The organism is Hymenobacter qilianensis (genome assembly GCF_014638675.1).
Classification (GTDB): domain Bacteria; phylum Bacteroidota; class Bacteroidia; order Cytophagales; family Hymenobacteraceae; genus Hymenobacter; species Hymenobacter qilianensis.
In genome coordinates, this window is sequence record NZ_BMFN01000001.1 from 230,686 (window position 1) to 288,356 (window position 57,671).

Annotated in this window: 43 protein-coding genes (1 of these 43 running past the window's edge); 19 read left to right on the plus strand and 24 right to left on the minus strand. The window is 52.8% G+C overall.

Annotated features, from left to right (window positions below; all coding sequences use genetic code 11):
• Positions 1-81 precede the first annotated feature (81 nt).
• From IEW06_RS00925 to IEW06_RS00955, 7 genes are all read left to right on the plus strand, one after another.
• The gene (locus IEW06_RS00925; RefSeq protein ID WP_223284385.1) at positions 82-3,219 is read left to right on the plus strand and encodes a SusC/RagA family TonB-linked outer membrane protein; all 3,138 of its coding nucleotides are present in this window, start codon (positions 82-84) and stop codon (positions 3,217-3,219) included.
• Between the two features lie 13 nt (positions 3,220-3,232).
• The gene (locus tag IEW06_RS00930) at positions 3,233-4,864 is read left to right on the plus strand and encodes a RagB/SusD family nutrient uptake outer membrane protein (protein ID WP_223284384.1); all 1,632 of its coding nucleotides are present in this window, start codon (positions 3,233-3,235) and stop codon (positions 4,862-4,864) included.
• Positions 4,865-5,186: 322 nt separating this feature from the next.
• Positions 5,187-8,267, plus strand: coding sequence for a SusC/RagA family TonB-linked outer membrane protein (locus IEW06_RS00935; RefSeq protein WP_187731178.1), 3,081 nt, complete (start codon positions 5,187-5,189; stop codon positions 8,265-8,267).
• 22 nt (positions 8,268-8,289) lie between these two features.
• Positions 8,290-9,651, plus strand: a complete 1,362-nt coding sequence (locus IEW06_RS00940; RefSeq protein WP_187731177.1) for a RagB/SusD family nutrient uptake outer membrane protein — start codon at positions 8,290-8,292, stop codon at positions 9,649-9,651.
• Positions 9,652-9,960: 309 nt separating this feature from the next.
• Entirely contained in the window at positions 9,961-13,137 is a 3,177-nt protein-coding gene (locus IEW06_RS00945) for a SusC/RagA family TonB-linked outer membrane protein (RefSeq protein WP_188547202.1), read from the plus strand.
• A gap of 9 nt (positions 13,138-13,146) precedes the next feature.
• Positions 13,147-14,661: a SusD/RagB family nutrient-binding outer membrane lipoprotein gene (locus IEW06_RS00950; protein WP_187731176.1), complete on the plus strand. Its 1,515-nt coding sequence runs from the start codon at positions 13,147-13,149 to the stop codon at positions 14,659-14,661.
• A gap of 31 nt (positions 14,662-14,692) precedes the next feature.
• Positions 14,693-15,292 (plus strand): hypothetical protein, encoded by a 600-nt coding sequence (locus tag IEW06_RS00955; protein ID WP_187731175.1) that lies wholly within the window; start codon positions 14,693-14,695, stop codon positions 15,290-15,292.
• A 63-nt stretch (positions 15,293-15,355) separates the two neighbouring features.
• Here IEW06_RS00955 and IEW06_RS00960 read toward each other — a convergent pair whose 3' ends face one another.
• The 4 genes from IEW06_RS00960 to lon all read right to left on the minus strand — a co-directional run bounded on the left by IEW06_RS00960 (position 15,356) and on the right by lon (position 21,524).
• The gene (locus IEW06_RS00960) at positions 15,356-16,042 is read right to left on the minus strand and encodes an SDR family NAD(P)-dependent oxidoreductase (RefSeq protein ID WP_187731174.1); all 687 of its coding nucleotides are present in this window, start codon (positions 16,040-16,042) and stop codon (positions 15,356-15,358) included.
• A 150-nt stretch (positions 16,043-16,192) separates the two neighbouring features.
• Complete coding sequence (gene hslU / locus IEW06_RS00965) at positions 16,193-17,608, minus strand: ATP-dependent protease ATPase subunit HslU (protein WP_187731173.1); 1,416 nt, start codon at positions 17,606-17,608, stop codon at positions 16,193-16,195.
• Positions 17,609-17,834: 226 nt separating this feature from the next.
• Positions 17,835-18,884, minus strand: a complete 1,050-nt coding sequence (gene porQ / locus IEW06_RS00970) for a type IX secretion system protein PorQ (RefSeq protein WP_229743022.1) — start codon at positions 18,882-18,884, stop codon at positions 17,835-17,837.
• 180 nt (positions 18,885-19,064) lie between these two features.
• Positions 19,065-21,524, minus strand: coding sequence for an endopeptidase La (gene lon, locus IEW06_RS00975; RefSeq protein WP_188547204.1), 2,460 nt, complete (start codon positions 21,522-21,524; stop codon positions 19,065-19,067).
• Between the two features lie 319 nt (positions 21,525-21,843).
• On the opposite strand from lon, the gene IEW06_RS00980 reads away from it, so the two are divergent.
• The gene (locus IEW06_RS00980) at positions 21,844-23,838 is read left to right on the plus strand and encodes an OmpA family protein (RefSeq protein ID WP_188547206.1); all 1,995 of its coding nucleotides are present in this window, start codon (positions 21,844-21,846) and stop codon (positions 23,836-23,838) included.
• A gap of 21 nt (positions 23,839-23,859) precedes the next feature.
• Here the strand turns inward: IEW06_RS00980 and IEW06_RS00985 are convergent, their stop codons facing one another.
• From IEW06_RS00985 to IEW06_RS01015, 7 genes are all read right to left on the minus strand, one after another.
• A complete protein-coding gene (locus IEW06_RS00985; RefSeq protein ID WP_188547208.1) occupies positions 23,860-25,290 on the minus strand; it encodes a glycoside hydrolase family 30 protein in 1,431 nt (476 codons plus the stop codon).
• Positions 25,291-25,384: 94 nt separating this feature from the next.
• Complete coding sequence (locus IEW06_RS00990; protein WP_188547210.1) at positions 25,385-25,882, minus strand: DUF6702 family protein; 498 nt, start codon at positions 25,880-25,882, stop codon at positions 25,385-25,387.
• Between the two features lie 75 nt (positions 25,883-25,957).
• Entirely contained in the window at positions 25,958-27,274 is a 1,317-nt protein-coding gene (rseP, locus tag IEW06_RS00995; RefSeq protein WP_188547212.1) for an RIP metalloprotease RseP, read from the minus strand.
• Positions 27,275-27,455: 181 nt separating this feature from the next.
• Positions 27,456-28,619 carry a 1-deoxy-D-xylulose-5-phosphate reductoisomerase gene (locus IEW06_RS01000; protein ID WP_188547214.1) on the minus strand — a complete coding sequence of 388 codons (1,164 nt, stop codon included), beginning with the start codon at positions 28,617-28,619 and terminating at the stop codon, positions 27,456-27,458.
• An 82-nt stretch (positions 28,620-28,701) separates the two neighbouring features.
• Positions 28,702-29,076, minus strand: a complete 375-nt coding sequence (locus IEW06_RS01005) for a 3-oxoacyl-ACP synthase (protein WP_308421972.1) — start codon at positions 29,074-29,076, stop codon at positions 28,702-28,704.
• 68 nt (positions 29,077-29,144) lie between these two features.
• Complete coding sequence (locus tag IEW06_RS01010) at positions 29,145-29,573, minus strand: hypothetical protein (RefSeq protein WP_187731170.1); 429 nt, start codon at positions 29,571-29,573, stop codon at positions 29,145-29,147.
• A 31-nt stretch (positions 29,574-29,604) separates the two neighbouring features.
• A complete protein-coding gene (locus tag IEW06_RS01015) occupies positions 29,605-31,095 on the minus strand; it encodes a GH3 family acyl-acid amido synthetase (RefSeq protein WP_188547216.1) in 1,491 nt (496 codons plus the stop codon).
• 279 nt (positions 31,096-31,374) lie between these two features.
• Between IEW06_RS01015 and IEW06_RS01020 the strand changes: the two genes are divergently transcribed.
• Both IEW06_RS01020 and IEW06_RS01025 read left to right on the plus strand, forming a co-directional pair.
• Positions 31,375-31,800, plus strand: coding sequence for an OsmC family peroxiredoxin (locus tag IEW06_RS01020; RefSeq protein WP_166073114.1), 426 nt, complete (start codon positions 31,375-31,377; stop codon positions 31,798-31,800).
• Positions 31,801-31,931: 131 nt separating this feature from the next.
• A complete protein-coding gene (locus IEW06_RS01025) occupies positions 31,932-32,420 on the plus strand; it encodes a hypothetical protein (RefSeq protein WP_187731169.1) in 489 nt (162 codons plus the stop codon).
• A gap of 77 nt (positions 32,421-32,497) precedes the next feature.
• On the opposite strand, the gene dnaA is transcribed toward IEW06_RS01025, so the two are convergent.
• The 4 genes from dnaA to IEW06_RS01045 all read right to left on the minus strand — a co-directional run bounded on the left by dnaA (position 32,498) and on the right by IEW06_RS01045 (position 37,224).
• On the minus strand, positions 32,498-33,991 hold the full coding sequence (gene dnaA, locus IEW06_RS01030; protein ID WP_187731168.1) for a chromosomal replication initiator protein DnaA: 1,494 nt from the start codon (positions 33,989-33,991) through the stop codon (positions 32,498-32,500).
• Between the two features lie 140 nt (positions 33,992-34,131).
• Positions 34,132-35,052, minus strand: a complete 921-nt coding sequence (locus IEW06_RS01035) for a bifunctional metallophosphatase/5'-nucleotidase (protein WP_187731167.1) — start codon at positions 35,050-35,052, stop codon at positions 34,132-34,134.
• Between the two features lie 66 nt (positions 35,053-35,118).
• Positions 35,119-35,874, minus strand: coding sequence for a 5'-nucleotidase C-terminal domain-containing protein (locus IEW06_RS01040; protein ID WP_187731166.1), 756 nt, complete (start codon positions 35,872-35,874; stop codon positions 35,119-35,121).
• 123 nt (positions 35,875-35,997) lie between these two features.
• Entirely contained in the window at positions 35,998-37,224 is a 1,227-nt protein-coding gene (locus IEW06_RS01045) for an outer membrane beta-barrel protein (protein WP_188547218.1), read from the minus strand.
• Positions 37,225-37,391: 167 nt separating this feature from the next.
• On the opposite strand from IEW06_RS01045, the gene IEW06_RS01050 reads away from it, so the two are divergent.
• The 4 genes from IEW06_RS01050 to IEW06_RS01065 all read left to right on the plus strand — a co-directional run bounded on the left by IEW06_RS01050 (position 37,392) and on the right by IEW06_RS01065 (position 43,795).
• Positions 37,392-39,191, plus strand: a complete 1,800-nt coding sequence (locus tag IEW06_RS01050) for a methylmalonyl-CoA mutase family protein (protein WP_188547220.1) — start codon at positions 37,392-37,394, stop codon at positions 39,189-39,191.
• 92 nt (positions 39,192-39,283) lie between these two features.
• Positions 39,284-41,407, plus strand: a complete 2,124-nt coding sequence (scpA, locus tag IEW06_RS01055) for a methylmalonyl-CoA mutase (RefSeq protein WP_188547222.1) — start codon at positions 39,284-39,286, stop codon at positions 41,405-41,407.
• Positions 41,408-41,767: 360 nt separating this feature from the next.
• Positions 41,768-42,577 carry a class I SAM-dependent methyltransferase gene (locus IEW06_RS01060; protein WP_188547224.1) on the plus strand — a complete coding sequence of 270 codons (810 nt, stop codon included), beginning with the start codon at positions 41,768-41,770 and terminating at the stop codon, positions 42,575-42,577.
• A 408-nt stretch (positions 42,578-42,985) separates the two neighbouring features.
• On the plus strand, positions 42,986-43,795 hold the full coding sequence (locus IEW06_RS01065; RefSeq protein ID WP_188547226.1) for a class I SAM-dependent methyltransferase: 810 nt from the start codon (positions 42,986-42,988) through the stop codon (positions 43,793-43,795).
• 136 nt (positions 43,796-43,931) lie between these two features.
• Here IEW06_RS01065 and IEW06_RS01070 read toward each other — a convergent pair whose 3' ends face one another.
• The gene (locus IEW06_RS01070; protein WP_188547228.1) at positions 43,932-44,339 is read right to left on the minus strand and encodes a DoxX family protein; all 408 of its coding nucleotides are present in this window, start codon (positions 44,337-44,339) and stop codon (positions 43,932-43,934) included.
• 97 nt (positions 44,340-44,436) lie between these two features.
• Positions 44,437-44,919 (minus strand): ankyrin repeat domain-containing protein, encoded by a 483-nt coding sequence (locus IEW06_RS01075; protein ID WP_187731160.1) that lies wholly within the window; start codon positions 44,917-44,919, stop codon positions 44,437-44,439.
• Between the two features lie 168 nt (positions 44,920-45,087).
• Between IEW06_RS01075 and IEW06_RS01080 the strand changes: the two genes are divergently transcribed.
• A complete protein-coding gene (locus IEW06_RS01080; protein WP_187731159.1) occupies positions 45,088-45,879 on the plus strand; it encodes an SDR family NAD(P)-dependent oxidoreductase in 792 nt (263 codons plus the stop codon).
• A gap of 6 nt (positions 45,880-45,885) precedes the next feature.
• On the opposite strand, the gene IEW06_RS01085 is transcribed toward IEW06_RS01080, so the two are convergent.
• On the minus strand, positions 45,886-46,326 hold the full coding sequence (locus IEW06_RS01085; protein ID WP_187731158.1) for a DUF4174 domain-containing protein: 441 nt from the start codon (positions 46,324-46,326) through the stop codon (positions 45,886-45,888).
• Between the two features lie 239 nt (positions 46,327-46,565).
• Here IEW06_RS01085 and IEW06_RS01090 point away from each other — a divergent pair, with 239 nt between their 5' ends.
• Together IEW06_RS01090 and meaB are read left to right on the plus strand one after the other, a co-directional pair.
• Positions 46,566-47,657 (plus strand): WD40 repeat domain-containing protein, encoded by a 1,092-nt coding sequence (locus IEW06_RS01090; protein ID WP_188547230.1) that lies wholly within the window; start codon positions 46,566-46,568, stop codon positions 47,655-47,657.
• 15 nt (positions 47,658-47,672) lie between these two features.
• Positions 47,673-48,671, plus strand: coding sequence for a methylmalonyl Co-A mutase-associated GTPase MeaB (gene meaB, locus IEW06_RS01095; RefSeq protein ID WP_188547232.1), 999 nt, complete (start codon positions 47,673-47,675; stop codon positions 48,669-48,671).
• On the opposite strand, the gene IEW06_RS01100 is transcribed toward meaB, so the two are convergent.
• From IEW06_RS01100 to IEW06_RS01115, 4 genes are all read right to left on the minus strand, one after another.
• Positions 48,668-49,066, minus strand: coding sequence for a VOC family protein (locus tag IEW06_RS01100; protein WP_187731156.1), 399 nt, complete (start codon positions 49,064-49,066; stop codon positions 48,668-48,670). The genes meaB and IEW06_RS01100 overlap by 4 nt on opposite strands.
• A 44-nt stretch (positions 49,067-49,110) precedes the next feature.
• A complete protein-coding gene (locus IEW06_RS01105) occupies positions 49,111-51,603 on the minus strand; it encodes a DUF5916 domain-containing protein (RefSeq protein ID WP_187731155.1) in 2,493 nt (830 codons plus the stop codon).
• 194 nt (positions 51,604-51,797) lie between these two features.
• Positions 51,798-54,344, minus strand: coding sequence for a M56 family metallopeptidase (locus IEW06_RS01110; protein WP_188547234.1), 2,547 nt, complete (start codon positions 54,342-54,344; stop codon positions 51,798-51,800).
• 46 nt (positions 54,345-54,390) lie between these two features.
• Positions 54,391-54,813 carry a BlaI/MecI/CopY family transcriptional regulator gene (locus IEW06_RS01115; RefSeq protein WP_187310073.1) on the minus strand — a complete coding sequence of 141 codons (423 nt, stop codon included), beginning with the start codon at positions 54,811-54,813 and terminating at the stop codon, positions 54,391-54,393.
• 503 nt (positions 54,814-55,316) lie between these two features.
• Here IEW06_RS01115 and IEW06_RS01120 point away from each other — a divergent pair.
• Complete coding sequence (locus IEW06_RS01120) at positions 55,317-55,763, plus strand: YsnF/AvaK domain-containing protein (RefSeq protein WP_187731153.1); 447 nt, start codon at positions 55,317-55,319, stop codon at positions 55,761-55,763.
• A 60-nt stretch (positions 55,764-55,823) separates the two neighbouring features.
• Entirely contained in the window at positions 55,824-56,714 is an 891-nt protein-coding gene (locus IEW06_RS01125) for a YsnF/AvaK domain-containing protein (protein ID WP_187731152.1), read from the plus strand.
• 93 nt (positions 56,715-56,807) lie between these two features.
• On the opposite strand, the gene folB is transcribed toward IEW06_RS01125, so the two are convergent.
• Both folB and IEW06_RS01135 read right to left on the minus strand, forming a co-directional pair.
• A complete protein-coding gene (gene folB, locus IEW06_RS01130) occupies positions 56,808-57,194 on the minus strand; it encodes a dihydroneopterin aldolase (protein ID WP_188547236.1) in 387 nt (128 codons plus the stop codon).
• A 118-nt stretch (positions 57,195-57,312) separates the two neighbouring features.
• On the minus strand, positions 57,313-57,671 hold the end of the coding sequence (locus IEW06_RS01135) for a DivIVA domain-containing protein (RefSeq protein ID WP_188547238.1). 652 nt of this gene lie beyond the right edge of the window; only the last 359 of its 1,011 coding nucleotides appear in the window; the start codon falls outside the window, past its right edge; it ends in the stop codon at positions 57,313-57,315.

Here is a 57,671-nt window from a genome sequence, read left to right on the forward strand (position 1 = left end):
TGTTGTTTTAAACAATTCATCGCTATTTTTAGCGGAGCAAAAGTTAAGTTTCACAATTCTTCTTACCCAAACCTTTTTTGCATGAAAAGAATCTTACTCATGAGCATATTGCTCATGTTCACCTTGCTACAGCAAGTCACGGCTCAAGACCGAAATGTATCGGGACGGGTCACAGACCGTCAATCAGGGGAAGGATTGCCAGGTGTCACAGTATTGTTAAAAGGCACCAACAATGGCATTTCGACAAACTCTGATGGTACCTTCACCTTGACAGTACCTGCTACGGGAGGTATCCTCGTATTTAGTTCTATCGGTTATATTCAGTTAGAGCGTGAAATTGGTACGAATGATCAAATAAACGTGGCTTTGGCCGGCGACACCAAGCAGTTGAGCGAAGTTGTCGTAACTGGTTATGGTACGCAAGAGCGCAGAGACGTAACAGGCTCTATCTCTTCCGTGAAAGGTGAAGAAATTGCTAACCTAGCTACTCCTAGCTTTGACCAACAATTGGCTGGCCGGGCAGCAGGTGTACAAGTTACTACCCCCTCAGGTATCCTAGGTCAGGCACCCCGTATCCGTATTCGCGGTACGAACTCAATCTCTTCGGGGGCTTCTCCCCTGATTGTAGTAGATGGTGTTCCGGTAATTACTGGTAACCAAAGCGGTGTAACTCCTAACAACCCACTGGGTGACATCAACCCTGCTGACATCGATTCTTACGAAGTTCTGAAGGACGGTTCGGCTACCGCTATCTACGGCTCACGGGCTGCTAACGGCGTTATCCTGATCACAACCAAGAAAGGAAAGTTGGGCAAAGCCACTATCAGCTATGATAACTGGTTTGGTTGGGCAAAAACTACCAAGCGCTACGACGTACTGAATGCAGACCAATTCATTGAAATCAGCAACGAGAAGTACGCTGCAGTTGGCGAAAAACCACAAGCCTTTCCTTTTGAGCGTAATGGCCAAAATGTAAGCACTGACTGGCAGGATCTGATTTTCCGCACTGGCTTCCAGCAAAACCACGTAATATCTGTTGGTGGTGCTACTGAGAAAACAAATTACTATTTCTCAGCAGGTTACACTGATCAGAATGCCGTTATCAAAGCCAACTCCTTGAAGCGCGCTACCTTCCGGGGTAACCTGAATCAGGAAGTAACGAAGTGGCTAAATCTTGGTATGAACGTAGGTTTGACCCGTACTGAAAACGAAGGTTTGAATACGGGCCGTAATAGCCTGTCAGGCAACGTACTCAATGCGCTGTCGGTATTCCCGAACGTACCGGCCCGCAATGAAGATGGTACTCCTTATATCCTCCCCACTGCTCCGGCTGTAATTGGTCAAGGCAACAATACGCAGGGTATTTCCTTCAACTATCCTAACGTATTATTCGCGTTAGAGAATAACGTATTCGGTGCTACTAACTACCGTATTCTGGGTAATGTGTTCGCTGAAGTACAGCCATTAGAAGGCTTGCGTTTGCGTACCCAATACGGCACGGACTTTTTCCTGAACGACGACTTTCAATTTCTGGATCCCCGTCATGGTGATGGTCTGGGCTCACGCGGTGTCGTATTTCAGCAGTTTGCTCCTACGTTCCGTTGGAACTGGCAGAACACAATTGCTTACGACAAGCAATTTGGTGATGCTCACAAGATTGGTGTAATAGCAGGTGTTGAATACCAGAAAACGCGTGCTCAGTCCTTCTTCGCTCAGGGTACCGGTATTTCAGATCGCTACTTTGGCTCTAACAACATCATCAGCGGCACTTTGGCTACTCCTACTGTTGGTGGTGGCTTCGGCGAAAATGGTTTCGACTCTTACTTTGGTCGCATCAACTATGCCTTCAAAGATCGTTACCTATTGAGCGCAACGGTTCGTAATGACGCCATTTCATCGCTGCCAGAAGCTAACCGCCGTGGTACTTTCCCCGGTGCCTCTCTTGGCTGGCGCGTTTCGCAGGAGCCTTTCTTCAAAAGCTCAGGCATAAGCAGCATATTATCCGATTTGAAGTTACGTGCTAGCTACGCGGAAGTAGGTAACGTAGACATTGGCAACTACCCATATGCTAGCTTGTTCGGTCCTGCCAAATACGGTTCGCAAAATGGTATTGGTTATAATATCAATGGTCAGTTTGGTAACGAGAACCTGAAGTGGGAGACATCCAAGAAAAAAGACTTCGGTGTTGATTTAGGCTTCTTGGACGACCGTTTCACTTTGACTGCTGACTACTATCAAAACAACATTGACGACCTCATCCTGTTCGTTCGTGCGCCTCTATCGTTAGGTATCCCTAATAGCGGCTACAATGCTAACATCGGTCGTATGCGTAACGAAGGCTTTGAATTTGCACTTAACACGCAGAACATTGCCAATGAAGACTTCAACTGGACGACTAACATCAACTTCTCTACGAACAAAAACGAGGTATTGGAGCTGAATCAGGCGGACAACAATGCTGACCTTCTCTTCACTTACAATGTTACCCGCGTAGGAGAGTCAATCGGCTCCATTTATGGCTATGATTTCCAAGGCGTAAACGCAGCTAACGGTAACCCTATCTACCGCAAGCGCGATGGTTCATTGGTGCAGGGCAATATTGCCAATAACACGTATTACGTGTATGACCCAAGCAGCCCAGAAGTAACAACTACCTCTACTCGTTCGACTCTACGTGCCGATGAGGACCGCTTTATTTTAGGCAACTCCAACCCTACTTGGTTCGGTGGTGTGAACAACTCGTTCACTTACAAAGGCCTTGACCTGTCAGTATTCTTCCGCTTCTCTGGCGGCAACAAGATTATGAACGTAACGCGTCAGCAGTTGCTGCGCATGGAGTTTTTGAATAATGGCACCGAGATTCTGGACCGTTGGACTACACCTGGCCAGCAGACAAATGTTCCCCGTTTGGAGTTTGCTAACTCGGACTTTATCAACCTGAACAATGCTTCGTCGAGCCGCTTTGTAGAGAATGGAGACTTCTTGCGTCTACAGAATGCTACCATTGGCTATACCCTTCCTCAGAACTTGGCAGGCGTTGCTGCTCTAAGCCGTTTGCGCGTCTATGGCCAAATACAAAATGCCTTCACAATTTCGGGCTACAAAGGACTTGATCCGGAAGTAAACGCCAATGGTGACACCAATTCGCAGGCTGGCATTGACTTTAATGGCAACCCGCAGCAGCGTGTATTCACGGTAGGTCTGAATGCATCCTTCTAAATTTTAATTACTCATGAATAATCAAATATTAAGATTTTTTGCCCCCCGTCAGGCCCGCATGTTGGCGTTGACCTCTTTTCTGGCGCTGGGCTTGGGTGCTTGTGAAGTAACAGATCTGGAGCCTCAGGATAGCGTGGCCGAAGGGACTGCTTTTGAGGACGCTGCGAAGGTAAATCTTTCAGTAGCCGGTTTGTATAATGCAGCTCAGTCCGGTTTCTACGACCCGCTGAACGGTACTGCTCTCGCCGTTCGAGGCTATCCTTTCGGCGCGGCTGCCACGGAATTGGATGATATCCGTGGGGAAGATGTAGTAGATCTAGCAGGCTTCTTTGGTATCGTATACGCCAACACGATTACTCCATCAAGCCCCAACGTGGTAAATATGTGGTCAACGCTTTATGCATTGATCAATCAATCCAATGTAGTTATTGAGGGTGTTCGCGCCGCTGGCACCAAGAATCTGATTCCCGCACCTGAAGCACTGGCATTCGAAGGTGAAGCACGCTTCCTGCGGGCGTTGGCTTATCACGAATTGCTGCTGCATTTTGCCAAGCCATATGCCGACGGTCAAGGTAGTGCGGAGGGCGTACCAGTGCGTGACTTTGCCATTAATTCCACCAGTACGTTGGAGCGGGCACGAGTACAGGGCCGTAACACAGTAGCAGAAGGTTACACCCTGATGCTGGAAGACCTGAAATTTGCTGAAGAGAATCTTCCTGCCACTCGGACGGGCGGAATTGCCAACAAGGTAACGCGAGCCACGAAAGGTGCGGCAATCGCACTTCGCCAGCGTCTCCTTCTTCACCAAGGAAACTACGCTGGTGTGGTAACAGAGGGAGCAAAACTGATTGCTGGTACGACAGCTTTCACTAGCCCGATTGGTAGCTACGCTCTCACGGCTACTCCCCTGGCAGCATTTCCTGGTATTGCTGGGGCTACCGTTGAGAATATCTTCTCAATTGAAAACAGTTCAGATGATAACCCAGGAGTCAATGGCGCTTTACCTTCCTTCTTTGGCTCAAACTCGCCTGCTCCCGTTGGTATTGGGGGACGGGGCCTTATAGCTGTTAGTCCGGTTTTGTATAACTCTAGTTTCTGGACTTGCACTGACCTACGTCGTACTCAGCTATTGCAGATGGCGCCCACCCGTTATTTCAGCTTTAAGTATAGGGACGTTGCTACTGGAAGTGACTTCGCACCTATCATTCGCTATGCTGAAGTATTGCTAAATCAGGCTGAGGCGCAAGCTAGATTAGGCAAACAAGCTGAAGCACTTGCCTTGCTAAATGCAGTCCGCAATCGTGCCGTGACGACTGTTGCTGATCAGTATACGGCTGCATCTTTTGCTAATCAGACCAGTTTGATTCAGGCGATTCTCAATGAACGTCGTGTTGAGTTTGTGGCAGAAGGCTTCCGTTGGGATGACATTCACCGCTTGATAGTCGATCCTACTTTCAAATCGGGAGGTATTCCCCGTAAGTTCTCGGCTGCACAAACCGTAATGGCAAACTATAAGTGTGGAACACCAGTAACAGTGACGGGAAGTGTAGCTCCAATTCCTTACACAGACCCACGCTTCTTGTGGCCAATTCCATCCGTTGAGATTGCTAACAATCCTAATATTGCCCAGAATCCCGGGTACTAATTGATTGGCATTCTGTAAAAAGCCCCCCAGAAAATTCTGGGGGGCTTTTTTGCTTTAGTTGTTCTGATCAACAACCTTTAAAGCAAGTATCTCCAGAAATGAGAATCAACTAATAGCAGACTTAACTATCCCTAAACTATATATAGTTTCTCAACTAAATGTTAAGTCATCGTAAAAAAATGCAATTAATTTATAATTATAATAATATTGTGATTGTTAGTAATAAAAAATAGTGTCAAATGATGTTATCATAATATTATCTCACTTGATTTATAATTACTTTAGCTAAACACTCACCTTTTCTCATTAATCAATCTATTGCATGAAAAAAATCTTACTAATGAGCTTTCTGCTCATTGTCACTCTGTTGCAGCAGGTGACAGCCCAAGATCGAAGCATTTCTGGCCGGGTCACGGACCGGCAAAGCGGTGAAGGCCTACCTGGAGTAACGGTCTTACTTAAAGGTACTAGTAACGGTGTCTCAACTAACTCTGATGGCACCTTTACGTTATCAGCTCCAGCTTCTGGCGGTGTTCTGACATTTAGCTCTATTGGTTTCATTTCCCAAGAGCAAACTATTGGAACAAGTAACCAAGTTAATATCGCGCTTGCCAGTGATACTAAAGCATTAAGCGAAGTAGTAGTTGTTGGTTATGGCAGCCAGTCTAAGGCACTTGTGACCGGTGCAATCACATCCGTAGATGCGAAGGAATTTCAGGGGCAGCCTATTGCTGGCGTAGATCAAGCCCTGCAAGGCCGGGCGTCGGGAGTACAAGTAAATGCTAGCTCAGGTACCCCCGGTGGAGGTGTAGCCGTACGAATTCGGGGAAACAACTCTATCTCAGCTAGTAGTGACCCTCTGTATGTAGTAGATGGGGTTCCAATTAACACAGGCAGTTATTCTAACATTGGTGTTGGTAACCAGCAACTGAATGCGTTAGCAGACATCAACCCTAATGATATTGCCTCGATAGAGATCCTGAAGGATGCTGCCGCAGCCGCTATTTACGGCTCACGCGCTGCCAATGGTGTTGTTCTGATTACTACTAAGCGTGGACAGGCAGGACGTACCAAGATTACGTTTGATACATATCAAGGCGTTCAGCAGACAATCAAGCGCTTAGATGTGCTTGATGGTCAACAGTCGCAGGATTTAATCAATGAGTCCCGTACCAATGTTGGATTAGCGCCACGCTATGTAGAGGCTAACCCTACTGCGCAGCAGTCATTATTTACGGGTGCCAGTACTAACTGGCAAGATGAGATTTTCCGCTCAGCTCGCATAGCCAACTACACTCTCACGGCATCTGGAGGTAATGAGCAGACTCGCTTCTTAGTGTCAGGTAGTTACTTTGATCAAGAGGGAATCATCATTGGTTCAGGATACAATCGTGGTAGTATGCGTCTGAACCTTGATAATAAGGTATCCGATCGGGTACGAATAGGCGTAAACGTAACTGGCAGCCGCTCACTAAGCAACCGGATTGCCAACGACAACAACATCTATGGTGTTCTAAGCGCTGCTATATTATTGGGTGGTCAGACCCCAATCTACAATGCTGATGGCAGCTTTGGGCGTGATCCTTATTCTTCAGTTGAAAACCCGATTGCAGCAGCTACCCTGCCCATTTTAGAAGCACGTAATAACCGCTTAATTGGCAGCATTTACGCAGAAGCGGATATCTTAAAGAGCCTCCGTTTCCGCACTACTCTAGGAGCTGACTACTTAAACTTGAAAGAAGACCGCTTCCTGCCAAGCACATTATTGCAGGCTACAGGCAGCAATGGTTTAGGCAACTCTAACAGCCGCTATGATTTGCTTTGGCAAACAGAAAACACCTTAACCTTCAATCAGACTTTTGGTGACCACAATCTCACTTTATTAGCTGGTCAGAGTGCTATCAAATCTACTCAAGAAGGCATCACTACTACTGTGTCGGGCTTTGCAACTAACAAGATCACGCGCCTAGCTGCTGGGTCAGTCAGAACAGAAGCTTCATCAGATGGTACTCTCTGGACACTGCTTTCCTTTTTTGGGCGTGCCAACTATGATTATAAGGGACGCTATATTTTGAGCGGCTCCTTACGCCGTGACGGCTCATCCCGCTTCGGTGAGCAAAACAAGTACGGTATTTTCCCAGCTATCTCGGGTAGCTGGCGTATTTCGGAAGAGGCATTCTTCCCTGAAATATTCCTGAGCGAATTGAAGCTACGCGGTGGCTATGGTGAAACAGGCAACTTCGAAATTGGCAACTTTGCGTCCCGTAATCTATACGGAGTAGGATCTGATAACTTAGCTAACTACAATCAGCTAGCTGGACTTGTGCCGACTCAAATTGGCGTATCGGATTTAACTTGGGAGAAATCTAGTGAAGTCAACGTTGGCGTGGATTTAGGCTTTTTCGATAGCCGGCTGCTATTCTCAGCTAACGTATTCCGCAAGCAGGCAGACGCGTTGCTGCTCAACCGTCAACTCCCTTTAACGTCAGGTTTCCTTTCGGTAACTCAGAACATTGGTGGCCTTCAGAATAAGGGCTTGGAATTGGAGTTGACTTCGCAAAACGTCAAGAACGATGCATTTACTTGGACCACCAACTTCAATGTTTCCTTTATCCGGAACGAAGTAACTAGTCTTGTAAATAATGCTCCATTCGCAGCTGGTTTCGCCAACCGCGTACAGGTTGGTTCACCTCTCGGCAGCTTCTACGGCTATACGGTAGATCGCGTATATCAAACCCAAGCTGAGATTGATGCTGATAACGCCCGTGCCCGTGAACTGGCTGGCCGTACAACTGTCTTCTATCAAGCACAAGGAACCCGTCCTGGTGACATTCGCTTCCAAGACAGAAACGAAGATGGCTTGATCACCCAAGATGACCAATCTATCATTGGTTCAGCACAGCCTGATTTCTTTGGTGGCATTAACAACCAGTTGAGCTTCAAAGGATTTGACTTGGGTTTCTTCTTCCAGTTTCAGGCTGGCAACGAAATTTTCAACAACACTCGCTCCTTTGCTGAAGGTATGAATGGCCAGTTTGGTCAGCTTGCTTCAACTCTTGATCGTTGGACCGCTGATAATCCAAGCACTACTTTCCCCCGCGCTGCATTTGGTGATCCCAACAATAACCGTCGTACCTCAACTCGCTTTTTGGAAGATGGCTCATATGTGCGCTTGAAGACTATGACCCTGGGCTATAACATCCCAGAAGCACTCACGAAAGTGGCACGCTTGCAGACGGCTCGTATCTACGTTTCGGGGCAGAACCTGCTGACATTCACGGATTACTCTGGTCTCGACCCCGAAATAAACACCTTTAGCGGTAGCAATATTTCATTGGGTACTGACTTTCTAACTTTTCCGCAGGCCCGTACCATCCAGGTAGGCCTCAACTTGGGTTTCTAACTTGTCTTTGTTTTCTGACCATATGACTATCCGTTCCAAATTTGTAACACTAGCAATGCTTGGGCTACTTGGCCTGAGTGCAACTAGTTGCTCTGATTTCCTTGAACCAACCCCACAAACTTCGGTTGACCGTAATGATGTATTCACGGACTTAGAGGGTGCGCGAGGTGCAGTAATTGGCATCTACGGTGCTTTAACCAGTGCCAACTATTATGGGCTTCTTTATCCCGTTTTTTCTGATTTAGCAGCAGATAACTTAGCGCATACAGGTACTTTTCCAACTTACGCCCAAGTAGACAATCAAAATATCCTTACGGATAATGTCAATAACCAAGACATTTACTACGCGATTTACCGTACCATCAACCGCGCTAATAACGTTATTGCACAGGTTCCGGGCATAACAAGTATTAGTGAAGAGCAGCGTAATGTATTCGTAGCTGAAGCCCTATTCCTAAGAGCTAACGCACATTTCGATGCTACTCGTTATTGGGGTGATGTGGCCATCGTTCTTACTCCCACTTCCGAGGCTGATGCTACTTTGAATGTATCACGCTCACCCCGCGCTGCGGTGTATGAGCAAGTAATTGCCGATTTAGCTGCCGCTGAGACATCATTACCAGAGGTAAATGTAGGACGTGCCACTAAATCTACAGCTAGGGCCCTGAGGGCTCGAGTAGAGCTATACCGCGAAAATTGGCAAGCTGCTGCTGCCGCCGCTGATCAGATTATTGCCAGTAATCGTTTCCAACTTCTGTCAGACTACAGAAGCATTTTCACAACCGAGAATTCCGCAGAGTCTATTTGGGAGATTCAGTTTGATGCGAATACTCAGAGCTCGTTTGCCTTTTTCTTCCTACCTGGGGCGAATGGTGGGCGTAATGAAGTTCGGCCTACAGGATCTGGCAGTACGCTACCAACTGCGTATGAAACTGGTGATAAACGCAAGGATGCTTCTATCTCTAACGGAACTTTCCAATTAGCTAATCGTGCAGTAGTAGCGGGCGTAGGTGTCAAATACACTGATCCAGGCACGGGAACGGACAACTTCCGTGTTTTCCGTTATGCTGAAATCCTGTTGATTAGTGCAGAAGCGAAAGCTCAATTGGGTAATCTCCCAGCGTCCCTACTACTCTTGAATCAAGTGCGGCAACGGGCTGGTTTGGCACCAAAAGCTACTCTAACTAAAGCAGCGCTATTAGATGCTATTGCGCAGGAGCGCCGAGTAGAGCTAGCAATGGAAGGCCACCGCTGGTTTGACTTGGTTCGTATAGGCCGGGCCCAAACCCTATTGAGTATCGTGGATCCTAATCGTTTACTTTTCCCCATTCCCTTCCGCGAAACGGTTAATAACCCGAACATCACTCAAAACCCTGGTTACTAGAGTTTAGTGTTTTCTTTAAAAAAGCCCCCCAGCTACGTAGCTGGGGGGCTTTTTTATTTATAGTTTGTAAGCAGAAGCGCTACCATGTAAAACACAAATTGTGAATGCACCCATTTGTACTTACTAAATGAAATGACCTGATAACTTATAATTTTCATAGTCGAGGTGTACCATTTCTCTATTTAACAGGTTAAAAAAATAGTTATAATTGCTGCGTAAAATCATATAACACCCTTACTATAAGCTTGTTAAATAATTTCAGCATTCGTTATCTTAGTCTATATCACTCACTTAACAACAATCAACTGAATGAAAAAAATTTTATTGATGAGTATGGTACTCATCCTCACTCTGTTTCGGCAGGTGAGCGCTCAGGACCGGAGCATATCAGGGCGGGTCACGGATCGACAGACGGGAGAAGGCCTGCCTGGAGTAACAGTACTTCTTAAGGGTACTACCAATGGCATCTCGACGAATGCAGATGGCACCTTCACATTAGGCGTACCAGCTGCTGGGGGCAGCTTGGTGTTCAGCTCCATCGGCTACACGCAGCAAGAAGTGGTGATCGGGCAAGGCAATGAGGTAAATGTGGCTCTGGCCAGCGACACAAAGCAACTCAGCGAAGTAGTTGTTACGGCACTTGGCATCGAACGCGAAACACGCTCACTAGGCATTGCCACGCAGGAAATTAAGGCGGAGCAGATTTCGCAGAAGTCAGAGCCCAACGTCCTGAATGCACTGCAAGGTAAAGTGTCGGGTGTTAGCATTACCAACTCCAGCGGATTGCCAGGAGCATCCACAAACATCAATATCCGGGGCATTACATCGCTACAGGGTAGTAACCAGCCGCTGTTTGTTGTTGACGGCATTCCAGTCAGTAATAATCTGGACCGGACAAGTGGTGGTGGTACGCTGGGCTCGCTGGGTGGTGCACAAACCGCAAACCGGGCGCTGGATATTGATCCGGAGACCATTGAGAGCATCAACATTCTGAAAGGCCCGGCTGCCGCCGCTCTTTACGGCTCACGGGCAGCAGCAGGAGCAGTTATCATTACCACCAAGTCAGGCCGCAACGCCAACAAGAAATTAGAGATAACTGCAACTTCTGGTCTCGCATTTCAGCAAGTGTATGGTATTCAGGACTTCCAAAATGAGTATGGGCAAGGCCTTAATGGCACTAATTTAACAGCGCTTCCTTCCGCTGCTAACCCGGCTTTCGGAGACGTTAATACGGGTAGTACTCAATCCTGGGGGCCACGTTTCGATGGGCCGAAAACAGTACCTAACGGCCTAATTCTGGGTGATGGCAGTGAACTACCTTACCGAGCATACGAAGACAACATAAAAGACTTTTTCCGCACAGGGCGTCTGCTCACCACTGGTGTCAATATCCGTGGCGGTACTGCCGACCAGAACTTCGTACTCGGAATCAATAATACCGATCAAAAAGGCATATCGGAATTTAACGACCTGAGTCGCCTGAATGTGAATGTGGGTGGTAACACCTTGCTACTTAACAAACTTAGAGCTGGAGCCTCTGTCAACTTCGTTAGTACTGATCAGCTCGGCTCGGCAGTAGGCAACGGAGCCAGTGCATTCGGCTCGCTCGTAAGCATACCACGTAGCTATGATTTAATGGGCCTGCCCTACAGAAATCCGGTTACAGGTGCAAACGTTTTTTTCGCGGGCACCGATAACCCTCGCTGGAATCGTGAGAATATACAAACTACCTCGAAGCTGACTCGATTTATTAACGTGGCTAATTTAAGCTATGACATTACGCCTTGGCTGAATGTATTGTACCGAGGAGGCTTAGATACCTATACCGACCGTCGTAAAAACGTCTCTACTCCGAGTGGATCGCGCGTGCCTACGGGCCAGATAGTTGACCAAGTCTTCTACCGGAGCGAATTCACCGGTGACTTTATTGCGACCTTAAAGAAGCAAGGGATCCTGATGGAAGGCTTAGATGCTACTCTTTTGCTTGGTCAGCAAATCAACTCCCGTCGCTTCCAATCGATTACATCGCAAGCTGACAACTTACTCGTAAGTGGCTTCGAGAACTCTTCTGTTGCCTCCGTCTATTCCAATGGAACCGGCGAAACTACCAGTCTTCGTCGCCTATTAGGCTACTATGGCTCGCTGGATCTGGCCTACAATAACTATTTGTATCTGACCTTAACCGGCCGGATAGACGAATCATCAACATTACCGAAGAAGAACAATACGTTCTTTTATCCTTCAGCTAGCGTTGCGTTCGTATTTACCGATGCTTTTAATGTCTCATCGGATATTTTCTCCTACGGTAAAATCAGGGCGGCTGCGGCTGAAGTGGGCCGTGATACAGATCCCTACAATCTGGGAACTGTATATGGGGTAGCTTCTTTTGGTAATAACGTTGCCAACCTAAACTTCCCCTTCAATGGAGCAGGCGGGTTTGCTTTAGGCAATCAGCAAGGCAACCCCGACCTGAAGCCTGAATTCACTCGTTCTTACGAGGGCGGAGTCAACCTCGGGTTTTTCAAGAACCGTCTGAGTATTGAGGCAACGTATTTCTATCAGACCAGCCGTGATCAAATCATCCCATTGGCAACGCCAGCCTCAACGGGCTATAGAACCCGCATTGCCAATGCTGGCCGGCTGGATAATAAGGGGATAGAAGGCTTGGTTTCTTTCAGCCCTATCAGCAGCGACAATTTCACCTGGAACGCTACTCTAAACTACACGCGTATCCGCAATGAGGTTGTCTCCCTGATTGAAGGAGTAACACGATCGGCTATTGCGGGTAATGCTTTCATTGGCACAACACCTTCTTTCGTGGTTGGAGAGCCCTACGGAGTTATCGTAGGCAACAAGAAAGCAACTTCTCCTGATGGCAAATACCTGATTAATCCGACCACCGGCCTGTTTGCCCCTGAAGTAGCCGGCGAAATCATCGCTGACCCAAATTATGATTGGCAAGCAGGCTTAAACAACTCCTTTTCTTACAAGGGCCTCACCTTTTCATTTTTGGTTGATACCAACCAAGGAGGCGACGTCGTATCCTTCACCAACAACTTCTATAAATCGGGGGGCGCTTTAGAAGAAACCGGAAGAGACCGGGAGCTTCCCCGGGTTATTCCGGGGGTTATTGAGGAGACAAACGCCGACGGAAGCAAGTCATACCGGCCGAATAACATTCAGATAAGCGCCCAGGACTATTGGAGATCGTTCGGCTTACAGAGTGACCTCGGTGTGTACGATGCCACGGTATACCGCCTACGGGAAGTAACGCTGGGCTATAGCCTGCCCAAGCCAGTGTTGGAGCGCCTCCCATTCGGAGAAGTGAATGTTTCATTTTCAGGCCGCAACCTCTTCTACTACGCTCCTAATGCCAATTTTGACCCTGAGCTGAATACGCAGGGAGCTGGCAACATCCGGGGCCTCGACCTGCAGGGACCACCGAACTCCCGCACATATGGTGTAAACCTTCGCTTCACTTTGTAAACCATGAAAATGAAATATTCCTTTTTTGCCCGTTATGCTGTAGCAGGAGCATTGTTTCTAGGTGCTGCGAGCTGCGATAAAGACGAGTTTTTTGGCGATAATGTGGACCCCAATAGTCCAAGTGAGGTGCCTGCTGGGGTAGTACTTAGCTCACTCCAGGCCAGTACGGCTTTCATCAATAGCAATACAATTGGCCGAGTGGGTGAGCTATTCGTGCAGCATATGGCAGGTGCGGAAGGCATACAGACTCCTGCCTACGACCGCTATGCTATTCGGGGGGACTTTAATAACGAGTGGGAATTCGACGTATATGCTGGTGCTTTGGCAGATGCTCAAAACATCATAGACACCGGTGACCGGAGTGGGCCTGCCTTTACGGGCATCGCGAAGCTTATGAAAGCATATAACTTCGCCGTAGCGACGGATATATGGGGCGATGTACCTTACTCGCAAGCGCTAAAAGGGTCCGCCCAACTTCAGCCTCGGTTTGATAAGCAGGAGGACATTTACAAGGGCAACGCGCAGTTAGAAATTCAAAGCTTATTTGATTTGGTGCGCGAGGGCCTTAATGACTTGGATCAGCCGCCAGGTCTTATTGTGCCAACTGCCGCCAATGATCTGATTTATGGAGGCAACATTGCCAGGTGGCGGAAATTTGGCAATACGCTGTTGCTCAAGTTCGCGCTTCAGATAAGCAAGAAGGAGCCAGCCTTGGCGACCTCCGTCATAAGAGAAGTATTGGCAAAAGGCCCGGCGAGTTACATATCAGACAATGCCGACGACTTTCAGCTTGCTTTTGGCACTACAGTAGGCAACCAGAATCCCTTCTTCTCCTACAACGTCACGAACCGCCCCGGTGATCAGATAGCCAGCCAGCGCTTCATCGATACCATGAACCTGCGGAATGATCCGCGCTTGCCGCGCTTTTACTCTACGTCGCCGGCCAACGCAGCTGCTACTACCACGGCCTTTGGCACTTTTACGGGCTTTCAGAACGGTAGCAATAACGCCGTACCAGGCATTGCCAACCGGTCCCGGCTGGGTCCCTACCTTTTGGGTAACAGTGGTGACGCGCCCGTGCGGATGCTGACAAACTTCCAGACTAAGTTTATTCTGGCGGAGGCAGCCCTGTTGCTTGGCACCGGCGGCGATGCCCAAGCCTTGTTTACCCAAGGCATCAGGGCTTCCATGACAAAAGCGGGTGTTGACGCCGCGGCTATTGATGCTTATCTCGCCAACCCAGCAAATGCGCGCTGGGTTACGCTATCGGGCTCGAATACCAGAAGGCAAAACCAGATTATTACCCAGAAATGGATTGCCTTGTTTGGGAACGGCTACGAAGCCTGGAATGACTATCGGCGTACTGGTTTTCCGCGCTTAGCTCCCGTAGAAAATCCCAGCTCGGATAGCCCGACTATTCCGCAGCGCTTCTTCTACACCAATGGAGAAATATCCGCCAATGCCAACCAGGTTCCAGCGGATCGGCCCAATATCACGGTTCCGGTCTGGTGGGCCAGTAATTAAGGCTGGATACTTCATCTAAAACGAGATAGTCATGAAAAAAAACATAATCCGCTTTGTAGCGCTCCTTATCCTGTCGGTAGTCACTTTCTCTTGCGAAAAAGACTATGGTGATAAGCTTGGGCCCCTCGATGATGCTATTGCTGAAATTCCGGTGACGGTCAAAAACGCTCAGTACCATGAGCGGGTACCCGTCATTACCACCTCGGTAGCCGCTGGGGGGCAATTTGATATTGTTTTGCAGATTCCGGCTGGCAGGGGCACAATAAGAGAAATTAGCCGGGTGGCTACCGGCAATACGCTGGCTAACCTGAATACCGGGGGCGCTTTTCTGCTCAACTATAATACTGCAACCCAAACGCCGAGCCCTATTGCAGGCAATGGCAGCAATGAAATCACTTTCTCAACCAGCTTAAGTGCCTATTCAGCTTACCGTACCCGATTGACTACAGTGCCGGGGTATAATGCTGGTCTCAATACGGCAGGCAACGCCCCAACGGTAACTATGACCACCGGGGCAAACCCAGCAGTAAATGAGCGCGATCCTAATACACTTCGCTATTGGTTTCTCGTTACGTTGGAGAGCGGGCAAGAAATCATAACCACAGAAATACGCGTGCGCATCTTGCCTTAAGCACAAGCACATTTCCTTAGTCATAAAAAAGCCCCCCAGATGATATCTGGGGGGCTTTTTAACCTAGTTTGCCTGTAGCGAGGCTAAAATCTTGCGGGCGACTTCTACCGGGTCCGCGAGCTTATCCTCCGAATGAAACGCCACAAACTTATCAACCTCACTGAACTGCCGGTTGTCCGTGTTCCGAATCTGCTCCTGCATACCGGTATCGAGTACGCCCGGCGAGATGGTTTGAACCCGCACCCCTGTACCGCGCAAATCCTGCTCCTTCTGAATAGCGCGCGACAATGCATCGAGGGCAGCTTTGGAGGCTGAATAGGCAGCCCACCCATCTACGGCGCGCTGCGCTGCCCCGCTGCTGATGTTGAGGATAGTGCGTGGGCACGTCATGGCGGCGTAATTACGCAGGAAAGTATTCATGAGCATGGCCGGAGCTACCAAGTTCACGTCGAAGGCAAACGTGAAATGCTCATTGGGCAGCTCCCCCACGTACCCGATCTGGCCCAACACCGCCGCATTATTTATCAGCGTAATGCTAGATGCATCAGGGTGAGGGGCAAATACTGTATAGAGGTTGGCTTCAACAGCCAGAATATCAGATAAGTCGAGGGGCCGGTGATGGTAACGAGGGTGCTCGATGGTAGCATGGCGTGATACTCCTATCACCGTCGTATCGGGTTGGCGCAGTATTTCTTCAGCCAGTGCTTTGCCCAAGCCCCGGCTGGCGCCCGTAATAATGTAATAACGCATTGCGTATAGAAAGTGAAGGTGAGACCATCGAAGGAAGTTCTTATACGGGCAAACCAGTTGTAGAGGAAACCCAATAAAAAAAGCGACTTCTCGAAGCCGCCTTTTTTACAGTAGTAGTCAAACAGATGGATAGCTTACCTATTCAGCTGATCAGAGAATATACTGCGACAAGTCGCGGTTGCGAACCATGTCGCGGAGGCGCTCTTCCACCAGCTCGCGGGTAATCAGGATGTGCGCATTGGCGCCAATACGGTCGGGTACGTCGAACAGAATGTCGTTAAGCAAGCGGCTCATAACAGTGTGCAGACGGCGGGCTCCAATGTTTTCGACTTCCTCATTCACCTCAAAGGCGATTTCGGCCACGCGCTCCAAAGCGGCGTCATCAAAGGATAGCTCTACTTCTTCTGCCATTAGAAGCGCTTCATACTGCTTAGTAAGGGCGTTCTTAGGCTCTTTGAGAATCCGGTAGAAATCGGCTTTGGTGAGGCTTTGCAGCTCAACGCGAATCGGAAAGCGGCCTTGTAGCTCGGGAATCAGGTCGCTGGGCTTGGCTACGTGGAATGCGCCAGCGGCAATAAACAGAATATGATCGGTGTTGATGACACCATACTTAGTGCTGACGGCTGAGCCTTCCACGATGGGCAGCAAATCGCGCTGCACGCCCTCACGACTGACGTCGGGCCCGCCTCCCCCACTTTTGCCGTTGCGGCTGGCTACCTTGTCAATCTCATCAATGAAGATGATACCAGCGTTTTCGGCGTTGCGGATGGCTTCGTCTTTCACCTCATCCATATCGATGAGCTTAGCCGCTTCCTCATCGAGCAGAATTTTGCGGGCTTCCGCAATAGTGACTTTACGCTTGCGGGTTTTCTTAGGGATCATGCTGCTGAGCATATCCTGAAGGCCGGCCATGGAGGCTTCATCCATGCCGCCGGGTCCGCCTACTACCCCAATACCGGGCGCGTTGCTCTGCTGAACCTTGATGTCGATTTTGCGGTCGTCCAGCTCACCAGCCCGAATTTTCTGGCGGAATTTCTCGCGAGTACGCTCGTTTAGCTCATGGTCGCTTTCGGGCATCGCGCTTCCCTCGCTGCCAAAGCCGGCGGAAGGCTTCGCTACCGTAGTTGAGCCGCTGGAAATGGGCGGAATAAGCGCGTCCAGAATAATATCTTCTACCACCTGAGCGGCCTGCACTTTTACTTCCTCCTTGCGGCGCATGCGCACCATGTTCACCGACTGCTCTACGAGGTCGCGCACCATGCTTTCTACGTCGCGGCCCACGTAGCCGACTTCCGTAAACTTGGAGGCTTCTACTTTGGTGAATGGCGCATCGGCGATGCTGGCCAGGCGACGGGCAATTTCTGTTTTTCCCACGCCCGTTGAGCCAATCATGAGGATATTGTTAGGCACTATTTCGCGCTGCATATCGGCGGGGGCATGCAGACGGCGCCAGCGGTTGCGTAGCGCAATAGCCACATGGCGCTTGGCATCATGCTGGCCAATGATGTACTTATCGAGTTCGGCCACTATCTGGGCCGGGGTAAGGAAAGAAGCTGATTCAATCATGGGATATACAAAAGGTGGGGCCGGTGTGAAACCCACAGGTGGTGAAGTAAGCTGCTGCTTGTGAGCGGGACTCTTATACGTCGTGCTCACCGGTTAGGCTATCGAAGCGAATCCACTTACCAAACAAATTACGATGGGAAAAGTGAGCCGCCAGCCGATAATGTCAGCCCACTAAAGGCGGCATTCCGAAGAGCGTTGGCTGCAATTTAAGTGTTTGATAATGACATCAATTGCTGCTAGACTTGTTGAAAATCGAGCCTAAAGTACGGGCCACGGTAAAGTAGTTGGCCGCCCCCGACGCATGGTAATACGCGCGGGTATAGTCGAGCTGAAACTCGCTGATACGCAGCATCGCCCCGAAGCTCAGCCCAGCGCCCGCCGAGGTATTTTCGAGGCGCAGCTCGCGGCGCTGCAAGTGATTGTAGCCCGCCCGCAGATGAAAGTTCTTGCTAAACAACAATTCGCCCCCCACCACAAAGTGCCGGGCAATTTTATCGCCCAATGTCTTTTTTGGCTTGATTTCCACCCCATTTTCGTCGAGCTGCCCGCGCTGGTTAGGGTCGAGGTACACAATATCCAACTGCTGAAGATGGTGCGCCGTGAGGGAAAGGCGCACAGGCATATGCTCAGGCTTAAAGGAAGCCCCCAGCTGCACATCGAGCGGCATCGGCTCGCGGTCGGCGCCGGCGTAAGGCTGGAACTGGTAGCCCACATTGCGCACCGTAAGGCCAACCGTAAAGTCCTGGGTTGGGTGTTTAAAAATGCCCCCCACATCGACCAGAGCGGCCAGCGAATGATTGCCGGCAATACCAGACACGGCCAGCTTGAGCGTACCGGCCAGCGTAAAATTGCCGCTGGTGTAGGCATCCGACACGCCCAGCGCATATTCATTTACCGAGAATTCGCCCAGACTTGTGCCGGCCGCATCAAACTGCTCAAACCGGCCGTAGTTCAGATACGTAAGCCCCACGCCCAGCCGACCCAGTGACTTGGTATTGAAAACGTAGGCTGCCGTACTCTGCTTGATATCAGAGAGGTAATCGACGTAGCCGAGCGCCAGCCGATTATCCATGTCGGCGTTGAGCAGGGCGGGGTTGCCGTACATCATGGTCGCATCGGCATCGCGGGAGCTGACGTTGACGCCGCCCAAACCGGCCAGTTTAGCGCTGGGGGGCAAATTCAGGAAGGTAAATGCCTGCTGTCCGCCAATCTGCGCTGCCGCTGGCTGGCTTACCAGAATGGCACCCAGCACTACACCAGCGAAGGCAGGCAACAAACGAGAGGGTACCGAGCAAATCATCGTTCCAAGATACAGCGTTTCGGCTACTCCTACTCTACTCAAATAGGGTATAAGGAGAAATAGCAGCGCCCGCAGTGTGCATCATTACAGCTGTTGGGGGGGCTTTTTCCTCCTGCTGCAACGCTACACCCGGCGGGCGCTGATCTTCCTGCTTCCTTACGATACTTCTACGCTCGGGCCATATAGCGCTGGCGTAGGCTCGTCGCGCACGGTGAGTTTAATTGGATTAGCCACCAGCTCATCCAGCAACGCCACTTTCAGCACATCATCCACGCGGGCGGCATAATGAATCGTCAGGTCCTTGAGATACTCGGCCGAAATCTCCTGAATGTCTTTACGGTTCTTATCGCAGAGGATTACATCGCGGATGCCGGCGCGCTTGGCAGCCAGAATCTTTTCCTTGATTCCGCCCACCGGCAGCACTTTGCCGCGCAGGGTAATCTCGCCCGTCATGGCCAAGTGCGAACGGATTTTGCGCTGCGTAAACACGGAGGCGATGCTGGTGAAAATGGCAATACCCGCGCTGGGGCCATCTTTCGGCACGGCACCTTCCGGAAAGTGAATGTGCAGATCATATTGATCAAACAACCGATGGTCGATTCCCAGCGAGTCGGCGCGGCTGCGCAAATACGACAAAGCAGTAACGGCCGATTCCTTCATCACATCGCCCAATTGGCCGGAAAGCGTCACTTTGCCCCGCCCCCGACTCAGCAGGCTTTCGATAAAGAGAATATCGCCCCCCACCGACGTCCAGGCCAAGCCCGTCACGACGCCGGCCGTTTCGTTATCCTGATACAAGTCCCGGTCGAATGTAGCGGCGCCGAGAATGCGGCTGATGTCTTTCGGCTCCAGCACCGCCACATGCGGCTCTTTTAAGGCTTTGCTTTTGGCAATGTTACGAGCTACCGATCCAAGCTTGCGCTCCAGGCCACGCACCCCCGACTCGCGGGTATAATCGTCGATTACGCGCTGCAACGCGGGTTGCGTGATGCTCACGTCTTTCGGGGTAAGGCCATTTTCGTGGAGTACTTTCGGCCAGAGATGCTTTTTGGCAATCTGGGTTTTTTCCTCCAGCGTGTAGCCGGTCAGGTCAATGATTTCCATCCGGTCGCGCAGGGCCGGATGAATGGTGTCTAGAGCGTTAGCCGTAGCAATGAACAGCACCTTCGACAGGTCGTACTCCACCTCCAGATAGTTGTCGGTGAAGGTTGAGTTCTGCTCCGGATCGAGCACCTCCAGCAGTGCCGACTGCGGGTCGCCACGGAAGTCAGCGCCGACCTTGTCAATCTCATCCAGTATAATAACCGGATTCGAGGCGCCAGCCTTTTTGATTTGGGAGATAAGGCGGCCCGGCATGGCGCCCACATAGGTTTTGCGGTGCCCGCGAATCTCGGCCTCGTCGCGCACGCCACCCAAGCTCATTCGCACATATTTGCGGCCGAGCGCCTTGGCTACTGAGCGGCCCAAAGAGGTTTTGCCCACACCGGGAGGACCATACAGGCACAGAATCGGCGCCTTCATATCCTGCTTGAGCTTCAGCACCGCCAGATACTCGATGATGCGGTCTTTTACCTTTTCCAGGCCATAATGGTCCTGGTCCAGAATTTTGCGGGTGCGCGTCAGGTTGAAGTTATCCTTCGTGTACTCCGACCAGGGTAAATCAAGCAGAAACTCCACGTAGTTTACGCTCATCGGGTACTCGGCCGCCGCCGGATTCACGCGGCTCAGCTTGTCCACTTCCTTGGTGAAGTGCTTGGCCACGGCTGGGGGCCATTTTTTATCCTTGGCGCGGGCACGCAGCTTGTCCAGCTCCTGGTCAGGGCCATCGAAGCCAAGCTCGTCCTGAAGCACTTTGATTTGCTGACGCAGGAAATAGTCGCGCTGCTGCTGGTCAATATCAGTGTGAACCTTGCTCTGAATTTCGTGCTTGATTTCCAGCAGCTGAATCTCTTTCAGCATCATTTCCAGCAGGCGGGTGCCTCGCTCCACCCCATCGTTGATTTCCAGCAGCTTCTGCTTCAACCCTACCTCTACGTTGATATTCGAGGACAGAAAATGGGTCAGAAAAGCCGGGGACTCGATGTTATCCAGCGCAACCTGAGCTTCCTGCGGAATCTCGGGGTTGAGTTTGAGCATTTTGGCAGCCGCATCTTTCAATGACGCCACCAAGCCTTTCACCTCTTTGGTAGTCTTGCTGGGAAACGTTTCGGGAAAATAGCTGACGCGCGCTGTCAGATACGGGCTGTCTTGCTGCTCTTCCTCGACTTTAAAGCGGCTTTGGCCTTGGATGATGATGGTGGTGTTGCCATCGGGCAGCACCAAGAGCTTTAGAATACGGGCCATGGTGCCCACTTCATACAGATCAGCGAGCGTTGGATCGTCGCTTTGGGTATTCTTCTGGGCCAGTACACCCACAATTTTATTTCCACGATACGCCTTGCGCACCAGGCGTATGCTCTTTTTGCGCGTCACGGTGACGGGCAAAACTACGCCCGGGAACAGCACTGTATTGCGCACGGGCAACAAGGGCAACACCTCGGGCGCGTCCTGCCCCGAAAGTGTCTGATCGGGGTCAGTGGCAATGATGGACACCATCTCGGCGGGATCTTCAGCCATTAGTAAAACGGATGATTTGGGACGGCGCGAATTGCGGTTTTCACTCATAATAATACAATCGGGGAAAGGCTGGCGGCGCCAGAATGACATAATTGCAGCGCTCCGTAGCTCCCCAGGGACAACGGTAGTCCGAAGGTACGGCTTTGACAAGTGCTATGCCACTAAAGCCCACGAATGCCGCGCCGACAAATCGGCATAAATACCGGTAAGCAGCGAGCCAATCAGGCAGATAATAAGCTTAGCACTTGCATTGAAAAACTTCTATTTTTGGTCTCTGGCGCGGCAATTGTAGCGGCTATTTAAGTTCAAAAAACGTCGTATGCATCGCTTATCGGGTCTGGTTTTACTGCTTTGGTTTTTAGCCGCTCCGGCTACGTACGCGCAGCAGCCCACGGACAAGCCTTTGCAGGTGCGGCCGCTTACGGGCAAAAAAGCCCCCCAGTTGCGCTTACGGCCCGATGCTACACCCAGCTTTCCTAACATAAATCGGGTAGCCTACTATCAGGACAAGAAAGCGCTCAAAGAAATTCAGCGCGCGGAGAAACGCAAGAACTGGACGCAGGCCCGCAAGCTGCTGGAAGCCTACGTTCATCAGTTTGGCATCCAGAACTTTACCAAGGACACCCCGATGCTTTGGCGCTTGGCCCAACTTTGCGAGCGCACCGGCGATGAGGCGCGTGCCAAAGCATACTACCGTCTGGCTCTCAAGCATCATCGGCAGGATATCACCAAAATTCAACTCTACTACGACTCACTGGAACAGAAAACCCAGGATTTGTACGTGCCCCTCAAAACCTATTACGACATAGTTGAATACCGTAAAAACATCGTCACGTTTCATCCGCCCAAAGGTGTATACACGAGCATGGGCGATGGGATCAACTCGGAGGTAGAAGACTATGGCCCAACGCTGAACTCGGAAGCGGGCTTGTTTATTTTCTCCTCCAAGCGCAAAACCCGCGGCATTACCACTCCCGTGGTTGATGAGGACTTATACACGTCGCGGAAGGAAGGCGACTATTGGACCGACGCCGAGCCGCTGCCAAAGCCTATCAATTCGCCTTACAACGAGGGCTCGGCTTGCATAACCAAGGATGGCCGCACCATTTACTTTGCCCGTTGCGAGTGCCCGAATTGCCACGGCAACTGCGACTTATTCCAGTCGACCTTTCAGGATGGGCAATGGTCGGTGCCCAAGAGCCTGGGGGCCAATGTGAACTCAACGGCCTGGGATTCGCAGCCTACGTTGTCGAGAGGAGAGGACACGCTTTACTTCGCTTCTGACCGGCTGGGGGGCTTTGGCTTATCGGATATCTGGTTTACAGCCAGGCAAAAGAATGGGCAGTGGGGCAAAGCCCAGAACCTGGGGCCAGTAGTAAACACGCGTGAAAGTGAGGTCAGCCCGTTTTACCATCCTATGTATAACGTGCTGTATTTCAGCTCCAGGGGGCAATTATTGAACTACGGCGACTTCGATATCTACAAGAGCTACCGCGTGCAGGGCCGCTGGCAGGAGCCGCGCAACGTGGGCCCATTGGTAAACGGAAAAGGCTCGGAGTATTACTTCACCATCGATGGCGACTCCAAGAACCTGTACTATGCCCGCTCGGAGATAAAAGACCTCAAGAACCTCGACCTCTACTCCTTCCCGCTTCCGATGGAGGCCCAGCCGCTGGCCACCACCCACGTAGAAGGCGTGCTGGCTGATTCGGTAACTAAAAAGCCGCTGGGAGGCATTGTCAGCATTATTGATACGGATAACGGCATTGAGGTAGCCAGTAAATACCTGCGCCCCGATGGCTCGTTTGACTTCGATTTGATTGAAGGCTCGCGCTATGTAATGCTAATTCAAAGCCCGGACTTCTTCAGCGTGGAAAAGCAATTTGAGTTGAAAGGTGACACCTTGATGCGCCTGCTCACCAATTCGATTGACTACCGCCTGCCCCTGATTTTCCGCAATATTGAGTTCGACCAGGGCAAATCTGCTATCCTCCCCTCCATGCATAAGACGCTGGACCAGATTGCATTGTACATGGTTGATCATCCCACGTTCCGGCTGAGCATCTCGGGCCACACCGACTCCAGCGGCGACCCTGATGTGAATGTGGCCCTCTCGCAGGACCGCGCCCAGGCCATTCGGAATTATATTGAGCAGAAGGGCAAGCTGAAACCTAACCGCATCGACAATACAGGTTATGGCAGCACGCAGCCCTTGCGCGAGGAAAAAACCGAAGAGGACAGTCGGTTCAATCGCCGAGTGGAATTCCGGCTGATTAAGCCTGAGGAGGATAAAGACGCCGGAGCGGGCTGGTAGCTGATTGCCTCATAAGCAGAGCTACCACACATACGTGGCAGCTGCCCCGGCCGGCAGCGTATGACTCACGGTTTGCTGCCCACGGCGGATACCAAAGGTTTTGGGCTCACTACTCTCGTTCAATACAATAACGACGAGACGGCCAGCAGGCGTGCGAAAAGCCACATTCGGCAAGCCCGCCGCTTCAGTGGAGGCGACGCGCACTGAACCGGGCAGCACGAATTTGCTGGCGTGGGCAATGATGTAATACGCATCTTCGCGCCGCACCGAATCACCATCGATGGTAATTGCCCCCCGGCACTCCGTGCAGCCACCGGGCGTGTGCGGATTTTGCTGGGAGTCGGCGGCTACGTTCCACTCAAGAACGGTACGCGCCCAGTTGCGCGGTGCCCCGATGACGAGGTTTTTGATGTGCCAGCCGAAGTTATCGGCAAACTTGGTTTTGGAGCCCACCCACTGCTCCGTGAAATACACGTGCTTGTCGGGAAAAGCCTCGTGCACTTTGCTGAGCGCCTCAATTTGCCCCCCATACAGGTGAAATGCCGAGCCATCGATGTAAGCACGGGCTTCCGGGTCGCTGAGAACGGTAATCGGGTACTCCGGCTTGTCGGCGTTGTGGTCGTAGATGATGATTTTGGTATCCAGCTTCGCCGCTTTAAAGGCCGGGCCCAGATGGTTCTTGATGAAGCTGGCTTGTTGCTCGGGCAGCATCAGCAAACTGGGGTTATTGCCAGGGTGAAGCGGCTCGTTCTGCACCGTAATGGCCTCAATGCGAATGTCTTCCGCCGCGTAGCCCTGCACGTATTTCACAAAGTAGCGCGCGTAGGCATCATACCACTCCGGCTTGAGGCTGCCACCCTTGGAGTCGCCGTTGGTTTTCATCCAGGTTGGCGGCGACCAAGGCGAGCCAAGCAGCTTCATACGAGGACTGATAGCCAGAATCTCTTTCAGCACCGGAATCAGGTGCTCTTGATCGGGGGCTAAACTGAAGCGCGCCAGCGTCGGATCCGTCTCGCTGGGGGGCAAATCATTGTAGGAAAACACCCGGTCGTCGAGGTCGGAAGCGCCAATGCTCAGGCGCAGGTAGCTTATACCGATTGCGTTGCCCTCCGTGCCGAACAACTCGCGCAAAAGCTTAGCTCGGGCATCAGGTGACATTTTGTGTAACAGCATGGCGCTCCCGCCCGTGAGCGTATAACCAAAGCCGTCCATGGTTTGGAAGCGCTGCTGCTCATCGATAGTAATGATGGGAACGTCGGGAGCGGGCGGGGTTCCGGCTTGCAAAGTAGGCTGGGGGGCAAATCGCTCCAGCTGGGCCGGATTGGTCAGCCATACCTGCATGGAGCTGGTAGTGGCGCGGCCGCCTTTCGCGCCTGTCAAGGCACCGCAGCCAACAGCTAGTGTCAGCAGAAGGCTGGCACTGAATAGAATCAGAGTTAAGGAAGAACGCATAGGCGGTGAAAGTAGTAAATAACTAGCTGGACTATCTACTAGCCAAAAACTACGTTTGTTCGCTACTGTCCCTACTCCAAGCGAGTAACCCAGACTAAAAACTCAGCTGCTGCTCGTCGTTGCCAGCGCGAAACAGAGCACTTTGCTTTTTGCCACCGCCTTCCAGGTTCACGATATTCATCTGATCCTGAAAGGTATCCAGTAGCAGGCGGTGGCGCAGATAGATGGTAGTGGCAGGCCTGGGGGGCATTTTTACGGAGAAATACACCCAGTGCGCGTCCTTATCCTTTTCAATACCAACGAATCGGAGCGGTAGGGCTTCGCCGGGCTTGGTACCGAAAGCCACCGAACGCTGCAGCAACGCTGTGGTCAGGCTGGAAACCTGAGCCGTGGTAAGCTTATCGAACGTGACCGAGTTGGGCTGGCCGGCGCTCAAGGCTTTCTCAAAATCATCGGTAAACACTTTCAGCGCTACTTCCAGCTGCTGCTTTTTGGGGTTGTACTGCACGTCCATGATGCTGGCATGGTAGGCATGCGCCATGGCAGCGAAGCTAAGCAGACACAAAGCGCAGAAAACAAGCAGATGACGCATAATCAGGAAGTTGCAAACAAAAATAGAACGAAGGCGGCCTTCGTTCTATCTAGGTAAAAACAAGACAAATAAGTTCTAAAACAGCGTTTTGAACAGGTCGTTGAAGATAACGAACACCATCAAGCTCAGCAGCAATGCCATACCTACCTTCTGCGAGTTCTCCAGAAACTTGTCGGAAGGCTTGCGGCCCGACACCATCTCGTAGGTCAGGAACATGACGTGGCCGCCGTCGAGGGCCGGAATGGGGAGCAGGTTCATGAAGGCCAGCACCATGGACAGCATGCCGGTCAGGGTCCAGAACTTGATCCAGTTGAAGGTGCCGCCGTAGGTTTGGGCAATAGCCATCGGGCCACCTAGCGACTTACTAGCCGATGCCTCACCTCGGAAGATTTTACCGAATGCCTGCACTTGGTTGCTCACAATGCCGAAAGCCTGCGAAGCACCGGCCGGAATGGCTTCAATGAAATTGTAATCCTTGGTCGAGTATTGGAGCAAAGACTTAGGTAGGAAGCCGAGAGTTCCTTCTTCCTCCACGTTAGCGGTAAGGGTGATTGGCTGGCTATTGCGCTGCACGAGCAAGGCGGTAGCCTTACCAGCGTTGTCTTTTAGGGCTTGCTGTAGCTCAGGGAAAAAGTTGATTTCCCGGTCTCCAACGCGCAGGATACGGTCTCCGGCCTGTAGGCCTGCTTTGGCGGCGGCGCGGCCTGCTACCACTTCACCTACCTCAAACGGATTGAGGGGCTCCACGAAGCGGGCCGGATCGTTTTGGTTATCAGCCAAGCGGTCCATGAAGTCGCCGGGCAGCTTGATGTCGAGTAATTGGCCGTTGCGCTCCACGGTGTAGTAGCTCTGGTTGCCCATCACCACCTCCGGGTCATACACATCGTCGAACTGCTCGAAGGGGCGGCCGTTGATTTTTACAATCTTGTCGCCTTTGCGGAACCCTATTTCTTCGCCCAACTTGCTGGGTACCACACCGAAGCGCACTTCCGAGGCCGGCAGATAGCTCTGCCCGTACTTGGCCGTCAGAATGGTGAAGATGAGAATACCAGTGAGCACGTTCACGATAATGCCCCCCAGCATCACAATAAGGCGCTGCCAGGCTGGCTTGGCCCGAAACTCATACGGTTGTGGCTCCTGGCTCATCGCTTCTGTGTCGAGCGACTCGTCGATCATACCGGTGATTTTGACAAAGCCCCCCAGCGGCACGGCGCCAATCATGTACTCAGTTTCGCCAAATTTTTTGCCGAATAATTTCGGTGGAAAGCCAATAGCGAATTTCTCTACCCGCATTCCAAACCATTTGGCCGTTAGCATATGCCCCATTTCGTGCACACCCACCAGAATAGTCAGCCCCAAGATGAGCTGCCCGGCCATTATCAGAATATCCAAAGCTTTTTGTTTTTACAGAGTTAAGAAAATCGGTGGTCTGCGCTGCTTATCGTCTGGTTTACAGACTGTAGATAAGCGCAAGTCAGCATCGCAACGCGAGCGGTAATCCGGTGGCACTGCAACGAAGCGGTAGCGGTGCTTCGTTCCGCGCGGCTGTACTTAGAAGGACACAGGTTTTGGGTTAATGTTTTAAAAATTCCTGCGCCATGCGGCGCGTTTCCTGGTCGGTTTGCACGTAGTCGTCCAGCGCCGGCTCGGCAAGGTACGAAACCTTCGACAGGCAGCTTTCCACGAGGTCGGGCATTTGCAGAAAACCGATGCCGTCGCGCAGGAAAGCAGCTACGGCTACTTCGTTGGCGGCGTTGAGAATACAGGGGGCATTTCCGCCCCGGCGCATGGCTTCGAAGGCCAGCGGCAGGTTGCGGAAAGTGCTCTGGTCGGGTTGCTCGAAGGTAAGTTGGGGATAATCGATAAAGGAAAAGCGCGGGTATTTGCTCGGTAAACGCTCAGGGTAGCCCAAGGCGTATTGGATGGGCAATTTCATATCGGGCAGGCCAAGCTGGGCTTTTAGGGAGCCGTCTTCAAACTGCACCAAGGAATGGATGATGCTTTGTGGGTGCACAACTACCTCAATCTGATCGTCGCGCAGGCCAAACAGCCATTTCGCCTCAATCACCTCAAGGCCTTTATTCATCAGCGAAGCGGAGTCGATGGTGATTTTGGCCCCCATGTCCCAGTTGGGGTGCTTGAGCGCCTGGGCCTTGGTTACCGTAGCCAGCTCCTGCATACTACGCCCCCGAAAAGGCCCCCCAGAAGCCGTGAGAATAATCTTCTCAATCGGGTTTTGCTCCTCTCCTACCAGGCACTGAAAAATGGCCGAGTGCTCGGAATCCACGGGGTAGAGGCCCACACCGTGCTCCTTAACCAAGCGCGTGATGAGCTGCCCAGCTACTACCAGGGTCTCTTTGTTGGCCAAGGCAATAGTTTTGCCGGCCTGAATGGCGCGCACGGTGGGTAGCAATCCAGCGTAGCCCACCATCGCTGTAAGTACAATGTCGGTATCGGGCCGGCCGGCTATGTCGGCCAGGGCGGCAGTTCCGGCCAGCACTTCCGTAGGCTGCCCGGCCAGCGCGCTTTTAACGGTTTCGTAATGCTTCTCGTCGCCAATAACCACGGCGGCCGGCCGAAACTCCAGCGCCTGCTGAATCAATAAACCGGCATTGGAATGGGCCGAAAGCGCTGAGATTGTAAACCGGCCCGGCTGGGAGCGCACTACGTCCAAAGCTTGGGTGCCGATGGAGCCAGTAGAGCCGAGTAAGGTGAGACGTTTGGGTGGGTGGGACATGCTAGGCAGTGACGTGCGTCAACAAAGGTAAGATAAGCCTGCAACCTCATGCGCTAGATTTTCGAGCGCATGAGGCAGCTTCTTACTGCACCTTAATAATTCGTACCGCTTTGCCATTGAACACTGCTTCCTCCCCTGCCCGCTTCCCACTCAGCGCCATTGCCACTGGCGCCGCCGCCGATACAGCAAAGTAATCTTTGCAATCCACGGTAAGCTTACCGGCACTGATACTGATAAAAAAGCCCCCCATACTCGTTTCGACCAGCGCGCCGGGCCGCACCGTGTCGCAGACTTGCTCAGGGTTGATACGCGCTAGTTCGGCTTGCAGGTTCTGGGCTTCACGGAGCTGCACGGCGTTACGGTTGCGCTCCTCCTGGGCCATGGCGCGGCCGGTTTCGTACTTGTCGCCGGCGCTGCTCTTGGTTTCGGAGTTAGCCGATTCCTGAGCGGCTTGCATGGCTTGAGTGGCGGCAGCTATGCGCTCTTGAACGTAAACGAGGCAGGCGGCATGGAGACGAGGTTTAATTAGCTGGTTTGCGCTTTCCATTCAATGGTTTGTTGCTGCTTTATTTCCCAATTAAATAGGCTACACCCTAAATTATTTATCGAAGCCGCTTCTGCTAGAATAGAAAATTCAACTCTGCATTTTTTGGGCAAAGGTTCTTGATTATCAATAATTATATGCAGAGCGGTGTGTCCTTGGTCATTGTAACAGTAAGCCTTAACTGATAAATACCACGGGCCATAGCCTTCATCCTTCCCCTCTTGAAACCATACTTCATGCGCAGTATTATTCGGGAAGTTCATCAATGACTTACCAAAATCTTCAAAGGTATCTGTGTACCCCAAAAAGCTTATCGACTGACGAACCCAGCTTGTAGAAACGGTCAGATCAAATGTGCAGTAATCGTCGCAATGATTACTTGCAGAGATTACTATTGAATCATCACCCATTAAATATGAGCATCTATAGCAAAGATTTTACCTACTGTAACAACCCATCCGCTACCGTCCGGTCATTGCTCAGTCGCGGTACCTTATTTTGCCCCCCAAGCTTCCCTAAGCTCTTCATATACCGTTGAAATGCTCCTTGCGGTAAGCTTGTAAGCCGGAGCGGGGCTAGAATATTGCCCCCCAGCAGGTCATCATAATATGTATTGCGGCGGCGCAGGCCAGAATCTAAAGCAGCCGCGAAAGCAGCAGTATCTTGGGGCGGGCGGGCAAACTCCATCAGCCACTCGTGCTGGGAAGGCTCAGTGGGTGTGGTGCTTACGCGAGGCGCGACGGTGAACTCGACCACTTCCACCTCCGGAAACTGCGCCATGACTTCGCGCAGAGTTTGCTCTACCTCTTCGCCAATGACGTGTTCGCCGAAGGCCGACAGAAAATGCTTGATGCGCCCGGTCACTACTACACGGTGGGGCGAAAGGCTCACAAAGCGCACCGTATCGCCGATGCTGTAGCCCCACAGGCCGGCATTGGAGTTGAGCACCAACGCGTACTGCTTGTCCAGCTCCACATCGGCGATGGTAAGGCGAGGTGGGTTGGGCTCGAAGAAGCGCTCGGCGGGGATGAACTCGAAGAAGATACCCGCATCGAGCAGCAGCAGCAGGCCGGGGTTGCCGGGCTCGTCCTGAAAAGCTAAAAACCCTTCGGAAGCCGGAAAAAGCTCGATGCTATCCACGGGGCGGCCGATGGTTTCAAACAGCTTGGCGCGGTAGGGCTCGAAGTTGACGCCACCGTACACAAAGAGGTTGAAATCCGGGAAAATATCCTTAACAGGTCGGCCCGTGCGCTGCACAAGGCGGTCAAAATACATCTGCACCCACGGCGGAATCCCCGAAATCAGGCTCATCGGCTGATCGACCGTCTCGTCTACAATACGGTCGAGCTTTTGCTCCCAATCTTCAATGCAGTTGGTGGTGTAGCTGGGCAGCTGGCTGCGGCGCAGGTAAGCGGGCACATGGTGATTGACGATGCCTGATAAGCGCCCCGTCCGGATTCCGTTGACAATACTCAGCTCCGGACTGCCGGATAGAAACATCAGCTTTCCGTCCAGAAACTGCGCTTTGCCGGTGTGGTGCACATACGTAAGCAGCGCATCGCGGGCACCGTTTATATGATTGGGAATGCTGGCGCTGGTAATCGGAATATACTTGGTGCCCGAAGTAGTGCCGCTGGTTTTGGCCAGATACAGCGGCCGGCCGGGCCACAGCACGTTGGCCTCGCCTTCCTGCACTCGCTTAAAGTAGGGAGTGAGCGCTTCGTAGTCGCGCACGGGTATCTGGCGAACCAGGTCAGTGGGGCCGCTGATACTGGCAAGGTCGTGGTCGCGGCCGAATGCAGTAGCGTGCGCTTGGCTAATTAAGCTTGCTAACACGCTTTTCTGCGTAGCTACCGGACGGCGCAGCCACTGCTGATAGCGATGGTGCAGAAGAGCAGCGAGTGGACGGCTGAAAGCGGCCTTGAGGGCCATAAACAAATGAAAAAAAGTATGAAATAACTGCGCAAGCGAAGTCAGCACGTCGTACCGACAAATACGTACGAGTTTTTATAGCGTATGTAGTAATGCAAGGGCAAATTACCGGATTAATTTACCCAAAACACCCACACCAGTGCCTAACGCGGCAGTATCCGTTGATGTTGTTGCAAATTGCCCCCCGGTTATTCAAAATCCGGCGCAACCACAACCCAACACGTATTTTATGGGTTGGTAGATAGTACAACCTATTTTTCATCCCTTACTCATCTTATTATGGCAGATCATGCAGGCAAAGCCGTATGGAACGGCGACCAAAAAGGCAGCGGCACTCTCACCACCCAAAGTGGTGCTCTAAACGCACCCTATTCGGTGGGTAGCCGCTTCGAAGGCAAGCAGGGCACCAATCCGGAAGAGCTGGTGGGCGCGGCGCACGCGGGTTGCTACACCATGTTCTTAGCCATTCAGCTCAGCAAGGCCGGCGCGCAGGTGCAGCAGCTCAACACTGAATCGAAAGTGACCATGGACACAGTGGATGGTAAGCCCAAAGTCACCAAGATTCACGTCACAACGGAAGGGCAGGTAACCGGCATCTCGCCCGAAGACTTTCAGAAGCACGCCGAAGACGCCAAGCTAAATTGCCCCATTTCGCAGCTCTTACAAGCTGTGCCCGAAATGACGTTGAGCGCCAGCCTCAAGTAATATCGGGCGGCGACAGTGCCCGTTGGCTAATGCAGCCGATGCCGATTATGAAGCAACTAAAAACCGGTAAAGCCCCCAGCCTTACCGGTTTTTAGCTTACTTTGCTTTTTGCCGAATTATCTGTTCTTTATATGCCCGCTACTTCTACCCGTATTCGTCTGCAACCAGCCAATACCTCGCGCGTTCCGTTTTGGGGCCAGGTGCTCATTGCCTGCTTCTGGATTGCCTACACCTTGTTTTCTATGTCGTCGGATGATGGCGTAAACGATTATCACTTCCTGCACTGGGTATTTCTGGTGTTTAGCTTCGTGTATCTGGGCTACGTGCTGGTGCATAACGCACCCATATTCGGTACGCAGAGCTACTTGGAATTTACGCCCGGCTACATTGTGCACAAGGGTGGTTTGTTTCGGGCTAAGCAGGCTTTTGCCGCGGAAGATATTGCTAGTCTGGATTTTGTGGCTCAGCAACTCCGCATCAAGCTCAAAGCCGGCGACCAGTACAATCTGAGCATGCGCGAAGTAAGAGGTGTGCGCCGCAGACGCACCCTCCGCGACCAGGTCCGCACCTTTGCCCAGCAGCACCAGGTACCGCTGCGCGAGACGCAGCCAAATGCCTAGCCATTTGTAATAAATCAAAAATGCCCCCCCAGACGCTATCTGGGGGGCTTTTTTGTGACTGGAATTAAAGCTCAGGTTTACTTGCCAGCGAATTTCTTGCGCAGCTCCGCAATGGTGCTGCGGAAGCTCTTGTCGCTATCAATCAAGTCCGATACTGTTTGCACAGAGTGAATAACGGTGCTATGGTCGCGGCCACCGAAGTTGTGGCCGATGCTTTTGAGGGAGTGGCTAGTGTGCTCCTTGGCAAAATACATAGCTACCTGTCGCGCTGTTACGACTTCTTTTTTGCGGGTTTTGGCTTTCAGCAAATCAACTGGAATGCTGAAGTATTCAGCTACCGTTTTCTGGATGAAATCGAGGTTAACCTCAGCTTCTACTTCTTCAATAATGTGCCGCAATGCCTGCTTGGCCATTTCCAGGTCAATCTCCCGGCGATTGAGGCTACTTTGGGCCACCAGCGAAATGAGCACGCCTTCTAGCTCGCGCACGTTGGTATTCACGGAGTGCGCCAGATATTCCACAACCTGCGGCGGGATGTCGATACCATCCTGCTGCATTTTGTTCTGAATAATGGCCATGCGTGTTTCAAAGTCCGGGCTCTGCAAGTCGGCCGTAAGCCCCCACTTAAAGCGAGACAAAAGCCGATCTTCCAAACCGTTAAGGTCGCGCGGAGGCCGGTCGGACGTCATTACAATCTGACGGCCGGCTTGGTGCAGGTGGTTGAAGATGTGGAAGAACATCTCCTGGGTTTTATCCTTACCCGACAAAAACTGCACATCGTCCAGAATCAGGGTATCGACCAACAGATAGAAGTTGGCAAAGTCCTGCACGCCATTGTTGCGCAGGCTCTCGATAAACTGATTTGTAAACTTTTCCGCCGACACGTAGAGCACGAACTTATCGGGCGTAGTGGCCTTGATGTGGTTGCCGATGGCTTGCACCAAGTGCGTTTTACCCAAACCCACGCCGCCATAAATCATCAGCGGATTGAAGCTGGTTGTACCCGGCTTATTGGCTACGGCCAAACCTGCTGAGCGGGCCAGGCGGTTACAATCGCCCTCAATGTAGTTCTCGAAGGAATACGTATGGTTGAGCTGCGACTTCAGGTAGTTACGGTCGATGCCCTTTGCGGCCTCAAATGGGTTTCGTAGCGTGTCCGGATTGGCAGGCGCGCTGGCCGCGGCAGCTACATTGCGGGCCGATGCCGTTTGCGCACTGGCGGCTACCTGGGCCACGCTGTTATTGCCGGGCGTAGGATAAGCTGCCTTGCGCGCCGTCGGAATATTTACCGTGCGTGGCTTCGACTGGCCATTGCCCTGATCAACGACAATGCTGTACTCCAGGCGCCCTTCGTGGCCAAGCTCCTGGTAGATACTTTTCTTAAGCACATCCACATAATGCTCCTCCAACCATTCATAAAAGAACTGGCTGGGCACCTGAATAATCAGGACATTATGATGGAGCTGCACCGGCACGATGGGTTCGAACCAGGTGCGGAAGCTCTGCTCACCAATGTTTGCCTTGATGACGCGAAGACAGTTAGCCCATACGGTTTGGCAATCCTTCAGCATCAACAATATAAGGCAAAAGCAACGGGTGCAGGGTAGAAAATAGGGGTCAGAGCACGGGGCAGCCGGGCCCCGATTTTTTAGGGGGAGACAAAAATGTGGAAAAGTCAGGACACAAAAAAACGCTTGACTCCTTGCTTTTGTCAGGCAGTTCGCACGGGTACTACCGAAGCGGACGCCACTGAAGGTCGCCGCGACTTACGCTCGAACTCATAGTCTATACGGCCGAGGTTGATTCCGGACCAACCGACCTGATTAATTAACGTCCGATGGCCGTTAGGACCGTCGATTGGCACGGGCGCATCGAGGAAGGTATGGGTGTGACCGCCCAAAATCAGGTCGATGCCAGCTACCTGCGCAGCTAATTTATGGTCATCAACTTTTTCGTTTTTATACTGATATCCCAAGTGCGACAGGCAGACAACCAAATCGCACCGCTCCGTGTCGCGCAATCGGGCCACGGTGGTACGAGCCGTAGCAATGGGGTCGAGATAAACGGTTTTGCCAAAGTTTTTATCGGCGACCAAACCAGCCATTTCAATGCCTAAACCGAACACGCCGATGCGGTGCCCAGCCTTTGTGAACACCTTATAAGGTTGAAAACGACCAGCCAGCAGCGTTTGGGAGAAATCGTAGTTGGCAATCAGGAAAGGGAAGTTGGCGTTCGGCAGCTGCTTGGCCAGACCCTCTAACCCATTGTCAAAATCGTGGTTGCCGAGCGTGCCGGCATCATAGCCCATCTGCGACATGAGCTTGAACTCTAGCTCTCCTTCGAAGAAGTTGAAATAGGGCGTACCCTGAAATACGTCGCCCGAGTCGAGCAGCAGCACGTTAGGCTCCTGCGCCCGAATTTGCTGAATCAGAGTAGCCCGCCGCGCCATGCCCCCCATGCCCGCGAACTGCCCGCTGCCCTCCGGAAACGGCTCAATTCGCGAGTGCATATCGTTGGTGTGCAGAATAGTGAGGCGCGAGCCTTTGGTATCGGCGGCCAAGGCTGGCACTCCCAACAGGCTCAAGCTAGCGGCGCCAAGGGTCGAGTTTTTAAGAAAGTCGCGACGATTCATGCTTCTGATGTGCTAATAAGTTGCTGGGCTAACGAATACTGGATCGGGATGGTGCAAAGCTGGATGTTAGCGCACCCGGCCCTCTACTTTGGCCTCCACGGGCTTGCCTTCTTTGGTAAGCTGCCGAATGTGGTCAGCAATGGCATTGCGCAGCAATACGCCGGTGCCACGAGGCTTTATGGTTTTGAAGAACACCATATTATCACCGCCCCCAGCCAGATAATCGGAGATGGCGACGGTATATGTAGCGGCCAGATTAAACGACTTTCCCCCGATCAGGATACTGGTGGCTTTTCCATCAGGGCCTACGGTATAGGTAGCACCCGAAATAGCCATTTTGATACGCGCGGAATAGTCGAACAGCTGCTGCATTACGGGCCCTGGAACATCCAATACCACCAGCTCATTTTCGAAAGGCATAAGCTCAAAAATGCCCCCCAGCTTGATGGGTCCAGCGGGAATCTCGGCGCGCAGGCCGCCATTTGTTATTACACCCACATCAATGGGGCTGCCCATAGCGGCGCTGGCCCGCTGCCGCTGAATATCGGCAATAAAGTTGGCCAGCGGCGATTCGCCCGGGTTCTTTTTGAGCGCCACCGGCGCATTGCCAATCACTTCGGCCATCTGCTGCGTCACCTTCTGCTGATAGGGCTCAATGAGAGCCGCTATTTTGGGATCGGGGGGCAAAGTCTGGCCTACGGGCTGGGCCGTGGCGGGGGCCAATGTGGGCTTGGCCACGTAAGCCGCGCGCTGACAGGCTGGCGTTACGGCAACGGCAAGTAACAGACCGAGGCTGGCGACACGGGAGCGGAGAAAATGCATAGAAACAGCAAAAGGCGAAGAGACGGACTGCAAAGATAACGCTGGTCATTGGGCTTTTGCCCAAACCCGGTGCGGCATCTCCACAACTTTGATTGTCTGCTTCGCCTTTTGCTATCCGAGTTGCTATTTGCCTATCGTATATCCAACTAACACGGAGGTAGTAGTTGCACCAGACAATATTCCGGATTCGCTTAAGCTATCCATCTTATCCAATCGAGCTTCCAGCTGGAAAGTACCCGCCTTGCCTGCGGGCAGAAGCAGGCCGGCACCCAGCACTCCGCCGAAGTTACTTGGGCGCAACTCAATCTCCCGACTGCTGGGAGCAGGTGGCGATGCAACATCATAGGTAGTAGTCAGAACGGCATTCCTCTTGATATGAGCCGCAAGTTGCGGCCCAACCTGAATAAATGGTCTGATGGCACCCGTAGTGCGTGCATAGCGCAGAAGCGCAACCAAGTGCAGGCTCGTCGCCTCGACTACCAGATTACGCTGAGCCCGCTGAGTTAGAAAGGGTCCACTACCCGGACGCGTGTATTGCAGCTCGGTTGACTGCTTTGAGTACAATCCTTCCACACGCATCGACAGCTTTTCATTAAATCGTGATGGGGCGAAGTCAAACCCAAAGCCCATAATCGGGCCTACGGTGGAGCTCAACTTTTCCTCACCTTCGTCATTAAAAGTGAAAGCGCCCCGTTGGGCTCCTGCCAACAGACCCGCTTTGAAGCGGCCGGTACGAGGTGCAACAACTTGCGCAGTAGATCCGGTAGCGCAGTTATTGTAGCTGTTTACTAGCCTCGTCAGTTGGGACTCTACCAACTCGGCCCGCCCGAGCTGGGCCTGAACTGCTGGGCAACCATCCAATGTAGAATTTAATACGCTTCGGAAAGGATACGAACGAACTTTTACTTTTTGAACACCGCTGGGGCTTGATTTAGAGACAATGGTATCTTTTTGAATCAGCTCGACTACAGGCGCAGCGTCTTTCTTCACGTAGAAGTGACGTTGGTCGTCGCTGTCAACACTGGTTAGCAGTGCCACTTTGCCGAAGGCCAGTATTTCCAAAAAGGTGGCGCGGGCAGGTGCGGCAGGTAGAGGTTGACTCATGTATTTGGCACCCTGCTTAAAGCCGTAGCCGCGTAGCTGCTCCGGCTGATAATCAACGACAGCAGCCTGACCATCAGTGCGGAACCGGCATGACAATGCACTGCGCTGTGCTCCTTGATAAGCAATAAGGCCAGAGACCGTATCCCCAGCAGACTGCACAATATAGCCGACACGGAAATCAGATTGGGCAACCGCTGACATAGAAACGGTTGATAAAAGCAGTAAAAATCCTAAAGATTTGTTCATGTAAATAATAAAAGGGAGAAAGGAAGAAGCGCAGATTAAAGGAGCGGCCAAAGCCAAAAGCTGCGCGCCGCCGTACAAACAACTTGCCCAATTCGCCATTATTAGCCCGATGCGGTATCTTTAACCCGCATTCCTCACCGGAATCATAGGCTCTTTATCACTCCCGTATGGCCGATACCCCACGCCCGGCACCCGTTTCTTTTCCCGAGTTTCAAACCGTCAGCACGGAGGCCTGGCAGGAGCGTATCCGTCGTGACCTGAAGGGCGCCGACCCGGCTGCGCTGCTGTGGCACACCAGTGAAGGGTTTGACGTACAGCCTTTTTACCACAAGGAGGCGCTGGAAACGCTAGGCGATTTGCCCTCTCCCCTCCTGCCGGAGCCAGCGGCGCCCGACCGCGCTTGGCGCAATGTACCAGTGGTGCGCGTGGCGCCCCAGAACAGCGGGCATGATGCCGTGGATCAAGCCCGGATAAGCTTGGACCGTGGAGCCGACGGTGTGCATTTTATTTTCACCGACGATGCCAGCACTTTTGACGTTGATTATCTGCACAGTTTCCTCCCGCTTGAAACCACTTTTATTGGGTATTCGGTGCCGCACCACCCCAGCAGCCTGCTGGGTCGGCTGCTGGCAGCCAGTAACGAGCTGGGGGGCTTTTTACTAACGGATCCTCTCACTCACCACCATAACTCAGAGTTTGCCAGCCACTTGTCTGAGCTGCGGACGGTAATAAAGCTGACCCAGCATCTGTCTAAGTTTAAGGCGCTGACAGTTGATGCCAGCTTCTTCGGCAATCGGGGAGGCACCAATACCCAGCAGATCGGCTATGCGTTGAATGTGGCGGCAACTTATCTGCAGGCCCTGCCTAACGCCGATATGAGCGTGGCCGATGTGGCTACGGCCATGCAGCTCCATTTGGCCATAGGTACCAGTTACTTCCTCGAAATTGCGAAGCTGCGCGCCGTGCGCCGGTTGTGGGCGACCTTGCTTCATGCCTTCGATTTGCCCCCCAGCCTCGCCACAACGCTACGAATTCATACCAGCACCTCATCGTGGCTGCAAACTACCCTTGATCCGCACACCAACTTATTGCGTTTCACGACGGAGGCCATGGCAGCCGTCTTGGGTGGTGCTACCTCGCTTACCGTGACCCCATTCGACAGCCTGTACCGCGAGCCGAGCGAGTTTTCGGAGCGGCTGGCGCGCAACTTATCCATTATCCTGCGCGAAGAATCTCAGTTGGGCCGCGTACTTGACCCCGCCGCGGGCTCCTACTATCTCGAAACGCTCACCGACACCCTAGCCCGCGAGGCTTGGGCGCTTTTTCAGGCCACAGAAGCCAAAGGCGGTTTGCCTAAAGCCTGGGGCACTGTACTGGAAGAGTTGCGCATTGTCAGCCGCCAGCAGTTTCACCGCATAGCTACCGGCGAGCAAGTAATCGTGGGTAGCAACCGCTTCACGCAGGCCGAGGAAGAGTTTGAGTTCGATCCTAAAAAGCTACTGCGCAGCCGCAGCTTCGATACCACCCGTGCTGCGTATCCTACGGAAGTATTGCGGCTGGTAACGGCAATGCACTTCCGGCGGCAGTTGCAGCAGAATCAGCGGGCGGCGGTAGTGCTATTGGGTCAGGATGCGAACCGCGCCATTCTGGAGTCCTTCCTCAAAACCCTTCCCCAGGAGGAGCAGACCTCGCTACCGCTGCCCGAGCTAGCAGCCGATACGCTGTCGGTGCTTTTTTCCACGCCCGAGACAGTAACCTTGATGTACGCCACCGTGGACCAGTACCACGCCTTGGCCCGGGAAGTATCTGCTCCCGATACGGCCGACCTGTCAATCCATCTGCCTACTTTGCTCTCCAGTGATGTGGCAACCATGCAGGCTGCCGTTGAGCGTCATGGCTTCCAGGAGCTCAGCGTAAATACCTATAAAACCGACGATATCCTCGCCCGGCTTCAGGGAAAAACATAGGATTGCTTTCTGTAAGACGGCTTTTTGAAGCAATCAACCTCCGAGTAATCTTTAACTCCATACCCTAGGCCACCCAATCTATCCTCCATCCAATGAAGCCTGACTTTTCCCGGATTCCGTACGATGCAGCGCCGTTGCCGCCCGCCCCGGCTGCGCCCACCGAAACGCTGACGCCCGAACAGATTCCGCTCCGCAGCCACTATACGGCCCATGATGTGGCCGGCTTCGATCATATGGGTTTCGGAGCGGGCGTAGCACCTTATCTGCGCGGCCCCTACGCTACCATGTACGTGCAAAACCCGTGGACTATCCGGCAATACGCGGGTTTTTCGACGGCTGAGGAAAGCAATGCTTTCTACCGCAGGAACCTGGCTGGGGGGCAAAAAGGGCTTTCTGTCGCCTTTGATCTGGCTACGCACCGCGGCTACGACTCCGACCATCCGCGCGTGGAGGGCGATGTGGGAAAAGCGGGCGTCGCCATCGACTCGGTGGAGGATATGAATATTCTTTTCGACCAAATTCCGCTGGATCAGATGTCGGTGTCGATGACCATGAACGGGGCCGTGCTCCCGATTATGGCTTTCTATATTGTGGCCGCTGAAGAACAGGGCGTGAGTCCGGAGAAGCTGGCGGGCACGATTCAGAATGACATTCTGAAGGAGTTTATGGTGCGCAACACCTATATCTATCCGCCTGCCCCCAGCATGCGCATCATCGCCGACATCTTTGCTTATACGGCTAAGCACATGCCACGCTTCAACTCCATCAGCATCAGTGGCTACCACATGCAGGAAGCCGGTGCCACCGCCGATCTGGAGCTTGCCTACACCCTCGCCGACGGGCTGGAATATGTGCGCGCCGGCCTAGCCGTGGGTATGGATGTCGATCAATTCGCCCCCCGCCTGTCGTTTTTCTGGGCCATCGGCATGAATCACTTCATGGAGATTGCCAAGCTGCGCGCCGGGCGGCTGTTGTGGGCCAAGCTAATGCAGCAATTTGCCCCCCAGAATCCCAAATCATTGGCTTTACGCACCCATTGCCAGACTTCGGGCTATTCTCTTACGGAGCAGGACCCTTTCAACAACGTGGCGCGCACCTGCATCGAGGCGCTGACCGCAGCTTTAGGCGGTACGCAAAGTCTGCACACCAATGCGCTGGACGAGGCTATTGCCCTGCCCACCGACTTTTCCGCGCGTATTGCCCGCAACACCCAGCTTTACCTTCAGCATGAAACTGACATTACGCGCGTCGTGGATCCTTGGGGCGGCTCCTACTATGTGGAAAGCCTCACCCACCAGCTCGCCGACAAAGCCTGGGCGTTGATACAGGAAGTGGAGGAGCTGGGCGGTATGGCTAAAGCCATTGAGACCGGCTTGCCTAAAATGCGCATTGAGGAAGCTGCCGCCCGCAAGCAAGCCCGCATCGACTCAGGGAAGGAAATTATTGTGGGCGTCAATAAATACCGCCCTACCGAAGAGCACAAAATTGATGTGCTCGACATTGATAATGCCGCCGTACGGGAAGCGCAGCTCGCCCGCCTGGCAACCATCAAGGCCGAACGCGACACTAACGCTGTTCAAGCTGCGCTAGAAGCGCTAACCGCGGCGGCTCGTAGCGGCGCCGAAAATCTGCTGGAGCTAGCCGTACAAGCTGCCCGTATACGGGCTACGCTTGGTGAAATATCGGATGCGCTGGAGAAAGTATACGGCCGCCATCAGGCTACTATTCGCGCCATTTCGGGCGTGTATTCCGCTGAGCTGGACTACGACGCTGAGTTTCAGCGCACCCGTGAAATGGCTGACGAATACGCCAAGCTGGAAGGCCGGCGGCCGCGCATCCTGGTAGCGAAAATGGGCCAGGATGGCCACGACCGTGGCTCCAAAATCATTGCTACCAGTTTCGCCGATGTGGGCTTTGACGTAGACATTGGCCCCCTGTTTCAAACGCCGGCCGAGGTAGCCCGCCAGGCCACCGAAAACGACGTGCATGTAGTAGGCGTCAGTAGTTTAGCGGCGGGCCACAAGACCCTTATTCCACAGCTTATTGAGGAGCTAAAAAAACTTGACCGCGCAGATATTCTGGTAATTGCTGGTGGTGTGATTCCCGCTCAGGATTATGAGTTTCTCTTTGAGGCGGGAGTAGCTGGTGTGTATGGACCGGGAACGGTAATTGCGGTTGCAGCGCAAGAAATATTGCAAAAGCTGAAAGAGCAGTAAGAGTAGTGTGTCGCATAAGCTCTGTTTATGGGTTTTCCTACGGTCGGGGCTTATGCGACACACAATATACACTCAGCCTATATTGATTTTATAAGTAGTTACCCGCTATAGAAATTGGCGGCGAATACGTAAGTTTAACCGTATTACGCTGCTCATTCCTAGCTGAAACATAAGGTTTCAGCTTGCTTGGCCTTTACTTGACACGATACTTAAATAGTACAATTGACGAGCTTTACTTATCTGTTTTCTTAATTAATTTGGTTTATCCAAATGTTAATGACGATTTCTATAGGATTAAAATAATATTAAATCATAAATTGCATTGACAACGATTCAGCATACCTTCTTACAATCAATTTGATGAAAGCACAGTTACGAAATACTTTATCCCGGATTTATCGCACTAGTGAGCGTGTAGTACGGGAGAACTTACATCTGTACGATTCGGAAGATAAACTGATAGCTGATTCTCAGCATTACTGGGAAGGCATTGATCGTGAGTACATACCTGGGAATGCTCATTGGCGGGGCAAAGGCATATTTACCAATGACGACGAGCGGTGGCTCAAGATGGGTCGTCATAATTATGAGATGTATCGTCGCTTGGCTGGCGTAGCGACTGTGGATAATCAGCCGGCTACTATTGTCGACTGGGGCTGTGGCGGGGGGGCCAATGCTGTGCACTTCGCTCCCGGCTCGAGTCGCTATTATGGCACTGATATTACCTCTGCTAGTGTTAATGAGTGCCAGAAGCAACTAATACAGGAAGGCTACCACAACTTTGTTCCTGTTCAGTTTGAGGCTGGTACCCCTGAAACCGTCCTCAGCACAATTACAGAGCCCTGCGACCTGTTCTTCTCAACGTACGTCTTTGAGATTTTCCCTACCAAGGCGTATGGTACCCGCGTGCTGGACATAGCTTACAAGCTGTTAAGGCCAGGCGGGCAAGCGTTTATTCAAATCCGCTACGCCGATAATACCCCTATAAGCCAGCCACATCGTTGGGGCTACGCTCAGAATCTGCCTCACATGGTAACCTACCGGATTGAGGAGTTTTGGGAAAACGCTATTAGCTGCGGCTTCGAACCTCAACTCGTAACCTTGGAAATTGAGCAGGAGGTAAAATTGGGACGGCGCTATGCCTTTTATTTATTGACAAAGCCGGCTTAGTCTGGTTTTCTCAGCTATTTGCTGAAAAGAGGGCGGGCTTATGCAACAGTTTGTTGCATAAGCCCGCCCTCTTTTCAGTTAGGTTTCCACTTAGCAGAATAACGCACAGAAAATTCATTAAGCCGACTTCCTTGTACTGAAGTTTTGATAGTCCAAGGCTCGGAAGCGTGCTATGTACAGGTGTAGCTTTAGTAATAGCAGTACTGAGCTTACAGCCTGAACCCAGCAAGACTTAAATGAAAAACAGCTTTTAGCTCATCTGTAGAATCCAACTGTCGAGTTTAATTTATGCATCTTTTTTATATAATTGAATTATAATTATACATAATATAATTTTTATTGGGGCAAGGTTTCTTAAATCATACCTTGTATTCAAAGTTTTATGTCTCACCCTATACAAATAGTGTAATGAAAGGTCAGTTACGAAATATGTTAGCGCGGATTTACCGATCCAGTGAGCACGCAGTGCGGGAGAACTTACATCTGTATGATTCAGAAGATAAGTTAGTAACTGACTCTCAGCATTACTGGGATTCCTTTCATCGTGATTTTATTCCTGGCAAGGCTCACTGGCGGGGTACAGGCATTTTTGTTAATGACGATGAGCGGTGGCTCAAGATGGGTCGTCATAATTACGACACGTATCGTCGCTTGGCTGGCGTAGCAACTGTGGATAATCAGCCGGCTACTATTGTCGACTGGGGTTGCGGCGGGGGGGCCAATGCAGTGCACTTCGCCCCCGGCTCGAGTCGCTATTATGGCGCTGATGTTACAACGGCCAGTGTTATGGAATGCCAAAAGCAATTAATACAGGAAGGCTACCACAATTTTGTTCCGGTGCCGTTTAAAGTTGGTACTCCCGAGACGGTTCTTAACGTCATCACGGAGCCTATTGATCTGTTTCTCTGCGTCTACGTCTTTTGTGTTTTCCCTACCAAGGCCTATGGCTCCCGTGTGCTGGATATTGCTTATAAAATGTTAAAGCCGGGTGGGCAAGCGTTTATTGAGATTCGCTATGCTGACCATACTCCCATTAGCAAGCCGCATCGTTGGGGCTACGCCCAAAATATGCCTCACATGGTAACCTACCGGATTGAGGAGTTTTGGGAAAACGCAATAAAATGTGGCTTCGAGCCCCAGCTCGTTACCCTCGAGATTGAGCAGGAAGTGAGGATGGGCCGGCGTTATGCGTACTACTTGTTGACAAAGCCGGCTTAATCTGCTTATCATTAATTAGAACAGGCAGTCATAAAAGAAGCGCTGGCATATCTAATGGGTGTTAGATATGCCAGCGCTTCTTTTATGACTGCCTGTTGTTTGAAAGATTCTTTTATACAAAGCCGAAGCTTATCAACTAACGCGGCAACACATCGCGCCGATCCTTTCGGATCAAATTATCTACGCTCCAGGGTCCGGAGCCTTGGGCGGCGATGTACAGAAACACAAAGCAGTACACAACCGCCAGCTCTCCCTGATTCAACAGCGGAATTGCCCCCTGCGGCGCGTGAGCCATAAAGTAAGCTACCGCCATGGTGCCGCTGGCTACAAATGCCGCAACACGTGTCAGGAAGCCGAAGGCAATCAGGAGGCCGCCGACCAGCTCTATTATTCCGGCTAGGCCCATGAGCGAAGCAATTTCCACGGGCGGCTTATCACCGGGAAAACCTAGTAGTTTCTGGCTACCATGCATTGCGAAAAGCAAACCTACCACAATGCGAAGCAAAGCATAGATGTGGGGGGCAAATCTGGCTAAACTGTCCATCAGCAGAATATGTATATCCTCGTTATTGGCTTCAGAACGAGCGTTTCAGAAGCAATTTCGGGTTATACGGCAAATGGGCAGTAAGGTGGCTGAACAGTTATTGAAGCAATTGCAAAGCTTCCTCATTGCCTTGCTGCACCGCCAAGTCCAGCGCGGTAAGACCCCGGATATCGCGAATAGTAGTATCGGCGCCAGCGTCGAGCATGAGTTTTACCAGCTTATTGCGTCCGAACAAGGTGGCAAACATAAGGGCCGTGCCGCCGTTGCCATTCTGTAGGTTCAGATCGGCACCGTGCGCTATCAGCAGGCTGGCAACCTCGGCGTGGCCTTTGAAGCAGACGCCCATAAGGGCATTGTTGCCGCCGGCATCCTGCACATCTACATCGGCGCCGGCATCCAGCAGAAGTTTAACAGCTTCCAGCTGGTCATCGTAGGCAGCTACAATCAGTGGGGTAAAGCCTTTGCCATTCACCGTATTAACGTCGATGTTGGTGGCAATCAATTCTTTCAAATAAGAAACATCACCCCGACGGGCGGCATCAAACAGTAAATCTTCGGGGCGGGCGGATGAGAACGACATATGAGCGGTAAGTGTGTTGTAAATAAAAAGGCACGAAATCAATACGGATGCAGCGCTAAGTAGGCTGGCGCTGTAGCAGGCGACTAACTCAGCCGCTAACCGTAAAGCTTAACATACAAAATAAAGGCTCACTGGTTTAACGACTCTCACTTTATCGTTTGAAATAGAATGGATCTGCACCTCACAAATAAGATAGCTTTAGTAACAGGCTCTACCGCTGGCATCGGCCTGGCCATTGCCCAGCAGCTGGCCGCCGAAGGTGCCCACGTCATTATTACGGGTCGTACCGAAGCCCGGATTCAGGCGGCTACGGCAGCTATTCTGGCCCAAACGCCCACAGCCCAGGTACGCGGCGTGGCCGTAGACTTTGGACGCGCCGACGAAATACAGGACTTGCTGCGCGAAGTGCCCGCGGTGGATATTCTGGTGAACAACGTTGGCATTTTTGCCCCCCAGGAGTTTGCCGATATTACGGATGAAGACTGGATGCGCTTTTTTGAAATAAATGTGATGAGCGGCGTGCGGCTTTCGCGTCAGTATTTTCCGCTCATGCTTGCCCAGAACTGGGGACGCATCCTGTTTATTTCCAGTGAGTCGGGCCTACAGATCCCACAGGAAATGATTCATTACGGCACCACCAAAACGGCCCAACTTGGCGTGGCTCGTGGTTTGGCCGAACTGACAAAAGGCACCAACGTGACTGTAAATTCCGTGCTGCCTGGCCCCACAGCTTCCGAAGGCGTAGAGGATTTTCTGCAAAAGCTATCCGCGGAAGGCAAATCGAAGGAAGAAGCCGAGCACGATTTCTTCCAGAATGCCCGGCCGTCATCGTTGCTTCAGCGCTTTGCCACGCCCAAGGAAGTAGCCAATATGGTCGTGTATCTAGCTAGTCCGCTGGCTTCAGCCACTAATGGGGCCTCCGTACGGGTAGATGGCGGCGTGATACGGAGTATCGGCTAAACAAGCCTATCTGTCTTTCTCACGCATTTCCTGGCGACGCATGGGCATGGCGTCGATTGTCTCGAATAAGGCTTTGGGGTCGATGGGCTCGGTTTCTTTGCGCTTCACGCCACCATCCTTACCAATGAGCACCAGAGCAAAACCGCCTGGCTTTATACCCAGCGTCTGACGCACATACTGCTTTTCACTGGGGCTTAAGCTGGTCTCAATAGCTTCCAAGATGAGCATATCGCGTGCATTTACCTGCGTTTGGGCGGCAGCCATGCTTGCTTTTTGCTGCTTAAGCTCCGCTGATTCGGCCGTGGGCGCACAGAGAACAACAACGCGTTTTTGCCACCGCTGAGCTTTGATCCGCTCAGGCAAGGACGGTTTAGTAAGCGGCGTCTGAGCCAGCGTTGCCAAAGCAAAGCCACTGACCAACAATACCAGAGCAAAAGAGCGCAGCATATACAGGTCGGAATAAGGAAGGACAGTGTAAGTATAAGATCTGGGGGCTTTTTTGCGTTTTGCTGAGTTCAAAAAAGCCCCCCAGATCTTATTCAAACTCCGTAAACTGCCTATCTGTTACTTTTCACCGCCGGTTTTCACGGGCCTCTGCCGGCACTAGCTATATTACCTTGGCACGAAATTCCGTTTTCTTTCCAGTAGCGCCCCTTACCACATCTGCTCCGGCGCTTTGCAATTCTATGAAACGACTTCCTCTTCTGCTCCTACTTATTAGTCTGTTTACCAGCTCGTCAGCATGGGCTCAGGCCGAGCAATCTACCTGGTACTTCGGCAATATGGCGGGTCTAAGCTTTGCACAAGGCAAGCCCACTCCCCTTCTCGACAGCAAAATGGTGAGCTACGAGAACTGCGCCGTAGCTACTACCAAAAGCGGACAGTTGCTGTTTTACACGAATGGAGGCACTATTTTCAACCGGCAGCACCAGCCTATGCCCAACGGTCGTAAGCTGATGGGCGGGCAGGAAAGCACGCAAGGCGTGCTGATTGTGCCCGATCCCGGCAGCGGCAACGTGTTCTATGTGTTCACCACCGACTTTCAGGGTAGGCCCGGCGGCATGCGCTACTCCGTAGTGGACATGACCCGCGACAATGGGCTCGGCGACGTGCCGCGCGCCAATATGCTGCTCATTTCGCCGGTGGCCGAAAAGCTGGCGGCAGTGCGCCACCAAAACGGCCGCGACGTGTGGGTGGTGGGCCACCGCTGGAACTCCAATGCCTTTGTGGCTTACCTCGTAACGGCCGATGGCGTCCAAACGAAGCCTATTCTGAGCAACGTGGGCACTATGCACGCCGGTCCGGGCCGCAACGCCATCGGCTGCATGAAGTTCTCGCCAGATGGCAACAAGCTGGCAGCCGCAATCTGGCGCGAAAGCAACAAGTTCGAGGTCTTCGACTTCGACCGCACAACGGGCTTGGTGAGCAAGCCGCGCCAGTTTGGCCCCTATGAAGAAGCCTATGGTGTAGAGTTCTCGCCTGATGGCAGCAAGCTCTACGGCACCAATAACGGCACCGGCGGCGGGGCGGCCCAAATCTGGCAGTTCGATTTGAAGACCAGCAAAGCCACTAAAATAGGTGACTCCAAAAACCGTAAAATCGGGGCGCTCCAGCGGGGGCCGGATGGCAAAATATACGTGGCCCGCGAAGACAACCCCTTTTTGGGAGTTATTGAAAATCCCAATGCTGCGGGCCTGGCCTGTGGCTACAAAGACGATGGTATCAGTCTGGGGGGCAAACGTAGTAAGTTTGGCTTGCCTAATTTCATCGTCAAGTAAGGGCAACTCGCATATATGGCCAAACGCTTCACCGCAGACGAGTATGTAGCCGGCATTCAGGCCGGCAGCCGCGTGGTGCTGAGTCGCGCCATTACGCTGGCGGAAAGCACTTTGGCCACCGACCAACAACTTGCCCAGCAGGTTCTCGACGCGGTTATGCCTCAGGCGGGCCGCTCCATTCGGATAGGCATTACGGGCGTGCCGGGCGTGGGCAAAAGCACATTTATTGAAGCCCTTGGGCTGTATTTGGTAAACAAGCTGGGCAAAAAGCTGGCTGTACTGGCCGTCGACCCGACTAGCCAACGCAGCGGCGGCAGCATACTCGGCGATAAAACCCGCATGAGTGAGTTAGCTGCCCATTCAGCCGCCTACATTCGGCCTTCGCCGGCGGGCAGCTCCCTGGGGGGCGTTACGCGCAGCACCCGCGCGGCTATGCTCCTGTGCGAAGCGGCCGGCCACGACGTCATTTTTGTGGAAACCGTGGGCGTAGGCCAAAGCGAAACCGCCGTGCACGGCATGGTCGACTTTTTTCTGCTGCTGATGCTGGCCGGCGCCGGCGACGAGCTACAGGGCATCAAGAAAGGCATTATGGAAATGGCCGACGCCGTGACCATCACCAAGGCCGATGCGGGCAATGAATTAGCGGCTCGTCGTGCCCGCCGCGAGTACCAGAATGCGCTTCACCTTTTTCCCAAAGCCGCCTCTAGCTGGGCACCCGTCGTTACGACCAGTTCGGCGCTGACGGGTGCGGGCGTGGCCGAAGTCTGGGAGATAATAGAACAGTATCAAACGCAAATGCTGGCCAGCGGCTACTTTCAGCGGCGCCGGCAAGAGCAGAATCTGCACTGGCTGCACGAGGCCATCCGGCAGGAGCTGGAAGAGCGGTTCTACGCCAACCCACGCGTACAAAAGCAGCTGGCTGAGGTACGCGAGCAAGTGATGGGGGGCAAAAAATCCCCCTTCGGAGCAGCGGCCGAGCTATTAGGATTGCAGAGCGAAGCCCGGATTAACTAGGAAGCAATGCGCTGCTCCAGCAAGTCCCACTGGTTGCCGTAGCAGTCCTCAAACACGGCTACGCTGCCGTAGCTCTCGTGCCGGGGCTCTTCCAGAAACCGCACGCCCCGCTCTCGATACAAGGTGTAATCGCGCTGAAAATCATCGGTGTGCAGAAAAAGAAATACGCGCCCACCGGCCTGATTGCCGATTTGTTGCACTTGCTTCTCCGAGGCAGCCTGAGCCAAAAGCAACCTAGTGGAAGTTGACTGCGGCGGCGCTACCAGCACCCAGCGTTTGCCCTGCCCAAGGTCGGTATCTTCTACCAGCTCAAAGCCCAGCTTACTGGTGTAAAACGCGATGGCTTCGTCATAATCGCGCACGAGTAGTGTGAGAGCGCCGATGTGCTGTGGCATGGGTGGTAGCTGGGGAACAAAAAGAAAGAATGTGCGTCGTTTACCTAAATACCCTTACGCTTCAGCATCAGATAATCGAGATAATACAACACTTTGATTGACAATGAATTGCTGTGGGGCGTATTTACAGTGTTGGTCAGATTATCGAAGTAAAGCGGGGTGGCTTTGTCGGCCGTTAAGAAGCTGGAGCCCGCATTTTTCCATACTACGCTGATTTGGGAGCCGGGCGCAAACCACCACGAATACACGGCATCCACGTTGAAGGCGTTGAAGCTTGTGTCGCGGTTGCGGCGGTAGTCGATGGCTTCTTCCTGACCTTTTTCCAGCAGACGCAGGTAGTCGTAGTAGTGCACGTTGCTGGTGTAGTGGCGCGTGCGAATGGTAAACGACATTCGGTTATTGAACGTGTAAGACCCCGAAACAGTGTTGGTTACGGTAACTACTCGGCGCCGGCCCAATACTGACTCGTCCAGATAAAGCTCGTCCAGAGGTTCCTGGCTGCTCATGCCGCCGGCGTAGCCAATCTGGTTATCCTGCCGGCTCCAGCTCAAGTCGTAGCGAAAAGTCAGCTGATTACTCACCCGATAGCGCGGACTGATGCCGATGCCGAGGCCCGTACGGTTGGGCCGGCCCCGGTCCTGAGCATAGTAGCGGCCTGATAAGCTGATATCATAGGCCAGCTTCTTGCGGTAATCGGACGACACAAACATGCTGCCGCCTACGTTGGCGGGCACCCGCACGTACAAGCGGCCCAGCGGCGACACGCGCGGCTCGAAGTAGTCGTGGCGGCGCGGCGAGGCGTCAAAATTGCCCCCCACCGTCATAAAGTTCTTGGTGAACGTAGTGTTGCCGCCACCGTACAGCTCCACGCTCCGGTAGCGCCTGGGGCTATACAACACCTCGTTGCTGATGCCCCAATAGGTGTACATATTGTTCACCTTCCAGAACGGCTTGTACTTATTGTAGTTAAAGTCGATAGCCTGTTCGATGCTGTTATTGCTGAGCAGCAGCCCTAAATCGTTCGAGTCGTAGGTATCGGATTCAATGCCATGGCTTACTTTCCAGGTGAAGTTGCCACTGATCTTGCCAACCCCTACCAGGTATTTGAAGCCATCCTGGTTGTTTACGTCGGCGTCGGAGGCGAAAGACTTGCCGCGGCGGCGCGAGTACACCACCTGCCCATCAATGGCATAGGCATTCTTCTTGTCAGCAAAGCGAAAAAGCCCCCCAGTCACGTTGGCGTCGTAGGTTTGGCCCCAGCGCGTGACGTTGGTATTGACGAGACTCACGTAGGAGTTGTTCTTCAGGCTCTGATCCAGCACTACGATATTATAATTCGAAAAAGGCTGTGTCAGTACGTCGCGCTCCTGTCCGGTGCTGTCGCGCACGGTGGCATATACGTCGTTGCTTAAGGCATTGAACAGGCCAATACCTAAGCCTTTACTTGTCCGGCCCGATACTTTGGCGGCATTCAGCAGACGAGTTTCACCAGGATTTTTCACCAGTTGCTCGCCTTCCCTAAGCTGGCCATTGACGGCGTAAAAACCCACCGGCTGCGCCCCTACCCGACGAGAATAAAAGAGGTTGCCTTTATTAAAAAGCTCGGTTCCTTCGGTGAAAAACTGGCGGTTCTCGTTGTACTGCACCTCAAATGGCGTGAGGTTGAGCACCACGTTGTCGCTTTGCGTTTGGCCAAAGTCGGGTACCAGCGTGGCGTCGAGCGTGAAGCTCTCGTTGATGCCGTACTTAATATCGGCGCCGCCATTAAAAGAGAAGCTCGTGTTACGCACGCCCTGCTCCTGGTAAGGATAGTGGTTGAGATACGTGGATACGTAGGGCGTGAGCGACAGGCGCAGCGGCGGCTTGATGTCGCGGATGCCTTGCAGCTGGCCCCACTGATTCACAAAGCCATCGGCTTCAGGCTTTACCTCATTCCAGAAAAAGTCCTGATTGTCGCGCTTACGTCGGCGCATGAAGTTGAGCCCCCAGAGCTGCTCCGGCACGGCGCTAAAGCGAATGGCGGAATACGGAATGCGCATTTCCACGACCCAATCGGTACCGCGCAGGGCCGTGCGCGCGTCCCACACGGCATTCCAGGCAAAATCTTCGCCACTGGCCGGCGAGTAGCGCGCATCAAGCTGCACGCCGCCGGGCGTGATAAAGAAGCTGTAGCCGTTGAGCTTATCGTTGTAGGTATCGAGAAAGATGGCGATGAAGTCGGTGTTGCCGAGGTCGTCGCGGGCCGTCAGCTCACGCATGATGGAGTCGGCGGAGGTCTCGTGCATCACGGCTCCCACGTACAGGGCCGCATCATCGTACATCACGCGCACTTCCGTCGGCTGCTTCTCGCGCGGGCCGGGGTTTGGCCTATTCTGAATAAAATCGGTGGCGATGGGTGCCTCCTGCCACTGGGCTTCATCGAGCAGGCCATCGAGCTTAATCGGTTGGGTGAGGCGGACTGCCTGGAGTTGACGCTTGGGCGCTGCATTGGCATTAGGAGCCGGCGCTGTGGGGGGCAAATTTTGCCCGACAGCCATGGAGGTGATCAATACTAAACACCAACAAAGTAAAATTCGGCGCATATACTGTAAATGTGAAACCGGAATTTCCCGCCGGTAAGCCAATAGATGCACGAAGCCTGGCGAGAGTTGCCGCGGGGGGCATTTTTAATACCAAAGCCGGCTTTCTGTGTTAGAAAGCCGGCTTTTATCCAGAAAAGAAGAAAAAAAGGCTACTCCTGAATGGAGATGTTCATATTGAACTTACTGTTCTTGCCTTCGCCCAGCAGCTGCCGGTACTTAGCCGCCAGCTCATCCGACTGACGCTTGCCGTTCACGGTCATGCTGGTGGCATTGATTTGAAACTGATACGACTTGTCGTTCTTCCCAATCAGTCCATCCTTCCGCAATTGGTTGCCCAAATCCACGGAATTGATAGCTGGGACGCGGGGAGGCGCGGGAAGGCGTGGGGCGCGGGGCGCACGAGGTGGGGCAGGCGGGGCTGGTATGCCCGCTGCGCCAGGCGCGGCGGGCGCAGCAGGTATTCCGGGCGCAGCGGGCGCGGCCGGAGCCGCAGGTGGCGCAGGCGGAGCCATAATGTAAGTGCTGGAGCCGTCGTTGCTGGAGTAAATGCGGTTCACGTTGCCACCGTTGTAGCTCAGCAGCACTTTACCGGTGGCGCCTATCGTGCGGGCAGTGCCTTCTTCGTACAGCTTGCGGTATTTCGTAAAGACGGTTTCCGGCTGCTTCTGGCCATTCACTTTCAACTCGCTACCGGTAAGCTCAAACTTAAAGTTCTGCTTGTCCTTAATAAGCCCGTCTTTGAGCAGCTCGGCAATGATGGCGTCTTCCGCCTTGCGGGTTCGTGCTGCCCGTTCGGCCCGTTCTTTATCGCGCGCCGCCCGCTCACGTTCCCGCTCTACCCGCTGCTCTTCGCGCTCAACCTGGCTTCTTTCTCGAATGACTTGCTGATTGTCACGGTCTTCCTGTAGCCGGTCACGCTCCTCCTCAGCCGCTTCTTGCAACCGTTCGCGCTCTTCCCTGATATTATCAAACTGCGCTCTGATTCTGGCTTTTTCCTCATCGCTGTCAGCACGTTGCTCGGCAAGGCGCAATGCTTGCTCCGCCGACCGTAGTGCTTGTCGGCGTGCGTTCTCGCCTTGAATTATCTGGACGTTACCATCCAGGTTGCGCTTAAGCAACGCCATTGACTCATTGTTCAGGCGCAACAGCTGGATAGAGCGGCGTAGCTCATCCTTATTCAGGTCTATTACTCTCAGATTATTGGCGTCGAAGTCAAACTCGGATTCGTTGCGCCCTAACACACGTAGAGTCCGACCTGAGTTCAGGCGAATAACTTGGGTGCCTTCGTCTTTGCTCTTCTTTCGCGTCGCGTTCAGCTCTTGGGCATCAATGCGGTTTCCATCAACATACATTTCCGTCACGCGGCCTTTTTTGTCGCGCTCCAGTACTACCGTTGCCGCGTCGCGGCGGCTTCGCGCGCCATCCTGAATAATTACTACCCGGTTGTTATCGTCCTTCCGACGGCGCTTCTTTTTGTCTTTGTCCTTATCCTCGTCGTTCACATCCACTGCCTCCAATAAAGGACCCTGGGGAGCAATTTTGGCAACAGGTGGGGCCACCAGCAGACCGGGCATCAGCTCAGCACGCCAGGTATTGCCCGCAGCCATTGTCTCATTGCGGCTGATCTTGAAATGCGGATCAGCCATGGAGAAGGCCGTGCTCACGCCCAGCAGCACAATGCCCCCCAGCACCACAACGGCAGCCATAAAGCCTTCGGAAAATGTAGGGGCCGAACGGCGCTGCACCAGCCGCCGCACACGACTCAGCAGCGAGCCATCCGGTCCGACGGCAGCCACCGCCAGTCGGGGGGCTGAGAAACGGTCGTGACCAAGCTCGGCTAAGCCGGTAAGCGCTTGTGCCAGAGTAAGCGGGCTGCCGCACATGGCCGTAGCCATATCGTCGCAGCAGTTTTCGCGCTCGGTGCGCAGGCAGGCATTCACAAACCAAACGCCGGGATGATAGAAAAACAGAATTTCGGTTATGGACTGCACGAGGTTCATCAGGTAGTCGCGCCGGATAATATGTGCCAGCTCATGCGCCAGAATGGCCTCCAGATGTGCCTGGCTCAGCCCCGAAATGGTGCCCAGCGGCAGCAGAATAACCGGGCTTAGATGGCCTGCCACCAAGGGCGCTTTCACCAGCGCCGACTCCAGCAGCGTTACTGACCGCCGCAGGCCGGCCCGCTCACCCAGTTCCGTCAGGCGGCGCTGCCATACGGCCGGCAGCGGCCGCACGCGGTAGTGCCGCAAGCGGTCCAGATACGCCAGTCCGCCCAGAAAGCGTAGCGTCATAGCCAGTAAGCCCAGCAGCCACGCGGTCACAATAAGGGGCAGATGTTGATCGAAATATGGCAGCCACGACACATCGGCGGCGGCTGGTGCAGCAGCCTGTACCGTTGTGGCAGGTGCTGCGTGTTTATCAAAGGCATATACCAAGGGCAAATTGCCCCCCAGACTCGCAGGAACAACAGTGGATGTAGTTGCAGTTGTACTTGCCAACGCAGTGGGAATAACTGCCTCTCTGTCAAAGCTATCAGCCAGATAATAGCGGCCAAATGTAACGGCCGACAAGCTCAGCATCGCGACCAGCGCCACACCCGCCACCCGGTAGCGAATACGCGCCGTGTGCTGACGCAACAACAGCAGCAGACCGGCCAATGCCAGCGCCACTACGGCTCCCTGCCACAACGAATGCACGATAGTCCAGCCTAGGGCCCGGACAACGGCTGGGGATAGAAGATGCTCAAGCCAGTTCATTGGTCCCTCCTTTCTCGGTTGTGTTTTTTTGCTCTTCCATTTCGTTTAGCAGATCCCGAATCTGGTCCAGCTCTGCCTGAGAGGTGCGCTGGTGGCCCAGGGCCTGCACCACAAGCTTGAGCGCCGAGCCACCAAAAGCCGCATCCAAAAGCCGGTCGATGAGCAGGCCCTGGGTTTCCTCCTCACGCAAGGCTGCCCGATAGACGTGGGTGCGGCTGTCATCGTCGCGGAGCACGAGGCCCTTATCAAGCATGAGCTGAAGCAGCTTGAGCGTGGTGGTGTACCCTACATCGCGCTTTTTATTTAGCTCGTCGTTTACAAAGCGAACAGTGGTGGGGCCGTGCTGCCAGAGCACCTGCAAAATCTCCAGCTCCGATTCGGTAGGCTTAGGGAGGGGTGGCTTGCTCATTGATTTCGGACGTTATGGTGGTACGAAGAGATTCGTATGACAAACATATACGAAACTCATCGTACTAACAAGCTTTATCTACGAATATTTTCGTAAAGTAGATAGACGTGCCTTTATCCTTCTCAGATATTGGTCATTTATATGACAAGTTCAGAGGCAGGCTCTGCCTTTGCTTTCTACATAAGACGCTTGGTAAACAGAGCTAGCTGCGCACAGGGCAATACGCTACCAACTTAGATTTAACTAGGAGACATAAACTCCAACTCATGCTGATAAAGCCGTCACCATAACAATTATAACTAATTGCTTTCAAGATAATTACATTTACAAGAAAGCTAGTATTCAAATGTTTTTATATACGCAAAAGTGTCTGCCATAACTGTCGAGCTTTATGAAGAAAGCGTGAATATAATTATGATCAATTTTCAACTTAGCTGAAGGCACCCCGTATGATTTAACACCTGAGTATCACTAGGTAACCAATGATATAAGCGTGTCCACCTATGGAGCCTTCCAACAATCGTTTCGAGAACCAGCAGCCTTACCAGATGCCTGACCCACAGGTAACAATACCGGTGGTGGAAGAGCAAGTGCAGATCGGAAAGGATGTGGTGGAGACCGGCCGGATTCGGGTATCAAAGACGGTGCATGAAGAACAGCAGGTCGTAGACGTGCCTATTATTCAGGAAGAGGTAAACGTGGAGCGCGTGGCCATCAACCAATATGTAGCCACTCCGCCGGCAGTTCGCTACGAGGGCGACACGATGATCATGCCTATTCTGAGGGAGGTATTAGTCGTGGAAAAACGGCTGCTGCTGGTAGAAGAAGTGCGCATCACGAAGCATCAGACGGAAACGCGCACACCCCAACAGGTAACGCTACGCAAAGAGGAAATTCATTTACAACGCGTAGCACCTAACCCCTCTTCCTCCTCTGAACCAACTACTTAAGATTTACCATTACCCTATTTTTTATCATCCTTTCACCCACAACCCAAATACCTTAACAACATGGCACATACCGTAATAGGAGTTTTCAACACTGCCGCTGAGGCCCAGCGTGCCGTACAGCAACTTGAGCAGAATGGCTTTCAGCGGGACTACGTTGACGTAGCACCCTTTAATCAAACGGGTGCTTCGGGCAGCAACTATACTACTGGTGCTAATACCAGTACAAACACCACCGGCACGCGCGCCGAAGCCGTTGCAGATAATGCAGGCGACAAAATCGGTAATTTCTTCAGCAACCTGTTTGGTGGCGACGATGATAATACAACCCGTAACTACTCGAACGTAGTACGTAGCGGCAAATCGTTGGTAACGGTACACGCCCAGTCGGCCTCGGAAGCCGAGCGTGCCCGCGACCTGCTCGATGATCTTGGCGCAGTAGATGTTGATGATGTGGCTTCGCAATACGGTGCCGGCACTACTGGCAACGCGTATGCTGGTACTGGTACCCAAGCAACCACCGGCCAAACTGACCAGACTGGTTCGGTGAAAGTAATGGAAGAGCAGTTGCAGGTTGGTAAGCGTGTAGAGCAGACAGGCGGCGTGCGCGTACGCAGCCGCATTGTAGAGCGCCCAGTAGAAGAGCACCTGCGACTGCGGGAAGAGCACGTAAACGTGGAGCGCCATGCCGTAAACCGTCCGGCTACGGAGGCTGATTTCAATGCTTTCAAAGAAGGCGAAATCGAAATTACGGAGAGTGCTGAGCGCGCCGTTGTAGGCAAAGAGGCCCGCGTGGTGGAAGAAATCAGCCTTGGCAAAGAAGTGACTGAGCGGGAAGAAACCATTCGCGACACGGTACGCAAAACGGAAGTGGATATTGAGCAGATAAACAATCCCACAACCAACACGGCCAATGACCTAAATAACCCGAATAACCCAAACAGAAACGTATAAGCACTAAGCAGCTCATAATTTCCTGTTAACAAAAAAGGCGACCATAACTGGTCGCCTTTTTTATGTCGGAGCAAGCTCCTGGTCAAGTATATCCTAGTTATCTGAGTTCTGGGGGGCATTTTGGGCTCGTTTGCGCTTGAGCGTGATTCGCGCCCGACGACAAATGCCCCCCAGCGGCGGATTGAACTTCGACACGCACACTTTCACGGTATACACGTGCGGAAACTGGGTTAGAATCCGGTCCATCACCCGATGGCCTACATGCTCCAGCAGCCGCGCCGGAGCCAGCATTTCCTCGGCTACTAAGCGGTAAAGCACTTCGTAGTTCACGGTTTCCTGTAGCTTATCGGAAGCGCCGGCCGCGTGCAGGTCGGTTTGGATGTACAGGTCAACGCCGTACTTATTCCCGATTTTCTGCTCTTCATCATAATAGCCGTGAAAAGCGAAAAACTCCATGCCCTCCAGCGCGATTTGTCCCATGACGGTATGTGGTTAATGGTGGCGTAGCGCCTTGGTTTGACTTGTAAGGTGTAGAGCCAGAAAAGCGAAAGGCCCGCAAGCTATTGCGGGCCTTTCGCTTTTCACAGCCGAAGCCGGGTTATATCTCGTCGAAAAACGATTTTTCGGTTGAAGCAGCCGTGGCCATACCGGGGTGCGTGGCTGGCGAGGGCGGCATAATTTCAGGATGACCAGGGCCAACAGGCTGAATATCGGGGGCTGGGCGCTCGATATCCGGGGCGCCGGGGTCGGGTACGCGGGAAGGCTCTGGCTGATAGATGCGGGATGGATCAGCTTTGCCAGGGTTCTCATCAGGTGAGCCGGGGCGAATTTCGGGGCCGGGCGTTTGGGCTGGCGCACCCGGATCAGGCTGCTGACCGGGCTTGGGGTTGTAGTTGCCGGGCTGAGGGCCAATAGCGCGAGGCTCGGCCGCTAAATTGCCCCCCAGGGCGGCGCTGG

Bases quoted from the DNA above. Each gene is read 5' to 3' on its own strand.
- dnaA (WP_187731168.1), bottom strand. From the start codon at position 33,991: ATGCTGAAGGATTGCCAAACCGTATGGGCTAACTGTCTTCGCGTCATC.
- IEW06_RS01070 (WP_188547228.1), bottom strand. From the start codon at position 44,339: ATGGACAGTTTAGCCAGATTTGCCCCCCACATCTATGCTTTGCTTCGC.
- IEW06_RS01000 (WP_188547214.1), bottom strand. From the start codon at position 28,619: ATGTCCCACCCACCCAAACGTCTCACCTTACTCGGCTCTACTGGCTCC.
- IEW06_RS01090 (WP_188547230.1), top strand. From the start codon at position 46,566: ATGAAACGACTTCCTCTTCTGCTCCTACTTATTAGTCTGTTTACCAGC.
- IEW06_RS01075 (WP_187731160.1), bottom strand. From the start codon at position 44,919: ATGTCGTTCTCATCCGCCCGCCCCGAAGATTTACTGTTTGATGCCGCC.
- IEW06_RS01085 (WP_187731158.1), bottom strand. From the start codon at position 46,326: ATGCTGCGCTCTTTTGCTCTGGTATTGTTGGTCAGTGGCTTTGCTTTG.
- folB (WP_188547236.1), bottom strand. From the start codon at position 57,194: ATGGGACAAATCGCGCTGGAGGGCATGGAGTTTTTCGCTTTTCACGGC.
- IEW06_RS00940 (WP_187731177.1), top strand. From the start codon at position 8,290: ATGACTATCCGTTCCAAATTTGTAACACTAGCAATGCTTGGGCTACTT.
- IEW06_RS00985 (WP_188547208.1), bottom strand. From the start codon at position 25,290: ATGCGTTCTTCCTTAACTCTGATTCTATTCAGTGCCAGCCTTCTGCTG.
- IEW06_RS00935 (WP_187731178.1), top strand. From the start codon at position 5,187: ATGAAAAAAATCTTACTAATGAGCTTTCTGCTCATTGTCACTCTGTTG.
- IEW06_RS00980 (WP_188547206.1), top strand. From the start codon at position 21,844: ATGCATCGCTTATCGGGTCTGGTTTTACTGCTTTGGTTTTTAGCCGCT.
- meaB (WP_188547232.1), top strand. From the start codon at position 47,673: ATGGCCAAACGCTTCACCGCAGACGAGTATGTAGCCGGCATTCAGGCC.
- IEW06_RS01010 (WP_187731170.1), bottom strand. From the start codon at position 29,573: ATGGGTGATGATTCAATAGTAATCTCTGCAAGTAATCATTGCGACGAT.
- scpA (WP_188547222.1), top strand. From the start codon at position 39,284: ATGAAGCCTGACTTTTCCCGGATTCCGTACGATGCAGCGCCGTTGCCG.
- IEW06_RS01035 (WP_187731167.1), bottom strand. From the start codon at position 35,052: ATGAATCGTCGCGACTTTCTTAAAAACTCGACCCTTGGCGCCGCTAGC.
- IEW06_RS00930 (WP_223284384.1), top strand. From the start codon at position 3,233: ATGAATAATCAAATATTAAGATTTTTTGCCCCCCGTCAGGCCCGCATG.
- IEW06_RS01120 (WP_187731153.1), top strand. From the start codon at position 55,317: ATGGAGCCTTCCAACAATCGTTTCGAGAACCAGCAGCCTTACCAGATG.
- IEW06_RS00925 (WP_223284385.1), top strand. From the start codon at position 82: ATGAAAAGAATCTTACTCATGAGCATATTGCTCATGTTCACCTTGCTA.
- IEW06_RS01045 (WP_188547218.1), bottom strand. From the start codon at position 37,224: ATGAACAAATCTTTAGGATTTTTACTGCTTTTATCAACCGTTTCTATG.
- lon (WP_188547204.1), bottom strand. From the start codon at position 21,524: ATGGCTGAAGATCCCGCCGAGATGGTGTCCATCATTGCCACTGACCCC.
- IEW06_RS01125 (WP_187731152.1), top strand. From the start codon at position 55,824: ATGGCACATACCGTAATAGGAGTTTTCAACACTGCCGCTGAGGCCCAG.
- IEW06_RS01105 (WP_187731155.1), bottom strand. From the start codon at position 51,603: ATGGCTGTCGGGCAAAATTTGCCCCCCACAGCGCCGGCTCCTAATGCC.
- IEW06_RS01080 (WP_187731159.1), top strand. From the start codon at position 45,088: ATGGATCTGCACCTCACAAATAAGATAGCTTTAGTAACAGGCTCTACC.
- IEW06_RS01065 (WP_188547226.1), top strand. From the start codon at position 42,986: ATGAAAGGTCAGTTACGAAATATGTTAGCGCGGATTTACCGATCCAGT.
- hslU (WP_187731173.1), bottom strand. From the start codon at position 17,608: ATGATTGAATCAGCTTCTTTCCTTACCCCGGCCCAGATAGTGGCCGAA.
- IEW06_RS00960 (WP_187731174.1), bottom strand. From the start codon at position 16,042: ATGCGTTATTACATTATTACGGGCGCCAGCCGGGGCTTGGGCAAAGCA.
- IEW06_RS01050 (WP_188547220.1), top strand. From the start codon at position 37,392: ATGGCCGATACCCCACGCCCGGCACCCGTTTCTTTTCCCGAGTTTCAA.
- IEW06_RS00950 (WP_187731176.1), top strand. From the start codon at position 13,147: ATGAAATATTCCTTTTTTGCCCGTTATGCTGTAGCAGGAGCATTGTTT.
- IEW06_RS00945 (WP_188547202.1), top strand. From the start codon at position 9,961: ATGAAAAAAATTTTATTGATGAGTATGGTACTCATCCTCACTCTGTTT.
- IEW06_RS01115 (WP_187310073.1), bottom strand. From the start codon at position 54,813: ATGAGCAAGCCACCCCTCCCTAAGCCTACCGAATCGGAGCTGGAGATT.
- IEW06_RS01040 (WP_187731166.1), bottom strand. From the start codon at position 35,874: ATGCATTTTCTCCGCTCCCGTGTCGCCAGCCTCGGTCTGTTACTTGCC.
- IEW06_RS00955 (WP_187731175.1), top strand. From the start codon at position 14,693: ATGAAAAAAAACATAATCCGCTTTGTAGCGCTCCTTATCCTGTCGGTA.
- IEW06_RS01015 (WP_188547216.1), bottom strand. From the start codon at position 31,095: ATGGCCCTCAAGGCCGCTTTCAGCCGTCCACTCGCTGCTCTTCTGCAC.
- IEW06_RS01005 (WP_308421972.1), bottom strand. From the start codon at position 29,076: ATGCAAGCCGCTCAGGAATCGGCTAACTCCGAAACCAAGAGCAGCGCC.
- IEW06_RS01100 (WP_187731156.1), bottom strand. From the start codon at position 49,066: ATGCCACAGCACATCGGCGCTCTCACACTACTCGTGCGCGATTATGAC.
- IEW06_RS01060 (WP_188547224.1), top strand. From the start codon at position 41,768: ATGAAAGCACAGTTACGAAATACTTTATCCCGGATTTATCGCACTAGT.
- IEW06_RS00990 (WP_188547210.1), bottom strand. From the start codon at position 25,882: ATGCGTCATCTGCTTGTTTTCTGCGCTTTGTGTCTGCTTAGCTTCGCT.
- IEW06_RS01025 (WP_187731169.1), top strand. From the start codon at position 31,932: ATGCCCGCTACTTCTACCCGTATTCGTCTGCAACCAGCCAATACCTCG.
- IEW06_RS01020 (WP_166073114.1), top strand. From the start codon at position 31,375: ATGGCAGATCATGCAGGCAAAGCCGTATGGAACGGCGACCAAAAAGGC.